43 protein-coding genes and 1 pseudogene (1 of these 44 running past the window's edge) are annotated in these 57,671 nt (G+C 45.9%); 32 read left to right on the top strand and 12 right to left on the bottom strand.

Going from position 1 to position 57,671, the window contains the following annotated elements; genetic code table 11:
- From A28LD_RS11435 to uvrD, 4 genes are all read left to right on the top strand, one after another.
- Positions 1 to 347, top strand: partial view of a DUF484 family protein gene (locus A28LD_RS11435; RefSeq protein WP_007421234.1) — the 3' end only. 361 nt of this gene lie to the left of the window's left edge; the window shows 347 of its 708 coding nt (coding positions 362-708); the start codon falls outside the window, past its left edge; its stop codon occupies positions 345 to 347.
- Entirely contained in the window at positions 347 to 1,237 is an 891-nt protein-coding gene (gene xerC / locus A28LD_RS11430) for a tyrosine recombinase XerC (protein WP_007421233.1), read from the top strand. Before A28LD_RS11435 ends, xerC begins: the two co-directional genes overlap by 1 nt.
- A 61-nt stretch (positions 1,238 to 1,298) precedes the next feature.
- On the top strand, positions 1,299 to 2,003 hold the full coding sequence (locus A28LD_RS11425; RefSeq protein ID WP_007421232.1) for an HAD-IA family hydrolase: 705 nt from the start codon (positions 1,299 to 1,301) through the stop codon (positions 2,001 to 2,003).
- A 75-nt stretch (positions 2,004 to 2,078) separates the two neighbouring features.
- Positions 2,079 to 4,247 (top strand): DNA helicase II, encoded by a 2,169-nt coding sequence (uvrD, locus tag A28LD_RS11420; protein ID WP_007421231.1) that lies wholly within the window; start codon positions 2,079 to 2,081, stop codon positions 4,245 to 4,247.
- Here the strand turns inward: uvrD and rarD are convergent.
- Both rarD and A28LD_RS11410 read right to left on the bottom strand, forming a co-directional pair.
- Entirely contained in the window at positions 4,234 to 5,151 is a 918-nt protein-coding gene (gene rarD / locus A28LD_RS11415; RefSeq protein WP_007421230.1) for an EamA family transporter RarD, read from the bottom strand. The two genes, uvrD and rarD, sit on opposite strands and share 14 nt — an antisense overlap.
- A 71-nt stretch (positions 5,152 to 5,222) precedes the next feature.
- On the bottom strand, positions 5,223 to 5,681 hold the full coding sequence (locus tag A28LD_RS11410; protein WP_007421229.1) for a thioesterase family protein: 459 nt from the start codon (positions 5,679 to 5,681) through the stop codon (positions 5,223 to 5,225).
- A 150-nt stretch (positions 5,682 to 5,831) separates the two neighbouring features.
- Between A28LD_RS11410 and recQ the strand changes: the two genes are divergently transcribed.
- The 5 genes from recQ to A28LD_RS11385 all read left to right on the top strand — a co-directional run bounded on the left by recQ (position 5,832) and on the right by A28LD_RS11385 (position 14,617).
- Positions 5,832 to 7,703, top strand: a complete 1,872-nt coding sequence (gene recQ / locus A28LD_RS11405; protein WP_007421228.1) for a DNA helicase RecQ — start codon at positions 5,832 to 5,834, stop codon at positions 7,701 to 7,703.
- A gap of 257 nt (positions 7,704 to 7,960) precedes the next feature.
- The gene (locus tag A28LD_RS11400) at positions 7,961 to 11,203 is read left to right on the top strand and encodes a TonB-dependent receptor (RefSeq protein ID WP_007421227.1); all 3,243 of its coding nucleotides are present in this window, start codon (positions 7,961 to 7,963) and stop codon (positions 11,201 to 11,203) included.
- Positions 11,204 to 11,515: 312 nt separating this feature from the next.
- Positions 11,516 to 13,189: a carbon starvation CstA family protein gene (locus A28LD_RS11395; RefSeq protein ID WP_007421226.1), complete on the top strand. Its 1,674-nt coding sequence runs from the start codon at positions 11,516 to 11,518 to the stop codon at positions 13,187 to 13,189.
- Positions 13,190 to 13,310: 121 nt separating this feature from the next.
- Complete coding sequence (locus tag A28LD_RS11390) at positions 13,311 to 13,607, top strand: cory-CC-star protein (RefSeq protein ID WP_007421225.1); 297 nt, start codon at positions 13,311 to 13,313, stop codon at positions 13,605 to 13,607.
- The gene (locus tag A28LD_RS11385; protein WP_007421224.1) at positions 13,607 to 14,617 is read left to right on the top strand and encodes an ArsA family ATPase; all 1,011 of its coding nucleotides are present in this window, start codon (positions 13,607 to 13,609) and stop codon (positions 14,615 to 14,617) included. Before A28LD_RS11390 ends, A28LD_RS11385 begins: the two co-directional genes overlap by 1 nt.
- A gap of 81 nt (positions 14,618 to 14,698) precedes the next feature.
- Here A28LD_RS11385 and A28LD_RS11380 read toward each other — a convergent pair whose 3' ends face one another.
- The 3 genes from A28LD_RS11380 to A28LD_RS11370 form a co-directional block, all read right to left on the bottom strand.
- Positions 14,699 to 17,929 carry a S41 family peptidase gene (locus A28LD_RS11380; RefSeq protein ID WP_007421223.1) on the bottom strand — a complete coding sequence of 1,077 codons (3,231 nt, stop codon included), beginning with the start codon at positions 17,927 to 17,929 and terminating at the stop codon, positions 14,699 to 14,701.
- A gap of 54 nt (positions 17,930 to 17,983) precedes the next feature.
- Complete coding sequence (locus tag A28LD_RS11375) at positions 17,984 to 18,589, bottom strand: DUF502 domain-containing protein (protein ID WP_007421222.1); 606 nt, start codon at positions 18,587 to 18,589, stop codon at positions 17,984 to 17,986.
- Between the two features lie 82 nt (positions 18,590 to 18,671).
- Positions 18,672 to 19,103 carry an MAPEG family protein gene (locus A28LD_RS11370; protein WP_007421221.1) on the bottom strand — a complete coding sequence of 144 codons (432 nt, stop codon included), beginning with the start codon at positions 19,101 to 19,103 and terminating at the stop codon, positions 18,672 to 18,674.
- A 103-nt stretch (positions 19,104 to 19,206) separates the two neighbouring features.
- On the opposite strand from A28LD_RS11370, the gene A28LD_RS11365 reads away from it, so the two are divergent.
- On the top strand, positions 19,207 to 20,625 hold the full coding sequence (locus A28LD_RS11365; RefSeq protein WP_007421220.1) for a serine hydrolase: 1,419 nt from the start codon (positions 19,207 to 19,209) through the stop codon (positions 20,623 to 20,625).
- A gap of 62 nt (positions 20,626 to 20,687) precedes the next feature.
- Here the strand turns inward: A28LD_RS11365 and A28LD_RS12465 are convergent, their stop codons facing one another.
- Complete coding sequence (locus tag A28LD_RS12465; RefSeq protein WP_443134845.1) at positions 20,688 to 22,304, bottom strand: hybrid sensor histidine kinase/response regulator; 1,617 nt, start codon at positions 22,302 to 22,304, stop codon at positions 20,688 to 20,690.
- 1,897 nt (positions 22,305 to 24,201) lie between these two features.
- Here A28LD_RS12465 and A28LD_RS11355 point away from each other — a divergent pair.
- On the top strand, positions 24,202 to 24,867 hold the full coding sequence (locus A28LD_RS11355; RefSeq protein ID WP_007421218.1) for a class I SAM-dependent methyltransferase: 666 nt from the start codon (positions 24,202 to 24,204) through the stop codon (positions 24,865 to 24,867).
- 40 nt (positions 24,868 to 24,907) lie between these two features.
- On the opposite strand, the gene A28LD_RS11350 is transcribed toward A28LD_RS11355, so the two are convergent.
- Both A28LD_RS11350 and A28LD_RS11345 read right to left on the bottom strand, forming a co-directional pair.
- Entirely contained in the window at positions 24,908 to 25,573 is a 666-nt protein-coding gene (locus A28LD_RS11350) for a response regulator transcription factor (RefSeq protein ID WP_007421217.1), read from the bottom strand.
- 143 nt (positions 25,574 to 25,716) lie between these two features.
- Positions 25,717 to 28,020 (bottom strand): TonB-dependent receptor, encoded by a 2,304-nt coding sequence (locus tag A28LD_RS11345; protein ID WP_007421216.1) that lies wholly within the window; start codon positions 28,018 to 28,020, stop codon positions 25,717 to 25,719.
- 187 nt (positions 28,021 to 28,207) lie between these two features.
- Between A28LD_RS11345 and A28LD_RS11340 the strand changes: the two genes are divergently transcribed.
- The 6 genes from A28LD_RS11340 (at position 28,208) to A28LD_RS11315 (ending at position 39,096) form a co-directional block, all read left to right on the top strand.
- On the top strand, positions 28,208 to 29,503 hold the full coding sequence (locus A28LD_RS11340; RefSeq protein ID WP_007421215.1) for a GntP family permease: 1,296 nt from the start codon (positions 28,208 to 28,210) through the stop codon (positions 29,501 to 29,503).
- A gap of 74 nt (positions 29,504 to 29,577) precedes the next feature.
- Entirely contained in the window at positions 29,578 to 31,218 is a 1,641-nt protein-coding gene (locus tag A28LD_RS11335) for a long-chain fatty acid--CoA ligase (protein ID WP_007421214.1), read from the top strand.
- Positions 31,219 to 31,220: 2 nt separating this feature from the next.
- Complete coding sequence (locus A28LD_RS11330; RefSeq protein WP_007421213.1) at positions 31,221 to 32,414, top strand: E22 family MetX-like putative esterase; 1,194 nt, start codon at positions 31,221 to 31,223, stop codon at positions 32,412 to 32,414.
- Between the two features lie 314 nt (positions 32,415 to 32,728).
- Positions 32,729 to 35,431 (top strand): hypothetical protein, encoded by a 2,703-nt coding sequence (locus tag A28LD_RS11325; RefSeq protein WP_007421212.1) that lies wholly within the window; start codon positions 32,729 to 32,731, stop codon positions 35,429 to 35,431.
- A gap of 12 nt (positions 35,432 to 35,443) precedes the next feature.
- Complete coding sequence (locus A28LD_RS11320) at positions 35,444 to 38,170, top strand: TonB-dependent receptor domain-containing protein (protein ID WP_007421211.1); 2,727 nt, start codon at positions 35,444 to 35,446, stop codon at positions 38,168 to 38,170.
- A gap of 278 nt (positions 38,171 to 38,448) precedes the next feature.
- The gene (locus A28LD_RS11315) at positions 38,449 to 39,096 is read left to right on the top strand and encodes an FkbM family methyltransferase (RefSeq protein ID WP_007421210.1); all 648 of its coding nucleotides are present in this window, start codon (positions 38,449 to 38,451) and stop codon (positions 39,094 to 39,096) included.
- A 21-nt stretch (positions 39,097 to 39,117) separates the two neighbouring features.
- Here the strand turns inward: A28LD_RS11315 and metJ are convergent, their stop codons facing one another.
- The gene (gene metJ, locus A28LD_RS11310; RefSeq protein WP_007421209.1) at positions 39,118 to 39,441 is read right to left on the bottom strand and encodes a met regulon transcriptional regulator MetJ; all 324 of its coding nucleotides are present in this window, start codon (positions 39,439 to 39,441) and stop codon (positions 39,118 to 39,120) included.
- Positions 39,442 to 39,616: 175 nt separating this feature from the next.
- Here metJ and metL point away from each other — a divergent pair, with 175 nt between their 5' ends.
- Complete coding sequence (metL, locus tag A28LD_RS11305; protein WP_007421208.1) at positions 39,617 to 42,061, top strand: bifunctional aspartate kinase/homoserine dehydrogenase II; 2,445 nt, start codon at positions 39,617 to 39,619, stop codon at positions 42,059 to 42,061.
- A gap of 80 nt (positions 42,062 to 42,141) precedes the next feature.
- On the opposite strand, the gene A28LD_RS11300 is transcribed toward metL, so the two are convergent.
- Positions 42,142 to 44,718 carry a penicillin-binding protein 1A gene (locus tag A28LD_RS11300; protein ID WP_040487394.1) on the bottom strand — a complete coding sequence of 859 codons (2,577 nt, stop codon included), beginning with the start codon at positions 44,716 to 44,718 and terminating at the stop codon, positions 42,142 to 42,144.
- 118 nt (positions 44,719 to 44,836) lie between these two features.
- On the opposite strand from A28LD_RS11300, the gene A28LD_RS11295 reads away from it, so the two are divergent.
- From A28LD_RS11295 to A28LD_RS11260, 8 genes are all read left to right on the top strand, one after another.
- Complete coding sequence (locus A28LD_RS11295; RefSeq protein WP_007421206.1) at positions 44,837 to 45,487, top strand: hypothetical protein; 651 nt, start codon at positions 44,837 to 44,839, stop codon at positions 45,485 to 45,487.
- Positions 45,480 to 45,989, top strand: coding sequence for a hypothetical protein (locus A28LD_RS11290; protein WP_007421205.1), 510 nt, complete (start codon positions 45,480 to 45,482; stop codon positions 45,987 to 45,989). Before A28LD_RS11295 ends, A28LD_RS11290 begins: the two co-directional genes overlap by 8 nt.
- Entirely contained in the window at positions 45,982 to 46,809 is an 828-nt protein-coding gene (locus A28LD_RS11285) for a hypothetical protein (RefSeq protein ID WP_007421204.1), read from the top strand. Before A28LD_RS11290 ends, A28LD_RS11285 begins: the two co-directional genes overlap by 8 nt.
- Before the next feature lie 106 nt (positions 46,810 to 46,915).
- Positions 46,916 to 47,434: a shikimate kinase AroK gene (gene aroK, locus A28LD_RS11280; RefSeq protein ID WP_007421203.1), complete on the top strand. Its 519-nt coding sequence runs from the start codon at positions 46,916 to 46,918 to the stop codon at positions 47,432 to 47,434.
- Position 47,435: 1 nt separating this feature from the next.
- Positions 47,436 to 48,548 carry a 3-dehydroquinate synthase gene (gene aroB / locus A28LD_RS11275; RefSeq protein WP_007421202.1) on the top strand — a complete coding sequence of 371 codons (1,113 nt, stop codon included), beginning with the start codon at positions 47,436 to 47,438 and terminating at the stop codon, positions 48,546 to 48,548.
- Positions 48,549 to 48,610: 62 nt separating this feature from the next.
- On the top strand, positions 48,611 to 49,447 hold the full coding sequence (locus A28LD_RS11270; protein ID WP_007421201.1) for a Dam family site-specific DNA-(adenine-N6)-methyltransferase: 837 nt from the start codon (positions 48,611 to 48,613) through the stop codon (positions 49,445 to 49,447).
- Positions 49,447 to 49,887 (top strand): GNAT family N-acetyltransferase, encoded by a 441-nt coding sequence (locus A28LD_RS11265; protein ID WP_007421200.1) that lies wholly within the window; start codon positions 49,447 to 49,449, stop codon positions 49,885 to 49,887. The genes A28LD_RS11270 and A28LD_RS11265 overlap by 1 nt, the downstream gene beginning before the upstream one ends.
- Positions 49,884 to 50,675, top strand: a complete 792-nt coding sequence (locus tag A28LD_RS11260) for a class I SAM-dependent methyltransferase (RefSeq protein WP_007421199.1) — start codon at positions 49,884 to 49,886, stop codon at positions 50,673 to 50,675. Before A28LD_RS11265 ends, A28LD_RS11260 begins: the two co-directional genes overlap by 4 nt.
- Before the next feature lie 24 nt (positions 50,676 to 50,699).
- Here the strand turns inward: A28LD_RS11260 and A28LD_RS11255 are convergent, their stop codons facing one another.
- The gene (locus tag A28LD_RS11255) at positions 50,700 to 51,257 is read right to left on the bottom strand and encodes a DUF1439 domain-containing protein (protein WP_007421198.1); all 558 of its coding nucleotides are present in this window, start codon (positions 51,255 to 51,257) and stop codon (positions 50,700 to 50,702) included.
- 152 nt (positions 51,258 to 51,409) lie between these two features.
- Between A28LD_RS11255 and A28LD_RS11250 the strand changes: the two genes are divergently transcribed.
- Positions 51,410 to 52,843, top strand: a complete 1,434-nt coding sequence (locus A28LD_RS11250; RefSeq protein ID WP_007421197.1) for a YfcC family protein — start codon at positions 51,410 to 51,412, stop codon at positions 52,841 to 52,843.
- 83 nt (positions 52,844 to 52,926) lie between these two features.
- Here the strand turns inward: A28LD_RS11250 and A28LD_RS11245 are convergent, their stop codons facing one another.
- The gene (locus tag A28LD_RS11245) at positions 52,927 to 53,799 is read right to left on the bottom strand and encodes a tetratricopeptide repeat protein (RefSeq protein ID WP_007421196.1); all 873 of its coding nucleotides are present in this window, start codon (positions 53,797 to 53,799) and stop codon (positions 52,927 to 52,929) included.
- Between the two features lie 168 nt (positions 53,800 to 53,967).
- On the opposite strand from A28LD_RS11245, the gene A28LD_RS11240 reads away from it, so the two are divergent.
- The 5 genes and pseudogenes from A28LD_RS11240 (at position 53,968) to A28LD_RS11220 (ending at position 57,504) form a co-directional block, all read left to right on the top strand.
- Positions 53,968 to 55,173 carry an NAD(P)/FAD-dependent oxidoreductase gene (locus tag A28LD_RS11240; RefSeq protein ID WP_007421195.1) on the top strand — a complete coding sequence of 402 codons (1,206 nt, stop codon included), beginning with the start codon at positions 53,968 to 53,970 and terminating at the stop codon, positions 55,171 to 55,173.
- A 119-nt stretch (positions 55,174 to 55,292) separates the two neighbouring features.
- On the top strand, positions 55,293 to 55,739 hold the full coding sequence (locus A28LD_RS11235; RefSeq protein ID WP_050795187.1) for a TnsA endonuclease N-terminal domain-containing protein: 447 nt from the start codon (positions 55,293 to 55,295) through the stop codon (positions 55,737 to 55,739).
- Positions 55,740 to 55,771: 32 nt separating this feature from the next.
- Positions 55,772 to 56,272, top strand: a pseudogene (locus tag A28LD_RS11230) (integrase core domain-containing protein); the annotation flags it as partial.
- A gap of 341 nt (positions 56,273 to 56,613) precedes the next feature.
- A complete protein-coding gene (locus A28LD_RS11225; RefSeq protein WP_139043594.1) occupies positions 56,614 to 57,285 on the top strand; it encodes a hypothetical protein in 672 nt (223 codons plus the stop codon).
- Positions 57,286 to 57,300: 15 nt separating this feature from the next.
- Positions 57,301 to 57,504, top strand: coding sequence for a hypothetical protein (locus tag A28LD_RS11220; protein ID WP_007421192.1), 204 nt, complete (start codon positions 57,301 to 57,303; stop codon positions 57,502 to 57,504).
- Positions 57,505 to 57,671: the final 167 nt, after the last annotated feature.

Here is a 57,671-nt window from a genome sequence, read left to right as displayed (position 1 = left end):
CAGCGTTAAAGCTCAAGTTCCTTGATAATACTCTGCCAATTGCCGAAGAATTTCAATTCCACGCCGATACCCATAAGCAATTGTTATCGCGCCGCTTTAACGAAAACTCAGTTTATTTGGGCAGAATTACCAAAGAAGAGCACAAGTTATTGTTCGCTGATGAAGCGAATATTCAATCGGTTGCACTGGTGCAATTGGGTGAGCAGGGTGATTTAGGATTATTAGTTGTAGGTAGCCAAGATCCACTGCATTTTGATCCCGCTATGGATTTCTTGTTGCTTTCGCAGCTGCAAAGCTTGCTTGGCTTCTTACTGCCGGCATTATTGAAAGCACAAGGCGAAAAATAATGTTGGCCAACGACGTTCGCCGCTTTATCGAATATTTAAGCGACGTTCGTGGTTATGCAGCTCATAGCGTTGCCAGTTATCAAAGGCAGTTAACGCAAGTAGTAAAAGCCTTAACGAAATTAGAAATAACAGATTGGCGCCAAGTTGATGTAGCCGTAGTGGAAAATTTAGTGATGCAATGGCGACGCGAAGGTGCAGGCTCTAGCACTTTGCATCAACGTTTAGCCGCTTTGCGAACACTCTTTGATTATTTGGTTAGCCGGGGTGAGCTAGAAGCAAACCCAGCGAAAGTAGTAAAAGCGCCCAAAGCCCCCAAACGCCTACCCAAGAATTTAGATATTGATAGTATTTTGCAGCTTCTCGAATTTCCCGCCGAAGAGCCCTTAGCTTTACGCGATAGAGCGATGTTTGAGTTGCTGTATAGCAGCGGCTTGCGGTTAGCGGAACTAGTATCGTTGAATGTGGCTGATATTCAGCCAGATCGCGAGCTGCGCGTTACCGGTAAAGGCAGCAAAACCCGCATCGTGCCTTATGGTAAAGAAGCGGCTCGATGGTTAACGCAGTGGTTGCAAGAACGAAGCTCATGGCCAGGAAGTGATCAACCCGCTTTGTTTTTAAGTAAACAACAACGGCGGTTAACACCGCGCTCGGTGCAATTACGCTTGAAAAAATGGGGTGTTGAACAAGGGCTCTTTGATAACCTTCATCCGCATAAGTTACGGCACAGTTTTGCTACACACATGCTGGAAGCAAGTAGTGATTTGCGTGCGGTACAAGAAATGCTCGGGCACGCAAATTTAAGTACCACACAAATTTACACCCACCTTGATTTTCAACGCTTAGCCGATGTTTATGATGCAGCGCACCCGAGAGCTAAACGCACTCGTTAAGTTTCATCATGGTTTGCAACTGTTCGATTGAAAAAGAATTTTAAAATAATGAGGTTTCCTTATGTGGCAGTTTCACCAACGCCTGCGCCCCTTTACCGCTATTAGTTTTGATCTCGATGATACGCTATACGATAACAAGCCGGTGATGATAGCTGCTGAGCGGCATGTTGCTGATTTCATAGCGCAGCAATGCCCAGAAACCGCGGAGCTCGATGTACATGGTTGGCGTGCTCTACGTGATAAAATTGCGCTACAAAACAGCGAGCTTGCCAGCAACATGACAGCCCTGCGCTTGGCTACCTTAGAGCATGGTTTAACCCAATATTCAGTTAAAAACCCGAAGCAATATGCGGAAGCAGCGATGGCTGAATTTTTGCTTGCGCGTAACAAGGTTGATATTGCCCCAGAAGTGCATGAATTATTGGCGGCACTTGCCGAGCGTTATCCTTTAGTAGCGGTAAGCAATGGTAATGCCGATATACATCGCATTGGTTTAGGTAAGTATTTTCAAGCGGCTTATCAGCCCGGCAATGGTTTACGCGGTAAACCTTTTGATGATTTGTTTGTGGCCGCGAGCAATGGTTTGAAGCTGAGCTCTCCGAGTGAGTTGCTACATATTGGTGATCATCCGGTAAGTGATGTGCAAGGGGCGTTGCGCTTTGGCGCTCAGGCGCTTTGGTATGTGCCAAATAAGCCGATTGTGGAAGCCACTTGGTTGCCTCATGCGCGCATTGGCAAGCTTGCGGCGCTGTACGATTTGCTATGAGTAGGTACCTGCATTGCCTACTGGTTTTATATACAGTAAAATGATGAGTTGATAGTAATTGGTAGGGGTTTGGCGATGGATGTTTCATATCTTTTAGATGGCTTGAATGATCGCCAACGAGAAGCGGTAAGTGCAAGCGAGCAGGATATGCTTGTGCTTGCGGGTGCGGGCAGTGGTAAAACACGGGTGCTGGTACACCGCATTGCGTGGCTTATTGAAGTTATGCACTATTCGCCGCTATCTATTTTGGCGGTAACCTTTACCAATAAAGCGGCAGCAGAAATGCGTGGCCGCGTTGAAAAGCTCATGGGCCGCGATGTTCAACGCATGTGGATTGGTACTTTCCATGGTTTGGCGCATCGTTTGCTACGTGCTCATTATCAAGATGCAGGCCTGCCGCAGAATTTTCAAATTCTTGATTCTGATGATCAGCAACGCTTATTGAAGCGCACTATTAAAGCGCTGAACCTCGATGAAAAGCAATGGCCAGCTAAGCAAGCGGGCTGGTATATCAATGCCAAAAAAGATGATGGTTTACGGCCTCAGCATATTGATACTTACGATCCTACCGAACAAACCCAAGTACAAATTTATCGCGCTTATCAAGAAGCTTGTGATCGTGCCGGTTTAGTTGATTTTGCTGAGCTGCTATTGCGAGTGCACGAATTACTGCGCGATAACAAGCACGTGCGCGAGCATTATCAGCGCCGCTTCCGGCATATTTTGGTAGATGAATTTCAAGATACCAACCAGATTCAATATTCTTGGGTGCGCTTATTAGCGGGCAAAGAAAACCATGTTGCTATTGTGGGCGATGATGACCAATCGATTTATGGCTGGCGCGGCGCGCAAGTAGAAAACTTGCAGCACTTTTTACGCGATTTCCCTAATGCGCAAACAATTCGATTGGAACAAAATTACCGTTCTACCGCTACTATTTTGAAAGCAGCGAACCAAGTAATCGGGAATAACAGTGATCGTTTGGGTAAAGATCTTTGGACAGACGGCATCGATGGCGAACCTATCTCGCTGTATTCCGCGTTCAACGAACAAGAAGAATCACGTTACATTGTGAGTCAAATTAAGCGTTGGCAAGAGCAAGGTGGCGCATTAAGCGATGTAGCTCTGTTATATCGAAACAACGCGCAATCGCGAGTGCTTGAGGAAGGTTTATTATACTCCGGGTTGGCTTATCGAATTTATGGGGGCTTGCGCTTCTTCGATCGCCAAGAAGTGAAAGATGCCGTGGCTTATTTACGGTTGCTGAGCAACCGTAACGATGATGCAGCCTTTGAGCGGGTAGTGAATACACCAACTCGGGGCATTGGCGAGCGCACTTTAGGTTTGGTGCGCGAACTGGCAAGAGCTCGGCAGCTAACGATGTGGGATGCCGCCCGTGCGATGGTAAGTGATTCCTTACTTTCAGGGCGCGCGAAGAATGCTATGGCCGCGTTTCTTGAAATTATTAATGGCCTCGAAGATAAGTGTGTGGATAAACCCTTATCAATGCAAACCGATTTAGTGCTGAAATCAAGCGGGCTGTTAGCGATGTATCAGGCCGAGCAAAGCGATAAAGCAGAAACTCGAGTAGAAAACTTAAAAGAGTTAGTGAGTGCTACCGAAACCTTCGTACCCACAGGGGAAGAAGGCATGACACCATTGGCTGAATTTTTAGCGCATGCGGCTCTAGAAGCCGGCGATGAACAAGCCGATGCCTATCAAGATGCAGTGCAGTTAATGACACTACACAGCGCCAAAGGTTTGGAATTCCCGCTAGTGTTCATGACCGGGTTAGAGGAAGGCACTTTCCCCTCGCAGATGTCTACTGGTGAGCCTGGCAGGTTGGAAGAAGAGCGCCGCCTTTGCTACGTAGGCATGACGCGAGCGATGGAAAAGTTAATTATTACCTACGCTGAAAGCCGCCGTTTATATGGGCAGGAAAATTTCCATACACCGAGCCGGTTTATTGCCGAAATTCCTTCTGAATTTATTCATGAAGTGCGGGTGCAAACGCGAGTTCAGCAACCATCAGCACAGCGCAGCCGGTTTCATACTGGCGCTTCTCATGAAGCATTTACGCAAACCGGCTTTCAGCTTGGGCAACGGGTGTTACACCAAGTGTTTGGTGAGGGCACAGTGCTCAATTATGAAGGCACTGGGCCGCAAAGCCGGATTCAAATCAACTTTGATGATGTGGGCAGTAAGTGGTTAGTAGTAGCCTACGCCAAACTCACAATAATTTAGCCGCGCGGCGCACTTGTTGGTGGGTACGTACCGCATCGTAACTATAGATAGCCAAAGCCAACCAAATAATCACAAAAGTAACCAGTTTATCGGCGGCTAGCGGCTCGTTGTAGAGCAATACCGCCAGTAAAAACATTAAGCTTGGGGCAATGTACTGAAATAGGCCTAAGGTTGAATAACGAATGCGTTTAGCTGCCCCAGTAAAGAACAATAAGGGCACGGTGGTAATTACACCAGCCAAGATGAGTAATACATTTAGTTGCCAAGTGTTTTCTAGCATATTGCTGGCGCTGCTATTGGCAAAAAAGAAGAAATACACCAGCATCATTGGCAGCAATAGAATAACTTCTAACCAGAGCCCGGTAAGTGAATCAAAAGGAAGTTTTTTACGGATAGCGCCGTAGGTTGCGAACGAAGCTGCCAGCGCCAAAGCCACCCATGGCACTGAACCAAAAGTAATGATTTGAATCGCCACACCAATAACTGCAAGGCTTACCGCAACCACCTGTAACCGCCGTAAACGCTCGCTAAAGAAGAGCATGCCAATCGCCACATTTAATAATGGGTTTATGTAATAACCTAAGCTGGCATCGAGAATATGATCATTGGCTACCGCCCAAATAAATAAAAACCAGTTAAAGCCAATGAGGCAGGCGGCAACGCCAAGTTGCAGCAACAGTTTCGGCGAATCGAAGGCGCGAATAACCTGCTGCATGCGGCCGGTACCTAGAATAAGAATCAGCATAAACAAAAAAGCCCAAACGATACGGTGGGCAAGTACTTCGAAAGCAGGAACGTGTGCTAGCGTTTTGAAATAAATGGGGGCAAAACCCCAAATTGAGTAGGCACATAAAGCAAAGATAACACCTTGGCGAGCGGTGCGTTGTTCATCATTTGGGTTCACGCAAGGTCCTTGAATTAATGGGCTGAGCGGATGCAAAAACAGGCCGCTAGTTTAGCAAATTTAACGGGCCTTTAACCAACAATATACGTGCCGGTGCCAAACGCAATTAACATGCCTTCTTCGTTATGCATTTCCATACGCGCCACAGCTACGCGGCTGCCAGAACGAATAATCGTTGCGGTAGTAATAAACTCTTTGCCACGGCCTGGGCGCACGTAATCAACTCGCAAATCAATTGTGCCGCAACGGGCCATGCGTTCAACTATTTCTTCGGCACTTACGTTGTTTTCCATACGCTCGATTACACTGGCCATAATCACAACGCCACCGGCTGTATCGAGAGCTGTTGCGGTAGCGCCGCCATGTAAAATTTGCATGGGAGCATTACCAACCAGTTCATCTTTCCATTGGAAGCGAACTTCCGATTCTTGGCCATCGAATTTGGTTACTTTGATGCCTAAATACTTCTGGAAAGGAATTCGTTCGTTCATAAAGGCGGAAAGTTGGTCAATTACGGTAGAATGCGTCATAAGCTCATGGTTATCTGTGGCTGGGATGCATACAATAGGCAGCAACCGCTTTTGAGTCAACGAAGATACCCATGCTAATTAGTAATACTGAGTATTTTCTTGCAGAGTTCGCAATTTTAATTAGTTTTCGCAACAAATAAGAGAGTTTTCGTGTTTTCTACCGATTCCGCCGAAACGTATGCACAACGAGCCGCAGAATCTGCAAACAGTGATTCTGGCAAACCTGATTTAACTTCAGCTCGCCGGTTACTGCGTGATGTATTTGGCTACGATAAATTTCGTTTCGGCCAAGAAGAGATTATCAGCAATGTACTGCAAGGCCGGGATACGTTAGCGCTTCTGCCTACTGGGGCGGGGAAATCTATGTGTTACCAGTTGCCCGCTATGTTGTTACCAGGGGTAACCATTGTGGTTTCGCCACTGGTATCACTCATGGACGACCAAGTAGCGGCTATGCGTGAACTTGGTATTGCGGCTGGCGCCATTCACTCGGGGTTAAATGCCCCAGAAGTAATGGATACCTTTCGCAAACTACACAGTGGCGAATTGAAAGTGCTGTATTTGGCGCCCGAGCGATTGTTGCAACGCTCGTTTCAAGAACGCTTACAAGAGGTGCAGGTTTCACTGATTGCTGTTGATGAGGCGCATTGTATTTCGCAATGGGGCCATGATTTTCGCCCAGAATACGGGCAGCTTGGTGAAGTTCGCGAACAGTTACCGGGAGCGCCCGTGTTGGCATTAACAGCAACGGCCGATGCGGTAACACGGCAAGATATAATAGAGCGCCTACACCTCGATGATTCTGCGCTAGTGCAAGGTTCGTTTGATCGCCCAAATATTCGTTATCTAGTGCAAGAAAAATATAAGCCGCGCACGCAAGTGCTTAAATACGTTAAACGCCAACGCGGTGCTTCTGGCATTATTTATTGTGGCAGCCGTAAACGCACCGAAGAGCTGGCAGAAATGCTCATGCGCGAAGGCATTCGTGCGGCGGCATACAACGCTGGGCTGCCTCACGATCAACGAGCTGCTGCATTACAGGGCTTTATTCGTGATGATATTGATGTAATCGTGGCTACTGTGGCTTTTGGTATGGGTATCAATAAACCAAATGTGCGTTTTGTAATGCACTACGATTTACCCCGTAGCGTAGAAGCTTATTACCAAGAAACTGGCCGTGCTGGCCGCGATGGTGCTGCAGCGGAAGCTGTAATGCTCTACGAACCGAGTGATGCAGCTTGGGTGTGGAAAATCCTAGAAGAACACGATGAAACCCCGCAGTTACGGGTAGAAAAACAGAAGTTCTCGGCCATGACATCATTCGCCGAAGCGCAAACTTGCCGCCGTGTTGTTCTGCTCAATTATTTTAATGAATATCGCGATAAAGCCTGCGGAAACTGTGATCTATGTATTCAGCCGCCACGCCAATACGATGGTACCGTTGATGCGCAGAAAGCGTTAAGTTGCGTGTATCGTACGGGCCAGCAGTTTGGAGTGCATCATGTGGTTGATGTACTTCGTGGTAGCCAGAATCAAAAAATTAAGCAATTCAATCATGAGCAGCTTTCTACCTATGGAATCGGCAGTGATCATTCGGCTGAATATTGGGTTTCGGTGTTACGGCAGTTAATTCACCGAGGTTTACTGCTGCAAGATATTCGCCGGCATAGCGCATTAGTACTAACCGAAGAAGCGCGGCCGGTGCTGCGGGGTGAGGTTGCCCTTACTTTGGCGGAGCCGCGTTTAGCTACAACTGCACAGTTAAACAGTGTGGTTGAACAAGGCCAGCACGATAAAGCGTTGTTCCGGCGCTTGAAGAAATTACGTAAAGAAATAGCCGAAAAAGAAGGCAAACCGCCATTTGTAGTATTCAGCGATGTCAGTTTACAAGAGATGGCGCTGCTGCTACCCAGCACTGAGAGTGAGTTCTTGCGTGTTTCGGGTGTAGGGCAAATCAAGCTTGAACGCTATGGCGAAGCCTTTATAACCGAAATCACCGATTACCTTGCTGCTGAGAACTGAATAATCTTCCAGCACTTGTAATTATATTGTTATATTTGTTGTATAATCTATACTCAGAAAAATGACAGGCAGATTACAATTAGGTAACAAAAAAGAAGCAATTTTCAGCGAAAAACCTATGAAACTGTCACGAATTTGTCATAGAATACGCGCGCTTTAATTTACGATTGTCATTGAATTGAAATAATTCAGTATTATCGTTGTGCGTCCAAGCTTATTAGAAAACTCTCACACACTAACTATGCAGGAAAATTGGCATGACTAAGACAACGAAACTGACTCGCATTGCAGCAGCAGTAGCGCTTACGTTGGGTATGTCTGGAATCGCAATAGCAGATACGTCATCTGCAATGCGCGGCCAGATCGTTGGTCCACAAGGCGAAGTAGTGGCCGGCACTCGCGTAATCATTCAGCACGTTCCATCAGGTACCGTTACCACAGCAACAACTAACGAAGCGGGTATCTTTACCGCAACGGGTTTGCGCGTTGGCGGTCCTTACCTTGTCATCATCGATTCTGATGTATACGAAGGCAAAACCTTAGAAGATATCTTCCTGCAGTTAGGTGATGCTTATCGTTTAAACGCACAGTTAGATGAGCGCCGCGATAACATCGAGCGTATTACAGTAACTGGCCGCACAATTAATACTACTTCATTACAAGCTGGCTCTTCGAGCACTTGGGGTGAAAACGAAATCCGTAACATGCCAACATTTGACCGCGATTTGAAAGATGTTGTGCGTCAAAACCCATTGGCAACTGATTTAGGTGACAATAACCGTTCACTTACTGTTGGTGGTAATAACCCACGTTATAACAGTATTACAGTTGACGGCATTGGCCAAAACGATGATTTCGGTTTGAACAGTGGTGGTTACCCAACTAATCGTTCACCAATTTCAATCGATGCAATTGAACAGGTTTCAATTCAATCGGTACCATTCAACGCACGTTATAGCGGTTTCACTGGTGCTCGCATCAACGCTGTAACTCGTTCAGGTACTAACGAATTCTTCGGTTCACTTTTCTATGAACTAGCAAATGATGAATTAGCGGGAACGCCAGATCCAAGCCGTTATACGCCAAATGCGAACCGCCCTAATTTAGATTATAAAGAAGAATCTTATGGCTTTAGTTTAGGCGGCCCGATTCTTCAAGATCGTTTGTTCTTCTTTGTGAACTACGAAGAGTATAAAGAACCAACTTCAATTGCGCAGGGCCCACTTGGTTCTTCTGCTGTTGAAACTAAAAATATCGATCCGAGCGTAATTAGCCGCATTCAAAGCATTGCTAGCAATGTTTACGGTGTTGATGCTGGTGATTGGAACGTTCAACCAGAACAGCAAGATGAGAAAATTTTAGCGAAGATCGATTGGAACATTAACAATGATCACCGTTTATCATTTACTTATCAAAGTGCTCAAGATGTTGGTGCGAACAACACCACAACTGGTGGTCGAACCAACTTGAACCTAAACTCTTATTGGTACTTGCGTACCCAAGAGATGGATAACTTTGCAACGCAAATTTATTCAAACTGGACAAACAACTTTAGTACTGAGTTTAAAGCATCGGTTAAAGATGTAGCTACTGGGCAAGACCCAATGCTTGGCCGTAATTTTGGTCAGGTACAAATTCGCTTCACTGATGAAGAAAACGCAGGTGGTGACGGCGGCCAAATCAACATAGGCCCAGATCGTTCACGCCACGCTAACAGCTTAGAAACCACTACAACTGAAATTCAGTTGCACGGTGAATATCTGTTGAATGAACATCAAATTCAGTTTGGTGCTGAATACCAAAATATTGATGTATTCAATGAATTCGTACAAAACTCATTAGGTAACTTCTACTTTGATAGCATTGCTGATTTTGAAAACCAGTTTGCTGCTTCAGTTGAATACCAAAATGCATTCACTAACGTAGCTGCTGATGGCGCTGCGAACTTCGATTACGGCACTATGGCGCTGTACTTGCAAGATACGTGGGATGTTAACTGGGACCTTACACTAAGCTTTGGTTTGCGTTATGAGCGTTTCAGCACTGATGACGTTCCTGCCTTGAATCAGAACTTTGTTGATCGTTACGGCTTTGCCAACACGAACAACATGGATGGCTTAGATTTATTGCTTCCACGCTTTAGCTTTAACTACCAGTTCAACGATAACATCACTATTCGTGGTGGTGCCGGTATGTTCGCAGGTGGACGTCCTAATGTTTGGATTTCAAACGCATACTCTAACGATGGTGTAACCGTTGTTGCTGCTCCTAACTTATCTAATGTTGAGAATGTAGACATCACTTCTGTTCCACAAGAAATGCGTGATTCGTTAGCGGCTGGTGATGGTAACACCACACCAATCGACCCTAACTTCAAAATGCCATACGACACTCGTTACAGCTTAGCGGTTGATTACGAAGAGTTAGATTTAGGCTACTTGGGTGAAGGCTGGTTTGCTTCTGCGGAATTTATCTACACTGAGAAAGACCGTGAAGTTGCATGGACCAACCTCACTAAAGCCCCATTGTTAGATGACGCGGGTAACCAAGTAACTACTGCTGGTGGTCGTCCATTATACGTAGGTTGGGATCCGCTAGCAGGTGAGCGCCCTGATACAGTTGGTGGTTTTAACACTAACCGTTTCGATATTTTGTTAACCAACGTATCTGGTGGCCGTAGCTTAATTTCTACTTTGAGCTTGGGTAACAACTGGGATAACGGTTTAAGTGTTCGCGTTAGCTACACTAACCAAGATGTGAAAGATATTACATCTGGTGGTTCATCTACAGCGCATTCAAACTACAACTTCCAAACAGCTATTGATAAGCAAAACCCAACTGTGGGCCGTGCTTCATACGAAATCGAACACCGTTTGATGGCGTCTGTTAACTACAGCCGTGAGTTTTTCCCTGGCTATCGTTCTAACTTCAGCTTGTTCTGGGACCGCACTTCTGGTCGTCCTTACAGCTATGCACTTGATACCTTCCGCTTCCGTGGATTTGGTGACGGTTCATCGAGCAACTTGTGGTCTTCTACCAACTACTTGCCTTACATTCCAAGTGGTGCTGATGATCCGAACGTACGCTATACTGGTGGGTTAACTTACGCACAGTTCGCTGAGTGGATTCAATCTGCAAACTTAGAGCAGTTTGCTGGTGGCTACGCAGTACGTAACGAAGGTAACCGTGGTCCTTGGAACACCAACCTAGATTTCCGCTTCGAGCAAGAAATCCGTGGTTTCATGGAAGGTCATAAAGGCGCAATCTATCTTGATATCCGTAACGTGTTAGCGTTATTAGATCAGAAGAACCAACGCCACACTGTGAGCTTTGCTGATACAGGTGTTCGCTTAGCTTCAGTAGGTATCGATACTGAAACTGGACAATACATTTATGGCGCACCGTTTGGTGGCTTCGATGAAACGCCAGCTTCTGCAACCCGGTTTAACGCTCGTGCGTCAACTTGGTCTGCTAAAATTGGTATTCGTTACCAGTTCTAATAACTTGGGATAATCCCTATATGTTATAGAATCTACGTAATAGAAGAATTAAAACCGGTCATTGTGAAAACAATGGCCGGTTTTTTTATTGGGTTAAGGCTAAAGTCTAATCCGAAAGTGGTATGTAAGTTGCTAAGGTTTAAATAGGATAGAAGAATAGGATAAATAGGATAGACGAATAGAATAAAGAAATAGATGGTTGCTTTTTTTAACTGCTTTACTTCATGCGCTTCGGTGCCTTACTGAGGTTTTGGCATTGCATGGTTTTTGCTCATATGATGAGTATCGAATAACAACAATTAGGAAATGCTGATGAATTCTATTTTCGTGTTGATCTTAGGTATTGTGGCAATGGCACTTGGATACTTTATTTACTCCAAGTTTATTGCTGAAAAAATTTATAAACTCGACGCAAACTTCCGCACGCCCGCACACGAATTCGAAGATGGTGTAGATTTTGTGCCCACGAACAAATTCGTATTATGGGGCCATCACTTCACCTCGGTGGCTGGTGCTGCACCTATCATTGGCCCTGCAATCGCTGTTATCTGGGGTTGGGTGCCGGCGTTTCTTTGGGTTATCTTCGGCACTATCTTTTTCGCTGGTGTACACGATGCTGGCGCAATTTGGGCGAGCAACCGTAATAAAGCAAAATCAATCGGTGCATTAACGGGCGATATCGTAGGCAAACGTGCTCGAAGCTTATTTATGATCGTTATTTTTCTTGTGCTTCTGATGGTAAACGCCGTATTTGCGGTGGTTATTGCTGGCCTTTTGGTTGATTTTAATAGTGCGGTAGTACCGGTTTGGGGGGCAATATTTGTAGCCCTCATTATTGGCCAACTTATCTATAGAAAATTAGTTGGGCTAATAGCGGTTTCGATTATTGGTGTTATAGCCCTGTATGCATTAATCGGGCTTGGGCCGGTGTTTCCTGTAGCGCTACCAGAAACTTTTATGGGCCTATCTGATCGTGCTCAATGGATTGTTATTCTCTTCGGCTATGCTGCTATTGCTTCACTATTACCGGTGTGGATGTTGTTGCAACCACGCGATTACATTAATGGTTTGCAGTTGTTCATTGGCTTAATTCTTCTATACGCTGCGGTTTTAATAGCGGGCCCGAACATGGTTGCCCCCGCGTTTAACACCGATCTACCGGCGAATACGCCGTCAATGATTCCGCTACTGTTTGTAACCATTGCCTGTGGTGCTATTTCTGGCTTCCATGGCCTAGTTGCCGGCGGTACAACATCGAAGCAGTTAGATAAAGAAACCGATGCCCGTTTCGTTGGTTACTTCGGTGCGGTAGGTGAGGGCTCGCTTGCGTTGGCGGCAATTATTGCAGCCTGTGCAGGTTTTGCTACCTTCGGAGATTGGCAAGCGGTGTATCACAGCTTCGGCCAAGGCGGTGTAAACGCGTTTGTGGCCGGGGGCGCTAGTATTATTAGCGAAGGCATTGGCTTGAGTGAAAATCTCGCGCAAACCCTGCTCACAGTAATGGCGGTACTATTTGCGGGTACAACCATGGATACCGGCCTGCGTTTACAACGCTATATTTTTCAAGAGTGGGGCTCAATCTACAACATAAGTTGGATGCAGCGCGTGGTGCCTGCTACCTTGCTAGCCGTTGGCGCATGTTTGTTATTAGCCTTTGGTGCGGGCGGTGCCGATGGTTCCGGTGGTTTAACTATTTGGCCGTTGTTCGGCACAACTAATCAGTTACTTGCAGGGCTTACATTGCTGGTGATAACTGTAATGCTCGTGCGTTATGGCCGGCCGATGTATGTAACCCTGATTCCACTTATCTTCTTGTTGGTAATGACAGTAGCGGCGTTAGTTCTGCAGTTGCATACTTTCTATAATCAGCAAGATTGGTTCTTGTTTGGCCTCGATATTGTGGTGTTAATTGCCGCGATACTAATAGCACTCGAGTGTGGCTCTGTGTTAACACGTTTACGGAAAGGCGAGAAGAACTTAGAGTAAGGATAGGATTTACGCTATAGGCTTGTGTTGCAGCCCTAACTTTGCAAATAGCGCGAAGTTAGGGCTATGTTTTAACTAGATGTCTATATTTTGGGTGTATAAGTATTCGAGGTATAAAGTTATGGCGCGGGGCGATAAGCAAGGTAGCAAACTTGGTCAAATAAAAGCGTTTTGGAAAAAGGCGAATGCGTTCGCCGAAGAGGCTTATAATGCGCCTTATCGCTCGGCTATTGCTCGCGCACAACGAGACCAAGACGATTTATTTATGTTGTTGGTTTATTCAGAATTGATGGGTATTCCAAACCCAGCTACTTTTTATACTATGGAGTTACAACCGCTAATGCTCGAGCGTTTTCACGAATGGCATATTCGTATGGGTATGGAACACTCGCCTCTTGATAATATGCGGTGCTGTTAATGCCTTCTATCAATCAGTTAGTAGATGAACTAACGAATAAAAAGCTAATTTTAGTGGGCGGCAAAGGTGGCGTGGGTAAAACCACATTATCCAGCGCCATTGCGGTTGAACTCTCAGCGCAAGATAAGCGAGTTTTAATTATCTCTACAGATCCTGCACATAGCCTAGGCGATGCTTTAGGCTGCAACGTAGGGAATCGTATACAAGCGATTCATGATAATCTCGATGCTTTAGAAATAGACCCAGAAAGCGAAGTGAATGCTCACATCGATAAAATTATTGCACAAACAAAGCAGTTTGTTCACCCACAGATGTATTCCGAGGTAGAGCGTCAGCTGCGTAGTTCGGCACAATCACCGGGTGCGCAAGAAGCCGCCTTACTAGAGCGTATGTGCCGTGAAATAGATCAAGGCATTGATAAATACGATGTGCTAATTTTCGATACCGCGCCAACAGGGCACACGTTGCGTTTATTGAGCTTGCCGGAATCAATGGCCGCCTGGACCCAAGGAATGCTGAAGCACGATAAAAAATCGCAGGAATTATCTGGGGTATTGGCTCACTTAGCGCCAAAATCTGGGAAAGATATTGATAACCCAGTGGTGGAACCTATGAGCCTAGCTACCGCCGAAATGAGTGAGCGCAGCAAAGGTATTACCGAAACGCTACTAAATCGGCAGCGGCTCTTTCAGCGCACTCGGCGTATTCTGAAAGATGCTGAACATACAGCTTTATTATTTGTGCTGACGCCAGAAAAATTGCCGATTTTAGAAACAGAACGCGCCGTAAAATCGTTATTAGCAGCGAAATTGCCGATAGCAGGCTTATTAGTAAACCGAGTATTGCCGGCAAACGCTGATGGTGGTTTTTTAGCACAGCGTAGAGAGCTTGAGCAGCACCGCCTAGTTGAAATTGATAAGATATTTAAACAACTCCCGCGCTATCGAGTGCCTTTGCAAGCAACCGATATTGAAGGTGTTGAAGGTTTACGAAGTTTGTTTGCTAGTTAGCGTAGTGGCTCGCAAAGTAAAAAATGAAGGGCTTTCACTCTTGAATAGTAGTGAAAGCCCTTTTTTTGCGGTTAATATTCTCTAGCGATTAATATCTTCTGCTCGGGGCGCCGACATAGGTTGCGCTTCGAGTTTTGGATACGGGTTCTCACGGAGAAGTTCGCGAAGCACTTGAATGCCGCGATCTAATTGCGCATCACCGCCATTGAAGGTAGCAAATGGTAGGTTATCAATTTCGATATCAGGGGTAACACCGAAACCTTCCAGCACCCAGCGGCCGTCCATTGCGTGTTGTGGCGTTTCGGCAACGCGGGCAACTCCTCGATCGGCTAAGCTATTGCGGCCAGAGAGCCATACACCCGCCCCGGTAGTTTGCTTACCAACGAGCGGCCCCAAATTCAGCGCTTTAACACCTGCGGCGAAGGTTTCACCATCTGAGTAGGTTAGTTGGTCGGTGAGCACTACTAGTTGTCCCATAAAGGCTTGCTGCATGTTGGTATAGCCTTCACCTAAACGGGGTTGCCAGAAGCTCCAAGCGCGGCGTAAGAGCTTTTCAATAATCCAACTATCAATGTTGCCACCGCGATTCCGGCGTACATCGATAATCAACCCTTCTTTTTGGTAGTTTGCATAAAACTCACGAGCAAAGCTGGCAATATCACCGCCACCCATTGCGTATAAGTGCAAGTAACCAAACTTACCATCACTTGCCTCGGCAACTTTATCGCGGTTATTTTCAACCCATGTTTCATAACGCAACCGATGATCGCGGCCAGTACTCACAGGAGTAACCACGGTTTGATGCGTTTCACCATTACGAGCAATGTTTAATAATACCTGTTTACCGGTTTGGCCACGCAATGCGGTGATTAATTCACCAAGATGGCTAACTGAGCGGCCGTTAATATGGGTAATAACATCACCCACGGCCGCATCAACTCCGGGTGCGCTCAAAGGCGCCGCTTGATCTGGTAAATCAGCATCCACCCGATAAATGGTATCGATACGAAGCCCGTTAGCGGCCATGCTGAACTGCCCGCCTAAGCTTGCGCCACTGGCGCGCTCCCGAGGTGTTGAATATTCACCACCGCGCACTTGGGAATGCAATACATTGAGCTCACTAAGTAATTGTGAAAATACATCATCAAGCTCATGCCGGTCGGTTAGGCGATCCAATAGAGGTTCGTAGCGTTTGCGCATTTCTTCCCAATCAATACCCCGCATATTGCTATCAAATAAGAAATCACGGTGCATTAACCAGGCATCGCGAAACATTTGCCGCCACTCTTCGGTAGGCGAAAATGCCAACTGCCAATCGCTTGTGCTCACTCTTGCGTTGGTTAAACTACTAGGCGCAGTTGCATTGGCGCTCACAATAAACATATTGCTAGCACCATTTTGGCTGAAGAATAAACGTTTACCATCGAGCGATAACTGATATCCACTTACGTTGGTTGCAAAGGGCTCGGTTTTTACATCGGTTTGGCTAAATGCAATGCTATGTAACGTTGGTGGTGTGCTCCAATCAAACGCACGCGTTTGCACATATAGGCGCTCATCGTTAGCACTCAAATTGTAGTAGTTATCTGCAGCTACTGGCACTTGCCATAAACGTTCAGCTGCACCCGCTAAATCTACACCTTGTTCTTTTGCAGCTTCGTTATTACAGCTCGCAACTTCCTGAGGCGGCGCAAATGGAAAGCAGGCATCGGGCTTCAGTGCCACAGCATAAATCAACGAGCGCTTGTTAAACATAGGCCCTAAATTGCGATCTCCCCATGGCGAACTTGGCGTGGCACGGAAATTACGATCCGAAAGGAAGTATAACCAGTTGCCATCACGGCTAAACGCCGGCGATCCTGATTCATATTTAGCAGAGGTTATAACCTCTGATTCCTGAGTAGTTAGAGAATATACCCATACTTCTCGGCGTGTATTATCTTGGCCGTTGCGCGCAAAGGCCAATAGCTCACTATCCGCATTCCAAACCATATCAGCGATACCCGAATGGCCCACAGCACCTTGGTTAATTCGCTGGTTTTCCCCTGATTCTAAGTTGAGTAACCAAAGATCACCGTTTTTATCATCATGGGCTAACCATTTGCCATCAGGTGATTGCGAAAGATTCCAACGAAAGGTAGTGCCATTATCGGTGAGCTGCTCAGCACCCTCTGAACCATCAGCCGGGAAGCGCCAAATCTCATTTTCACCCGTGTGATCGTTAAGTGCATATACCCATTTGCCATCAAGGCTAAGCACGGCATTACGTGAGCGGCTTTCGGCGGGCGTAGCAATTTGCACTAAGCGGCGAGGGCCCGTGTTAGCAACAGCTATTTGGCTTCGTGCGGTAATCACAACCTGATCGTTACTATCAAAGCGTGTAGAGGTGATATAGCTCAACGGGTTTTCTAACCACCGCTCTTGCCGTTCGGTAAAATCGCTCGTGAGTTCGATAGGTAATGTGCGCGAATTGCCGCTAGCAATATTTAGCACATGCAAATCGGCGCCCCGTTGATAAACAATATTGCCTGCGCTAAGGCTCGCCGACCAAATCTGCCAATCATCATAATTTGTGTGTTGGCGGAAATCGCGGCCAGCGGTTGTCATCGACCAAATATTTGGTGTGCCATCAGCATCACTAATAAAATAGATGCGGCCTTCATAATACATGGGCCGCTTCACTGAGCCTTCATGGTTAGCCGTTAGCAAGGTGGCTTCTTGGTTCGCGCCCATGTTATAGCGCCAGATTTCGCCCTTAGCTCCGCCACGATATACACGGGCGTTATCACCCGTGGCTTGTAGCCCGAAGCGAGTGAAATAAACCTCTGCACCGTTGCTATTGGTTGCACCTTCAATGGCATCCACTAACGGTAATGTGGTTGTGGCTAAACTTTCTGGATTAACCGTACGCAACACCCATTGATTAGCCGGGCCAACCACGTTATCAGTGCTATACATTACCTCGCCATTTGGTGTCCAACCTTGCACCCGCACACGGCTATTTTCGAAGCTCACGCGCTTGGGAATACCGCCGGCAAGTGGCATTACGTAAACTTCAGCGGCCCCTTCATAATTCGCCACGTAGGCAACATATTCGCCATTATTGGAAATAGCGGCTCCGATTTCTTCAGTGGGGTGAGTGGTAAGGCGTTTGGTGCTTTCCGCGGTGCTGTGCCATAAATCACCTTCAGCAGTAAACACGATGTGATCTTGATGAATAGCAGGCGCGCGATAATAACCTTGCTCAGCATGCGCGGTAGCACTGAGCAAGGCGGCCGTAATTAAGCCAAGTGAGAATGTGTGCATTTTCATGGGGTAATTCCGCTCTAGTTAGGAAAAGGCCTAGAGCAGAATTACCGTTTAGAGTTAGTTCTTGTCCGGTATATTCGAAGAGCCTAGGCCACCACTGATTACCAGCTGCAAAGCTTCTGCTGGTTTCATATCAATATTCTTCGTACAGGATTTGGGAACAATTACGGTATAACCACCAACGTTATAGGCCATGGGTAAAAATACAGCTAACTGTTCTTCTTCGAGTAACGAAGACATACGATCATCTTTTATACCGCTTTTCTTGGTAACAATGCCAATCAGTTCAACGTCTGATTGTGGGAGTTTAACGAGAACTACCGATTCATCAGCAAAGTTCTTTCCAGACATAACTTCCATGATGTCTTGCAGCATGCCATAGATTTGTTTCGTACCCGGAATCTTCATCAGTATTCGGCCGGGCATTTGCCATAACCAATCAGCACTTTGCCAACGAGCACTGAAGCCCACAAGGGTACAAATGCTAAGAAAAGCAAGCGTGGCCATGCCCGGAATATACCATTCAGGGCGAAGCACCAATTCTAAAACTGGTGCAAGCCTAGATTCGATAGTTATCAAAAACCAACGAATAACCTCAATGGTAATCACCAAGGGTAAAATGATAGCCAAGCCTTTTAATAAACTACGAATAACAATTTTCATGGTTTTTCTCTTATTGCCTAACTTAGTTTATTGCTTGTAGGCGTTGGGTGAATAATTTAAATGACTAGCTTAAATGAATAACTTAGCTAGATACTACAGCGCTGATACCTAGAATGATAATAGCTACGTTGGCAAACCAGCTCAGCATAAAAAAGTAGCTGCGGGGGCTTGGGTTTTTATTGGTGGCGATACCGTAGTAAAGCACCATGTGGGCAATTCGGCTCACTACCATAATCGCCATTAGGCCTTGCAGCCACTGTGGGTTAGCGCCAGCGAGCACGGCAAAAATAGCGCCGCCGATCATAGTGCCAGCGTTTTCTAATGTGTTTTGGTGCGTTCTCCACGCCCGAAAAGTAAAGTAGTTATGGCCAGCATCGCGAGGGGGTAATCCAGGTATAGCGCCAGGTTGTGAGGCTTTTGAGTAAGAGGCAACGAGCCATTGCAACAGTATAATACCTAGCAAAATGCCTAACCAAAGAATAGTACCGTTGTATTCGGAAAGATCTAGAATCATGTGCGTTGCTCCAATTCGGGGAATAAATTCAAAAACTGAACGTTTAAGGTATAGTTATAACTTACTACTGTAGCTTACTCTACAGATCTTAGGAGATAGAACCATGCAAAAATTCATGAAGCACTCGCTTTTGAGTTCGCTGGTATTAGCGAGCAGCTTACTTCTGGGATGTTCCGAAAAATCCGAGATACCCCCTTCACAGGGCATTACTGCTGCATCATCGGCAAGTGTGGCTGATGCAATAAAGGCACGTATTGAAAGTGATGCATCAACAGCATGTATTGCCGCCGCGCGATTACAACGGAATGAAAACGGCACCTTTACCAGTGAACGTGGATTTTATTGTGCCGATCAACAAAGTAACCTGCCTGATGCTGATTCGCGATATGAGATAGGTTCTATCTCTAAACCTATGCTTGCAGGTATTTATGCGCAACTGGTGGCGGACGGCAAGCTTGATATCCATCAACCCTTACAAGATTGGGTGCCGGAAGGTATTGAGGTGCCGCAAATGGGCGAAAAGCCGATTCTGCTCCGGCATATGCTTACGCACACTTCCGGTTTACCCCGTTTACCTGCATTGTTAATGCCAGCTGAAGTAAACGACCCTTACGCTGATTTCACTGAAGAAGCGCTTTGGCAATCACTAGCGCAGGCGCAGTTAGTAGCTGAACCGGGCGCACAATTCGGCTATTCGAACTTTGCGTTTATGATGCTTTCAAAGATAGCGGCTAAAGCCTCGGGCTTATCGTTAGCCGAACTTTATGAGCAAACACTCTATGCACCGCTTGGCATGGCTAATGCCAGCTTTACTGGCGATACCATGCCGCCACTCAGTGCTGAAGGTGAGGCGGTATTGAATTGGAATTTCGCTGAAGATATGCAGGGGGTTGGCGGTGTGCGCGCAAGCTTAAGTGATATGGAGGCTTGGGTGGCGGCACAGCTTGGTTGGGGGCCAGAATCGTTGAGCGCAGCGCTTGCCACTAGCCATGAGGTATTAGCAGAAACCGCGCAAGTAAATGTGGGTTGGGCATGGTTATATGCGCCAGTACAAGGCATCACGTATCTTACTCACGGTGGCGGCACAGGCGGGTTTGCGAGCATGGTGGCCATTGATACCGAAGCGCAACAGGCTGCAATTGTATTAAGTAATGGAGCTCTGTATCAAACAGGTGATGTGCAAGCGTTAGCATTGCATTTGCTCGATGCGAATATTCCGCCGGGCACGCCTTACATACCAACGGCAATGCCAGATTCAGTGAACCTTGCTGATTATTTGGGTTATTACGAATTAGTGCCTGGGTTCATTGTGCACGTGTTTGAAGAAAATGGTAGGTTGATGATTCAAGCGACAGGCCAACCTTCTGCGCCAGTAACCTATAGCGAGGAAGATGTGTTTGAGAATATAGCTTTTGGAGCACGCTTTGTGTTTGCTCGCAACGAAGCAGGCGAAGTAGCTTCGGTAACGCTTTATCAAGCAGGCCAAGAGCTTTCTGGTGAAAGAAAGCTAACCGCTGAATGATGGTTAATTAATTAAAATCTCCATGTAAACCAGCCGGCAAGCTAATATTTTGTCGGTTGGTTTTATAGAAGCCTTTTTAATAGTCTTAAAAGCGCAGCCTGCTTTACGGGCTTGGGCAAGAACGCGGCCTGAATTTCAATTACCTGCTCGCGAATACTCTCATCTGGGTCGGCAGTACTGAGAATAGCGGGCAGCTGCCTGTGCCATTTTTCTCTCAGCATGCGAATGCCTGTAACACCCACTTCATCATTATCTAAGTGATAATCAACAAAAAGTAGATTGGGCTTTTTGCTCACGGCCATGGCTTCTTCAATTGAATGGCAAGCGGTAACTTCGGCGCCCCAACCACGGAGAAGTTTGGCAATCGCTAATCGCAGAGTTACATCATTATCTAATAAAATAACGTGAATGCCGTTCAATACAGCGCCTTGCTGCGGAGTGCCTTGCACTACTATTGGCTTTGCAACATCGCCTTGCCATCCACTAACCGGCAGTAAAACGCCAAAACAAGTGCCTTGGTTTTCGATTGATTTGAGGGTGATAGGAATCTGTAATAGCCTGCACATCCTTTCAACAATAGCTAAACCAAGCCCCAATCCAGGATTATCAGCTTGATCGCCGAGCTGGTGGAACTCTTTGAATATTTCGTTTTGTTTATCAGCCGGAATACCACGGCCAGTATCGATAATTTGTAGCTCAATCGAATGTTTATCGCGGCGGCGAACACCACACAAAACTCGGCCACTATCGGTGTAGCGAATGGCGTTAGAAATAAGATTTTGAATCACTCTCGAAAGCAGGCGCTTATCGGTTACTACCAATGCTTTGGTGGGCTTTACTCGAAGCGTAATGCCCTTTTCTTTGGCTAAGATACTAAATGATTCAGCGAGCGGCAGTAATACATCGTTTAATGGCACTTGCTGAATATCGGGTTTCAAGTTACCTGATTCGAGCTTGGTCATTTCCAATAGCATGGTAAGTAATTCTTCAGCATTGCTGAGTGATTGCTGAATTTGCGCAGCTAAAGCAAACTCTTCTTGTTGTTCAGCGTGCTCTAAGCGCTGCTGTAACATTTCACAAAACAATGATGCGGCATTAAACGGTTGCATAAGATCATGGCCTGCAGCGGCAAAAAACCGTGATTTACTCAAATGCGCTTCTTCTGCAGCTCGCTTTGCGAGCTCCATTAAGCTGTTGGCTTCCGTAAGCTCCTGAGTACGCTCCTTTACGCGGTTTTCTAGCTCTTGGTTAATGCTGTGCAGTTCTTCTTGTGCCTTAACCAATTTCGTTACGTCGGTGTATGCCGTAACAAAGCCGCCTTCGGGCATAGGGTTGCCTTGTAGTTCGATAACGCGGCCTTCATGCTGGCGCTGGTAGCGATAGCTGCTACCACGGCGGAGGTAATTTAAGCGCTTGTTAACTTCTTCTTGGATATCTGCATCGGGGTCGCCAAATAGGCCTCGTTTGGCGTTGTAGCGCAACAGCTCAACAACCGGCATTCCGGCATGAATAAAACCATCGGGGTAATTGAAAATTTCTAAATAGCGCCGGTTCCAGGCAACTAATCGAAGATCTTTATCTATTACACTAATGCCTTGTGGAATATTTTCTACGCTGGCTTGCAATAGCTCACGATTGAACCGATACAGGCGGGAAGCCTCGGTGGCCCAATCAGCCATTGCTTCCGCGTTTACTTCCGATGTGCGTGCCAGCCCATGCAAAATCAAGCGGCTTGCGGCACTGCCAACGGCGCCGGCGAGTTCACGTTCAACGCGCTGCAACAATACCGGAGGCACCAACCCTTCAGCGGGAGCTGCGGCTAATGTGAGGCCCAACCGCTTATCTAGTTGCACGGTATCTTTTGCATCAATAAAGCGGCTGAGTACCGAACGGAGCTTACCCCAGCTTACGTGTGGCCGAGAACTCACATCGGTGTAATCGGCATTGGGCTGCAAATACCGCTGCGCATGTTTACGATCAACCGAGCTATCAGGAAGGAATAAAGAAACCAAAACGAACAGCAGAATATTGGTCGATAAGCTAATAAGAATACTGTTACTAATGGCTAAATCGGTAAGTTGCTGGCTGCTGCTGAGCGAAGGTAGCAGCAACAGAATTGCCCATATAATCGTACCCGCACTTAGCCCGGCTATGGCGCCTATACGGCTGCTTCGTTGCCAAACTAACCCACCGATAAGTGCAGGCCCCAACTGTGCAAGTAATGCCATGGCAATCAGCCCATTACTTACTAATGGAACGCCGCTTTCAGTAGCCTCATGGTACAAATAGGCCAATGAAATGATGAGCACCATGGTAAGCCTGCGAATGGTAAGCACAACGCCAGAGGTAAGCTTAAACTCTTGTTGTTTGGCTTTACGCCAGCGCAACCACAGCGGCGTGAATACATCATTCGAAATCATAATACTAAGCGCTAATGTGGCCATAATTACCATACTAGTGGCCGCCGCTAAGCCACCGATAAACGCAATCATACTAATATCGGGCCGATCCATGAGCACCGGTAATGCCAACATGAACATATCTTCGCCGCGGCTTTCGGGCACGAGTAAAATGCCTGCAAGGGTAATAGGGAGAATGAAAAAATTGATTGCGAATAAATACAAAGGGAACGCCCAACGCGCTGCTTTTAATTCATCCGGGTGAGTATTTTCAATGAAGTTGACATGAAATTGCCGCGGCAACAAAAACATTGCTAAAGCACCGAGCAGCATGTGCGTAATGTAAATGTAAGTGCCGTTCGGTAAGCCTTCTAAGGCCTCCTGAGCCAAAGGCGCCGCTGCCGCTTGTATGAATAAATCAGTGAAGCCGTTGAATAACTGATAGGTGCAAAAAAGGCCAACGAGCGCAAAACTAAGAAGCTTTATAATCGATTCAAAGGCCACAGCATCCATTAGCCCTGGGTGCTTTTCTGATAAGCTCAGCTTGCGCGCACCAAATAGAATAGCAAACAGAATCATCACCACCGCAACACCCGCACTTACATCGGTAAACCAGGGGATACGCGTGGCATCAACACCAGTAACGGCAGAAAAGCTCGCGCTTACTGCGCGCAATTGCAGGGCAATATAAGGAACTAAAGCAACCAATGAAATAAAGGTTACGAACACGGCAATGCTGTGCGATTTGCCATAGCGGGAACCGAGCAAATCGGCAATTGAGGTAAGGTTTTGTTGCTTCACCACGGTTAGAAGCTTCATTAAGAAGCCATGAGCGAACAAGAAAATAAGGATGCCGCCAAGGTAAGTAGGGGCAAACCACCAGCCATAATGAGCTGCTTGCGTTACCGTGCCGTAGAATGCCCAAGTGGTGCAATGCACGCCAAGAACTAGCGAGTAGCGCCATGGCCGAGGCTTATCTTGCTGTTGCTTTTCGCCACGGGATGCAATTAAAAACAGCACCGCTAAATATGCGAGGGCAACAAAAATAACGAGGTAAGCTGGCAACATAAATGATTCTCTTTTTTTCTAACCCAAGGTTTTGAAATTTATTGCTTCTGAGCGCTCAGGCTTTACCATAGAGCCTCGCTATTTATACTCAGGCACTCGGAGCGATACCTTGAAACACCAGCCTATTTGCTGCCCACTTTGCTTACAAACCACTCATGATGAACCTTGGCTTGTTGAAACCCGCAAGTATTTGCAGGGGCGTGAACACTATAATTGCCAGCGTTGTAAGCTTGTTTTTGTGCCCGAAAAGTTTCATGTTTCTGATGATGAAGCCCTAGCAATTTACGATCAACACGATAATAAGCCAAACGATCCAGGCTACCGGAAGTTTTTATCACGGGCAGCAGAACCAGTGTTACGTTTGTTGCCGAAAGGCTCGCAAGGTATCGATTTTGGTTCCGGCCCGGGGCCAACGTTATCAATAATGCTCAATGAATCAGGTATGCACTGCCTAGATTACGATATTTTTTATGCTAATATTCCTGAACGCTTACAGCAAAATTATGATTTTATTACTAGCACCGAGGTATTTGAACATTTGCCTCAACCTCGGCAAGTGTTAGATCAATTAGTGCCGCTTCTGAACGCAGGTGGGTTGCTGGTTATCATGACACAACGACCGAAAACCATCGAACGGTATCAAAAGTGGAACTATATTCTTGATCCAACGCACATCACCTTTTTCCGCGATGAAACCTTTCAATGGATAGCAACCCACTGGGAAATAGAGCTCATTGAACTGCATAAAGATGTTGCGGTATTTCGTAAGGCTTAATCGTAGCCGATAAATAAGTGGCTCAATTAGCGCGGCAAAGTTATTCTTCCTCATCCGCTTTCAACATATCGTGGAAAATAACCCCAGCTTGCGTTCGGTTAATTACCCCGAGCTTTCGTAAAATTGCCGATACGTGCTGCTTAATAGTGGTTTCCTGCACATCCAGTTCATAGGCGATTTGCTTATTCAATAGCCCATCGGCAATGCAGGTGAGTACTTTGAATTGCTGTGGTGTAAGTTGTTCAAGTTTACTGGCAAAATCCTGGCTGGCGGCATTTGCAGGCCGATTAAGCTCATCTTTTAAGTGTTCGGGAAGCCAACTATCACCACTCAATACGGCATCAACCGCATTCATCAGCATGGGTAGTGGTGCCGATTTTGGTACATAAGCGCTGGCGCCAAACGCCATAGCGCGGCGAATAACATCAATACTCTCATTCGCAGAAACAATAAGAATTAATACATCAGGAAATTGATTGCGAACCGCTGTAAGGCCTGTAAGCCCGCGATTTCCTGGCATGTTGAGATCAAGAAATAACAACTCCACCTGCCGCTCTTGCTCGAGCACAGTTTGCAGTTCGGTAAAATTTTCTGCCTCCAATACATCACTGCCAAGGGTAGCAGCTAATGCTTGCTTTAAGGCTGACCGAAATAGTGGGTGATCATCAGCAATAATGGCTCTAGCCATGCTATTCGTCTTTTTCATTGGGCATGGAACCTTGTTGTACCGGATGCATGGCAAACCTGCAAGCCGAGCTTCAAAATTGGTAGAAAAAAGCCACCGCTATTGAACAATAACGGTGGCAATAAGAGTACCAGAGAGAAGTACTTTTAACGTTACCGTACTACTTAGAAACGGTACCCAACAGTGAGTGATACTGTGCGTGGATCGCCATAGTAGCCAATCAGTGTAGTATCGCCACCTAACCCAGGTAAGAACTCGCCAGGGTTATTTGCATCTGGCGTAAGGAATGCATAGTTACCAACGAGGAATTTTTCATTCGTTAGGTTTTTACCATGCACACCTACACGCCATTTACCACTTCCGCTGTACCAGTTCACACCAAGGTTCAAAACGCCATACGCATCTTGGGTTAACAGGTTATTTAGCTCTGTTAAACCGTAGCTGCTGCGGTAGCTGTAGTTACCATTGATCACGAGATCACCGTTCGCAACTCGAAGATCATAGCTAAAGCCAATATTCGCTGTGGTATCAGGTGTATTAGTGATAACAAACTGATCAGTGATATCGATTTGATTACCTTGCGCATCAAAACTTAAAACGTTATTGAAGCTCGCATCAATCAAGCCAACGTTGCCGTAAATGGTTAAATCGTTGGTTGCGATCCAAGTGAACTCGAGCTCTAAACCGGTTGCATCTGATTCACCAACGTTAGCTAACCGCTGATTCAGAACAGTTGCATCATTTGGATCTGGTATTACTGAAACGTACTGGCGGTTTTCATGGTCGAGCATAAATACCGTAGCATTTACCCGTAGGCGGTCAGTAATATCGCTTTTCACACCCACTTCATATGAATACACATCTTCTGGGTTTGCTGCAGGCTCTGCAGTTTCAGCACGCGGGTTAAACGTACCTGATTTGAAACCTTGGCCAAAGCTTGCATAAAACATGGTATCTGCACTGTAGCGATACTCAGCACCCAAACGTGGGGTAACTTTATTCCATGTTTGGCTATCATCTAACACTACTGGTGTGCCAACCTCTGGGCCACGAACATAACCTGGAATCCAGCCTGATTCTGGATATACGGTATCGAAAATTAACCCGTTACGTACAAGCGCTTCTTTCTCATCACGTGTGTAGCGTAAGCCGGCAGTAAAAGACCATTGGTCGTTTAACTGGTAGCTACCTTGGCCGTAAATCGCTTGGCTTTTGCTGTTCGAACAACCAGAAACTTCACGTGTTAAGCCAGGTGTACCAAAAGCAGCTTGGCCAAGCACCTCAAGGATGGCATCGAAGGTACCGCATGAATCAGCATCGTAGTAATACAAGCCGGATACAAAGCTTAAGTTATCTGAGCTGTAGTTGAGCTGGAATTCTTGCGTGAACCACTTATCATCATAAATGGCTGGAACATCAAAGATACGTAGCGAAGTATTATCGAAATCGATATTTACCGGAGAATAGTTTTCACGATTCGCGGTAATCGAACGGAATTGCCATTCTTCATTAATTTCTTGTTCGATCAGTAAGCTTAGGCCTTCTGTTTCAACTTTATTCTCAGTAGGTAAGCTGGTGTAAGAATCATAAAAGCTATCTGGAACAGGTGCATCGGTTAGTAAACTAGGTAGTAAGCGATAGCCACCTTTTGAGTTTGATTCATCATCTGTTTTATCCCAAGCCAAACGCACAAAGGTAGTATCTGATGGATACCATTCCAATGTTGCACGCATTGCTTGCACATCTTTATTGTAGTTTTCACGATCTTGGTTTGGTAAATCACTCGTTAAGAATGAACCATAACCATCGCGTTGAAGATTTGCGTAGCCAAATCCAAAGTACAATGTGTTTTCAATAAGTGGCATTTCACCAGTTACTTTAAGATCACGCTGATTGTAGCTACCTACCGTACCGGAAACCGAAAATTCACGATCTCCAGACATCCGGCGAGTTACATATTTAACTGCACCACCAATGGTGTTCTTCCCATAAAGGGTGCCTTGTGGGCCGCGCAACACTTCGATACGTTCAACGTTCAGAATATCAAGCACTGCACCTTGCGGGCGAGCCACATAGATATCATCAATATAGATACCTACCCCAGGCTCATAACCCCAGAGTGGGTCTTCTTGACCAACACCACGAATAAAAGCGGTGATAGTTGAGTTGGTAGCACGGCTTGTTTGTAATGTTGTATTCGGTGAAAACTGAGCAATTTCCAGTATGTTGGAAATGCCACGTTCAAGAATCTCTGCACCACTCACCGATGTTACGGCAACTGGAACTTCTTGTAGATTTTCCGTAGTACGGCGAGCGGTTACTTCGATGCGCTCAAGGCGCGTGGCTTGCTCTTCTTCATCTGTATCTTGCGCTACTGCTGGCATGGCTATACCAAGTAGAGCACTGGCTACAGCAGCGGCACATAGGTTGCGGCGAAACTGCTGGTTTGTAAATGTAGTTGATTTCATCTTGCTTCCCCCAAGGGTTTGTCTTTTCCAGACGTTATATTTTTGTTACGGATGCAACATTAGCCTAAGTTGAGGAATTTGTGACCTGTACCATAGTACTATGGGTAGAATTTAGTTCTTGGCCGACAATAACGCTCAATTACGAAAACGCTGATGTGCGCATCGAATAATAAAAAAAGAGGTGTTTATGCTGAGTATGATTGGTTTGGTGGGCGGGCTTATATTACTTATATTGCTCACTCTACGCGGGTGGAATCTTTTTATCAGCGCCCCCGTTTGTGCGCTAATCGTAGCACTATGTAGTGGCATTCCGGTATTTCTTGGTGATGTGAATTTTGTTGAGAACTACATGAATGGCTTTTCTGGCTTTGTAGCCTCTTGGTTCTTTATGTTTTTGCTCGGCTCTATCTTCGGTAAATTTATGGAAGATACGGGGGCTGCTGATAGTGTGGCTGAGTGGATTATTAATAAGCTCGGTAAAAAACAAGCGGTAATGGCGGTTGTGCTTGCTTGTGCCATTCTTACCTATGGTGGTGTGAGCGTTTTCGTAGTGGCGTTCTCAGTATACCCAATGGCGTTAAGCTTATTTAAAGATGCAAACCTTCCACGTCGCTTTATTCCTGCAGCACTCGCATTTGGTTCTGTTACTTTCACTATGACATCGGCAGGCTCACCGGAAATTCAAAACTGGATTCCAATCCAATACTTAGGCACTTCGCCCTATGCAGCATGGGAAGTGAGTTTGGTAGTAGCCATTATCATGGCAATTATCGGCTATTGGTGGTTGATGAAAATCATTAATAAGGCAGTAGCTCGGGGCGAGCACTTTGTTGAGCGTGCTAGCGATCCAAAACTAGTAGATCGCCGCCGCCCACACCCAATTACCGGCCTTATTCCATTAATCGTTGTACTCACACTCTCATTTTTATTTCATGAGAAGTATTCGCAAATGGCATTAATAATCGCGCTTACCGGTGGTGTGTTAGCCATTATGGCGATTAACTGGAAGTTCTTTAATGATATGCAACATGCGCTTGGGCAAGCTACTACTGGCGCTTTAGTGGCGATTGGTAATACGGCTGCAGTTGTAGGGTTCGGAGCCGTGGCGCGCGTTACACCGGCGTTTGAACAAGCAGTGGTAGCCATGACATCGCTACCTGGTAATGAATTAGTGGGTGCAGCCGTTGCGGTAAGTGTAATTGCGGGGTTAACCGGCTCTGCATCGGGCGGGCAGGTCATTGCATTGCCCGAAGTTGGGCCGCATTACTTAGCCGCTGGCGTGAGCCCAGATCAGTTACACCGGGTAGTATCTATTTCCTCTGGTGCACTCGATTCGCTGCCACATAACGGTTATGTAGTAACCACTATTCGCGGTATTTGTAATGAAACACACAAAGATGCCTATTGGGCTGTTGGCGCTGTAACGGTAGTAGTGCCGGTGATTGGTTTAAGTATTGCCATCTTGTTATTTAACTTGTTTTAACCTTAGCTTTTAGAAATCGCTTCGGAAGTTATTTAAACATTACCTAAAAAACGAATTGCAGTAGGAGAAGTGGAATGCATGGCAATCTAAACGGCAATATGATGAATACCCAATTATTGGTTATTGATTTGCTTGATTATGCCCGGCAGCAGTTTCCAGAGCAGGAGGTTGTAAGCCGGCGGCTTGAGGGTGATATTCACCGCACCAATTATGCAGAATGTTGGCGCCGCAGTTGTCAGCTGGCGCATGCACTTGATGGGCTTGGTGTGGGCATGGATGATTGCGTGGCTTCTATGGCTTGGAATACTTATCGCCATCTTGAATTGTATTATGCGGTTTCTGGCGTAGGTGCCATTTTGCATACAGTAAACCCGCGGCTATTCGCTGAGCAGATTGAATACATCATTAATCACGCCGAAGATAAATATGTGTTTGTTGATCTTGGTTTTGTAGCCATGCTCGAAGATATTCAAGAGCAACTTCCTACAGTGAAGGGTTACATTGTGCTAACCGACCGCGAGCACATGCCGAAATCATCGCTTCCTAATTTACTTTGTTACGAGGAGCTTATCGGCAATCAACCAGATACTTATGATTGGCCGCGTTTCAATGAAGATCATGCGGCTTCGCTTTGTTACACATCTGGCACTACGGGTAATCCTAAAGGTGTTTGCTATTCGCATCGGGCGTTGGTTTTACATGCGCAAGCTACGGTATCGGCTGCCTTACTTGATTTGCGTGCCGATACCGTTTTATTACCTATGGTAACTATGTACCACGCAAGTGCCTGGGGTGCGCCTTATGCCGCCCCGCTTGCTGGCGCTAAATTGGTATTGCCAGGCAGTGGCATGGATGGCACCAGCATGTGGGAGCTGATCGATAGCGAGAAGGTGAATGTGGGTTTGGGTGTGCCTACCATATGGTTAACATTGCACAATTATCTGCAAGAGAAACAAATTAGCGATACACCGTTAGAGCGGGTTTGCGTGGGTGGCGCTGCATCACCCATAGGCATGGTTCGTACTTATGCAGAGCGTTATAACGTTTATTGGCAACCGATTTGGGGCATGACAGAAACCGCGCCTTTGGCTACTAGCTTGCCACCAACGCCAGCGATTATGGCGCTCCCGAAAGAGCAGCGCTACAAGCTGCAAACCACCGCTGGCCGTGCTGCCTTTGGCGTGGAAATGGAAATATTTGATGCCGATGATGTGGCCGTAGCTCATGATGGTGAAAGCACCGGCGAGCTTCGGGTGCGGGGGCCTTGGATTTGTAATCAGTATTATAAAAATGATGATTTAAGTAGTTTCCCAAATGGCTGGCTTGGCACTGGTGACATCGCCGTTATTGATAAACATGGCTATATGCGTGTTGTGGATCGAAAGAAAGATGTAATTAAAAGCGGTGGAGAATGGATTAGCTCGCTCGAAATTGAAAACATTGTTAGCTTGCATCCGTTGGTGAATGAGTGCGCGGTTGTAGGAGTTAAACACCCTAAATGGGATGAACGGCCTTTACTCTTAGTGGTGCTGAATCAGGGTGAACGTGCAGAGCAGCAAGATATTTTGAATCATTTACAAGGCAAAATTGCTAAATGGTGGACCCCAGATGCGGTTGAATTTGTGGTTGAGCTGCCGAAAACGGGCACTGGAAAAGTACGTAAAAATGAACTCCGCGATGAATATTTGAATTACTTAATTGAGCGAGGAGCCTAACCATGGTTAGTGCAAAATTACAAAAATGGCTGATAGTTGCTTCAGTTATCGCAATGAGTCAGTTTGGGTTAGTGAATGCAGCGGAACTGCCGCTGGTTAAAAAGCAAGTGTTCAGCACCGAGAACTTTCAAACCTATGGCGGCGAAACTATTGCTGAGGTAAAGGTAGGTTGGGAAGCTTATGGCGAGCTCAACGCGGCAAAAGATAATGCAATTTTGATTACCCATTTTTTCTCAGGTAACAGCCATGCCGCCGGCAAATATAGCCATGAGGATGCGCAGCCAGGCTACTGGGACACGATCATTGGCCCGGGTAAAGCGATTGATACCAATGAATTTTATGTGATTAGTATCGATACTTTAGTAAACCAAGAGCCATCTAACCCGAATGTAACCACCACTGGCCCGGCAACCATTAACCCAGAAACAGGTAAACCTTATGGTTTAGATTTTCCAGTGGTTACCATTCGTGATTTTGTAAACGTGCAACGCTTGGTGATTGATTCGTTGGGTATTGATACATTGCATGCGGTTGTGGGCGCTTCAATGGGTTCATTGCAAGCACTGGATTGGGCAGCTGCCTATCCAGATCGTGTAGAACGCATGATTTCGGTGATAGGAATGGGTGAAGCCGACCCATGGACAATTGCAAACTTACAGCATTGGGCCAACCCAATCATAAACGACCCAAATTGGAACGATGGCGATTATTATAGTTCTGCGCCACCCACAGCTGGCGTAGTGCAGGCGCTTAGAATGATTACTTTAGGTTCGTTGCACCCGCAAATCGTTAACCAAATGTATGCAGCTAGTTCTGCTGGTGAAAAAGCTCCGTTGCAAGATATTCGTGCCAATTTTGCTGTAGTGGACCAGCTTGAAGCCGCGGCAAACTTACGGGCAACTTATGCAGATGCCAACCACATTCTATATTTGGTGCGCGCTAATCAATTGTTTATGGCAGGTTTTCAGGATTCACTTGCAGATGGCCTAGCAAATATCACAGCAAAATCACTTTTTTTACCAGCCACTAACGATTTGTTGTTACAGCCTTACATGGCAAAACGTGTGCACAACTTACTTGTAGAGCAAGGTAAAGATAGTAGCTATGCTGAAATTGATGGCCCTTGGGGGCATTTAGATGGCGTAGTAAGCATTATCCAACAGGCTGATCTTATACAACAATTTTTACAGGAGTAGGCGTAATCTGAGGAGCGCGCAATAGCGCGAGAGCTTGGGCTTTTCGGTGTTTCTCTACCGTTAACATTTTGTAACAATTGCTTGGTTTCTCACTATCCGGCCCTGTGTTAAATTACACATCAACAAATCAACAAGTGTTGGAAGTTTCGCACACAAGGATGTGTGCACCTATAGAAAGAAGGTAGGGTTAGGGCTATTTGCTCTAGCCCTATTTTTTTGTCTTCAAGTTGTCATGTTCCCGTAAATTTAAAGTCATGAAAGCAGCTCATAGTGTGCCGGTTAATTCTCGTTGCATACTAATTCGGAGCCCAATCATGCGTTTCAATCGTTTTTTTCAATTAAGCGCCTTAGCAGCTGCTGTTGCCCTCAGCGGCTGTGGTGGTGATATCAACATCAATATTTCTGAAACAGCGCCTCCAACGAGCGGCGGCGGCGGTAATGGCGGTGGCGGCACACCACCTCCAACTGGTGCCTGCCCAACGTGGGCTTCGGCCGGTGAGGCTTTAAGTGGCTATGAACAGCCGGTATGTGAAATCACTGGAACCTTTACTGAAGATCGTACATTAACCAATGATATTCTTTGGTCTCTCGATGGCCGCGTGGCTGTTGGTAACGATAAAGCAGATTCGGCAACGTTAACAATTGAGCCAGGTACTTACTTGTTTGGTAAATCAGGGGCTGATTTCTTAGTAGTGCGCCGCGGCTCGCAAATTGAAGCCAATGGTGAAGCTAACGCTCCAATTGTGATGACGTCGGTACAAAATATGCTCGGTTTATCAAACCATACTTCTATCGGTGAATGGGGCGGTTTAGTGCTCCTCGGCCAAGCACCGGTGAATGGCTGTGATCAAGCTAACCTAGCAAACTGTTCTATTGAAGCTGAAGGCGATGCGGGCCCTTACGGGGGTGCTATTGTAGATGATAACAGCGGAACTCTTCGCTATCTTCAAGTGCGCTACGCAGGCTATGAGGTTCTTCCTGATAATGAACTGAACGGCATTACTTTTGGTGGTGTGGGCAGCGGAACTACACTCGAATATATTCAAGTGCATAACAACCTAGATGATGGTATCGAATTTTTCGGTGGCACTGTGGATGCTAAATATATCGTACTAACCGGTAACCAAGATGATTCTTTAGATTGGGATTCTGGCTGGAATGGCCGTATGCAGCACGTATTAGTGCAACACAGCCCAACCAATCAAAAAGCTAACCGTGGTATTGAGGCGGATAACAGCTCTTCAAACTTCAGTGCAACGCCAATGAGCCGCCCTATCATTGCCAACATGACAATTCTTGGCAATAGCTACGATGCAGATGAAGATGCAGAAGGTATTTTACTTCGCCGAGGCACTAGCGCTGAGCTTTACAACTTCATTGTTACTGGTGATCCGGCGATGGGAGAGTGCTTTGAGCTTAATGATCAAGAAACTGTAAATAACGCAACTAGCGGCGATTTACGTTTTGAAAATTCGATTATCTCGTGTTCTGAGCCTTTTCGAAACACCACTGATGATGCAGGAAACGTAACTTTCAACGCGGAAGAATGGTTTTTAGCACAAGAAGGCAACATGCTTGTAGATCCGCTGTTGGGTGGCTATATGCCCTCTGCGGTTTCTCAGGCACTTGGCGCTGGACGTAATGTAGCGAATGATATCGATCCTTGGTTCGATGAAGTAGATTACATTGGCGCATTTGATGGTGAGAATGATTGGACGATTGGCTGGACATACGGCCTACATAACGATGCTACTGCGCAACTTACCTACTGCCCGGAAAACACGGTAGAAGTTACTTCAGTAACCGACAAAATGAATTGCCAATTAACCGGCACTATCACCGAAGATTTATACCTTCCAGTTGGTGCGGATTATGTGTTGAATGGGCTGGTGCGCATTGGTAACGACAATGCAGATAATGCAACGCTGTACATTGCTCCTGGCGTTCGTTTATTTGGCCAATCAGGTGCCGATTTCCTAGTTATTGCACGTGGTTCGAAAATTATGGCGGAAGGCCGGCCGAATGCACCAATCGTATTCACCTCACTGCAAAATGCTATTGGCTCAACCGGTGAAAAAGCCCAATGGGGCGGCATAGTATTGCTCGGTAATGCACCAAGTAATAAATGTGATGCAAACAACCTAGCGGCATGTTCTATCGAAGCGGAAGGTGATGCGGGGCCATATGGCGGTGCCGATCCTGAAGATAATTCAGGTAAGCTGAAATTTGTACAAGTGCGTTATGCCGGCTACGAAGTGTTACCTGATAACGAGCTAAACGGCATTACTTTTGCTGGTATTGGTAAAGGTACCCAAGTTGAATTCATCCAAGTACACGAAAACCTTGATGATGGTATCGAGTTCTTCGGTGGCAACGTAGATGCGCGGTTTGTTGTGGTTACCGGCTCTGGTGATGATTCACTAGATTATGCTGATGGCTGGACAGGACGCCTGCAGTTTATGTTAGCTGCCCATAGCGGTGTAGCGAACCGTGGTATTGAAGGTGATAACCAATCGGGTAACTTCAGCGCTACGCCATTAACAAACCCTATCGTAGCGAACATGACCATTATTGGTAACGATTATACTTCTGCGGATCAAGATTCTGAAGGCGTGTTGATTCGTGCTGGCGCAGCCTCACAATTGCACAACTTCGTAATTACTGGCCCAGAAGGCATGGGTGAGTGTTTGGAATTCAACTCTGCTGAATCTGAGCAGTTGGCTGCAAATGGCACAACGGTAATGACGCACACTGTTATTGCTTGCCCTGAACCGTTTAAAGGCAGTGTGAGCGGAACAACCACTACTGAGCAGTGGTTCCTTGCCCAAGAAAGTAACAGCGTTGCTGCTAGCATGCTGGATGTGGTTGATGGCTACTACACCATCGATACCACCGAAGCTAAAGCAATGTCGGAAATCGATGCCACGTTCTTCATGGATGTACCTTTTATTGGCGCAGTTCACCGCGATTTTGATTGGACGCGTGGCTGGGTTTACAGCTTGCAAAACTTCCAATAAGGCTTGCTGATTATGAAGAAATCTATGGTAATGAAACCGCTGGCAACAGCGGTTCTTTTCGCCCTTAGCGCTTCAATGATAACGGCCATTGCAGACACTGAATCTCCAGACGTTGCTGAAGTTGAGGAAGTTATTGGGGCTGCTGAAACCGAAGAAGCCGAAGCCGACGATATTATTGGCAACAAAAATCTACAAGGAAGCTCACGGATTGAGCGTATTCAGGTAAGTGGTCGGCTATTAAGCTCTGCAGCAATAACCGCTGCTGAGCGCAGGGATAATGCGCAGGTAGCAGATTTTCTTGATGCAGAGATGATTAGTCGTATTGGTGATTCAGATGTAGGCGCAGCATTACGCCGAATTACCGGCTTAACTTTAGTGGATAATAAGTTTATTTACGTTCGTGGTTTAGGCGAGCGTTACTCTAGCACCCTGCTGAATGGCGCTATGGTACCAAGCCCAGATCCAACGCGTAATGTTGTGCCTTTAGATATGTTCCCAACCGGTATTTTAGACCGTTTAGCGGTGCAAAAAACGCTTTCGGCTGATCAGCCTGCAACCTTTGGCGGTGGCGGTGTTGATATTAAAACATTGAGTATACCGCGTGAAAGAATCTTCGAAGTTTCGGTAGGCACCGGCTATAGCACCATGCATGATGAAGATGGGTTAAGTTATGCAGGCGGCGGTGATGATTGGCGTGGCCGCGACGATGGTACGCGTTCAATGTCGAGCACGCTGCAAGATGCGTTGGATACCTATGGTTCCTTGGAGCCAATTCCAATTGCGCAAGCATTAGGCGGTGTAACACCAACCAACCTAGCCCGAGCGGAAGAAATTAACCGTGGGTTAGGTTTAGCGTTAAATCGTAACTACGATATTACCCCCGATTCATCAAAGCCGGATATGGATGCCAGTGTTACCTTTGGTGATCGTTTAGAACTCACGGATAAGTGGGTTGTGGGTATGGTTGCGAGCGCAAGCTATGATCGCAGCCGATCGAACAGCAAAGAACAAGAACGCTATTACTCGATTACCAGTGGCAATGAGTTAACACCGTTAGTGCGTTACGATGATATACAGGCCACCAGTGATAACGTTCAGCTATCTGGAATCCTTAATTTGGGTATCGAATACGATGGTAATCATCGTTTACAAACTACTAGTTTGTATTTGTTAGATACCCAAGATGAAGTAAAAATCAAAACCGGCGATACCATTGAAACTATCAATGAATTGAACCGTGAGAACGTTGATTACTCAATTAAATATGAAGAACGTAGTTTAGTGAGTAATCAAATTCGCGGTGAGCACCGTTTCGATTTTCTTGCTGATTTGGGCGTGAAGTGGCAGTACACCGATTCACAGGCACGCCGATATGCACCGGGCCAAGTTGATTATCGTTACATTCGCAACATGGATAGCGAAGGGAATCAAACTGCACTTACTATGCGGCGCAGCGATAACGCGGCGTTAATTCAATTCGGTGATATGCGCGATGATATGGAATACGGCACCACTGATTTTAAATTGCCGTTAAGTTTAGCGAAGTGGGAGCTTGAGCTGCAAAGTGGTTACGCTTGGCAACAACGGCAACGTACTGCGGAAAACGATCGCTTTAAGCTCGATAGCCGAGGCTTCAGCAATCAAGAGCTGCAGCAAAGTTTCTCGGAACTCTTTTCTGATGCCAATATTAGTGATGCAAGCAACCGCTTCCGCATTTCTGATGTAACGGCTCAGGCCGATGATTATGTTGCTGCGCAAACATTAGATGCAGGCTATTTAGCGATTGATGCGCTTTACGATTATACCTGGCGTTTTAATTTAGGCGCTCGGTATGAATCGTTCCGGCAAATCTCCATTCCATTAAATCCTGCTACTGGTGAAGTGGAGGGCAACCTTGAAGATTATCCGTTAGTGGATAAAGATTGGTATCCCTCGTTAGCCGCAACTTGGTTGTTCCACCCGGATATGCAGTTACGCTTTGGTATTAGTGAAAGCGTGGTGCGGCCCGATATTCGAGAAGTAACTCCGGTGTTGTTCGTTGACCCGATCACAGATTTTTTCGTGGTTGGCTTTCAAGATTTGGCGCCTTCGAAAATCACCAACGTTGATACGCGTTGGGAATGGTATTTGGAATCAGGCAGTAGTTTAAGCGTGGGTGCGTTCTATAAGGATATTGATGCCCCAATTGAAACAGTAGAAATAAAAGGTTCAGATGGTAACTTGCAAGTAAGTTTCCGGAACGCTGAAAAAGGTAATGTTTACGGCGTAGAGTTTGAGTTTGTGCGTACATTTGCAGAAATTGAATTCATTCCGAACTGGGCTAGCGATTTCTTCCTTGCCGGTAATGTTACGTTGAGTGATTCGGATATTTCGATTCAGCGCTTAGGTGAATCGAATATCACTAATCTTAGCCGCCGCTTAAGTGGCCACTCGCGTTATGTTGTGAATACGCAGTTAGGGTATGATGCCCCAAATGAACGCCATTCGGCTACGCTTTCGTATAATGTATTCGGGCCTCGAATTTCATTTGCTGGTGTAGATGGTAAAGACGATGCGTTCGAGCAGCCTTTTCACTCGTTAGATTTCACATATAGCTATTATCCTCGTGAGAATTTAGCTGTGAAGTTGGGTTTAAAGAACTTACTGAATGAGAAAACTGAAATCCTGCAGCAAGGGCAAATAGTACAAATGCGCGAGCGCGGAACCGCGGCTAGTTTGAGTGCTACGTTTAAGTTTTAAATACAAGTAACGGTTTGCTTTTGAAAGTAAAAAGCACTTTCATGAGAGTGTGTTTGCCATTTAGTTAGCCAATGCGAAAAGCATGGGCAACTAACTGCGCAAGCACGCTCTATTTTTTAGTCATTACTGTTTTAAACGGCACTCCCCCTGATCATCTACGTTTTCATTCCTACCAACGTTACAAATGTAAAGCCAGCTTGTGCAAGAGTGAGCTAGGTTTACAGTAATGTTGGTTCTAAGGCATACTCGGCGAAAGAACAAAACAAAAGGAAACGTTCGTGGGTATTTTCACATGGTTGAAGAACTTAGATAGCGCGCGCAGAAAAGCTCGTTATAAAGCGCAAACAGAAGCCTTTGAGGCGGCGGCGGCGGCCTTGAAGCCAAATGATATTGCTATTGATTGTGGCGCTAATGTAGGTATTTATACTGAAATCATGGCCCGCAGTGGAGCTACCGTATATGCATTTGAGCCGAATCCAGTGGCTTTTGCTGCCCTGAAGGAACGTGTGGCTAACTTCCCGAATGTAAAATTATTCCAAGCAGCTAGCACGGTAAAACCGGGTTCATTTAAGTTGTATTCGCATCGTCATGCGAAGCGCGATCCATTGCTTTATTCTGTTAGTTCTTCGTTGATGTCAGCAAAATCAAACGTGAATCGCAATGATTTTTTTGAAGTTGAAGGCATTGTGTTAAGTGAATTTATTCAGCAATTAGATGCACCGGTTAAGCTTTTAAAAATGGATGTCGAAGGCGCTGAAATCGGGATTCTCAATGATTTACTTGATAAAGGCTTGCACGAGAAAATCGTTGCTGGCTTTGTAGAAGTGCATGATCGTCGGGTGAAATCACTTCGCGAGCCAACGGCCGCATTGCGTGAACGCTTAGAAGATGAGGGAGCAACTCAAATCACCCTAGATTGGCGCTAGCGCCCACAACGATAAGCAGCTTTAATCTTCAATCAAATCATCTTCGGAATATGGAATGTTGTGCGTATCTAAATATTCGCGCACCGCTTTTGGCATTTTGTGTGGGTTATCTTTGCGTAGATCTTCGTCGTCGGGGAGTGGCTGGCCAGTGAACGCATGCAAAAATGCTTCACAGAGCAATTCACTATTGGTAGCGTGGCGCAAATTTGCCACCTGGCGGCGAGTGCGTTCATCGGTAAGCACTTTTAAAACATTCACCGGAATCGATACGGTAATCTTTTTTACCTGAGTGCTTTTTTTGCCGTGCTCCGCATACGGGTAAATATACTCGCCATCCCATTCCATACTGAAAACCTCCGGTAAATGCGGTTTCAAGCCGCCGAAAAAACGTTATTATATTTGAATGTTCTATATTATGCCTTTTTTTGAAGCATTTGGCCATCTAAACTTCTATTTGCAATAAAGTTTCGTTATGATGCTTTTTATTAATCATAAAACATAAGGCTAGTAGGCTGTTAGCATGAATAAACCTCAAAATCCCACACCCGAACGTGTTCGCGCAATAGCAGATGAGATCCATGTGCACAAATTTGGGGGCAGCAGCCTAGCCGATGCATATTGCTACCGCCGTGTGGCTCGAATTGTTACCGAACATGCGGGTGTGAGTGATTTAGTAGTAGTTTCTGCTGCCGGCGATACTACAAATCGTATCATTGCTATTGCTGATGCGCGTGAATCACAACCTGAATATGCTGCAACTCTTCTCAGTTCGTTACAACGCTTTCAACAAGGCCTGATCGAAGAGCTTCTATCGGGCCGTTTGTTGAACCAAGTAATGGCGCAATCGGAAGCTGATTTCGCCCGTTGGCAGCAATGGTTAATTGGTGCGGAATCTATCGAGCGTGCCGAGCTATGTGCCTATGGTGAATTATGGAGTTCTCGCCTACTCGCTGCGCTTCTTCAGAAGCAAGGCACGCGGGCCGATTATATCGATGCGCGCACCTTCCTCGAAGCTACAGATGCTGCTGAGCCGGTAATTGATACCGAAACATCACGCAGCCAGCTACTTGCACGTTTAGGCCCTTATCCGGGCACTCGTTTTATAGTTACCGGCTTTATTTGTAGCGAAACTGGAACTGGCAGAACCCTATTGCTCGGCCGCAATGGCTCTGATTACTCAGCAACCTTAATTGCCAGCTTAATCGATAGCCGGCAAACCACTATTTGGAAAGATGTAGCGGGTGTGTATTCAGCCGATCCGCGCAAAGTAGAGCGAGTAGTAAGCCTACCTTCTCTCGATTGGAGCGAAGCTGAAGAGCTTGCACGATTAGGTAGCCCTGTATTGCACCCAAGAACTTTTCAACCGGTTAATCGTGATCGCATGGTGATTAGTGTGCGCTCTAGCCTAAAAGTAGAAAACCAGCAAACTCGTATCGGCCAATATGATTTTACCGAAGCTCAGGGCAAGGTGCTTACCTCGCTACAAGATGTGGTTTTATTCAGTATCGGTTTAGAGCATAGAGGCTTAATTGCGCGCTTTGAAAGCAACCAGCTACAACCTTTAGTAAGCTGGGATGAAGAAACCGGCAGCGAACGTTTCTATGCGTTTCACCAAAACCACTTAGATTATATTCGCAACTGGATTGCTGTTAGCGATGCTGAACATCACGTGCACGAAGTAAGCGGTTACAGCATGATTGCCTTAGTAGGGGCACGCATTCAGGAAACGAAGCAATTTTCAGTATTACGCCGGGAAGTTGGCGAACAAGAACTACGCCGTTTTTCAATTTCTGAAAACAAAACGTCGGCAGTAGCAATTTTAGGGCAAAAGCTCGATAACCGGTTGTTGAACCGCTTGCATAGCCAGCTATTTAACTTCCGCCGCAGTGTTGGTGTATTGGTTATTGGCCGCGGTAATATCGGTAGTGAATGGATAGAATTGTATCGCCAACAAAGCGATCGAATGAATGAAAACGTTGATGTGCGTATTCTTGGTATTGCTAATTCGCGCCGGCTTTGGCTCGATTACAGCGGCGTTGATTTGCAAGATTGGCAAGATAATTTTGAACGATTGGCTCGCCCCTATGTGCTTACCGAGCTATTACGCGAACTGCCGAATGCTCCCTGCGATGAGCTAATTTTAATGGATTTAACCGATGCAAACTCTATTGCCCAGCTCTATCCAAGCTTTTTTGCCAATGGCATGCATATTATCAGCGCCAACAAACGCGCGGGTTCAGCTGAAGAATCGTTGTACCGCGAAATTCGCACTATTCAACATGAATATAAACGCGAATGGCTCTACAACACTACGGTTGGTGCGGGTTTGCCATTAAACTACGCATTGAATGATTTGATTCGTTCAGGCGATAAAATTCGAAGCATTTCTGGAATATTTTCGGGCACCATGAGTTGGTTGTTTGAAAATTTCGATGGCAAGGTGAAGTTCAGTGATTTGGTGTTGCAGGCGAAAACAGAAGGCTTTACAGAGCCAGATCCACGAGAGGATTTATCCTGTCATGATATTGTTCGCAAGCTCTTAATTGTGGCGCGAGAAATTGGTGCTCAACTGGATTGGGATGATATTGATATAAACGGTTTGGTGCCCGAGACATTGAAAGACCTGCCGTTGACGGAGTTTATGCAGCGGTTAACCGAGCTCGATGCACCAATGCAGGCGCTTTGGGATGAAGCCCAGAAAGAGCGCAAGGTTCCGCGATTAATGGCAAGTTTTTCGGTAGCCGATGGCCGCAGCCATGCTCGCGTGGGTATCGAGAATATTTCGGTAGAAGATATGCTTACCAACTTAATTCCAGGTGAAAATATTTTCGTAATTTATAGTGATTGGTATCACGATATGCCGTTAGTTATTAGCGGGCCAGGTGCTGGGCGGAAGGTTACCGCCGGTGGAGTGCAATCTGATTTGCATCAGTTGTTGGCACGTATTGGCGTGCAACCGCACTAATAAACTCAGAGCCGATACTGTTAATAAGAAAGGCCGCGTTCAAATGAACACGGCCTTTTTTGTACCCAACAATTAGAGGGCTAAAACAAACCTTCTTCGTCTTCGAACACTTCTTGCGGCCGTCGATCAGGGTTGGCAAATTCTTTGGGCTCTGTGCCGCGAATGAAATATTCAAACATACTCGTGTGATCGGTGCGATTCGTGAGGCGCCCAGAAGGTTGGTCAATGCGCACTGAAACCATGTTTGGTGGTAATTCAAATGGCCGTTCTTCAAGTTGTGAAAGTGCGGTTTGCATATAGGTTACCCAGCCAGGAAGTGCTGTTGTTGCGCCTGCCTCAGAACCTACAATTGGCTGACGTTGGCGGCCAAGGTTGCTATTTAGCGAAGTGCGGCCAAGGGCAAATTCGAGATTATCGAATCCCACCCAACTTGCAGCAACGATATCGCGGGTATAGCCCACAAACCAAGTATCTTTCACATCGTTGGTAGTACCCGTTTTCCCGGCTAGATTACGATTCCGTAACGCCTGAGCACGCCACGCGGTGCCATTCCAGCCAGTTTGGTTTGCCCAGCTACCACCACCCCAAACCGCAGATTGTAGGGCTTCAGTAACAAGGTAAGCCACCTGCTCAGGAATTACTCGAGGTGCTTGGTTCCTTTCCGAAAGAATCGCTTCATTGGCATAATCATCGTTTGTGAATTCAATACCAACCGCTTCAGCGGCACAGCGAGCACAAGCGTATTCGGGTTGGCTTTGAAATATAATATTGCCATCAGAATCTTCAATACGGTCGATAAAGTAAGGTGTTACGAGATAGCCACCATTGGCAAAAACGGCGAAGCCGCGCGCCATTTCTAATGGTGTGAATGATGCGGCACCTAAAGAAAGCGATTCGTTGCGTTGCACATCATTTGGTAGAAAGCCAAAACGTTCAATGTAATCAGCTGTTTGATTTACACCGAGTTCACGAATTAAGCGCACAGAAACAACGTTCTTCGAACGCGCTAGCGCTTCCCGTAAACGTATTGGCCCATCGTATACTTCCGGTGAATTGCGCGGCCGCCAGGCAGAGCCAGAGCCAGGGTTCCACTGAGTAACTGGGGCATCGTTTACCAATGTAGCAAGGGTGAAATCTCGATCTAATGCAGCAGCATAAATGAATGGCTTAATGCTTGAACCTACCTGACGTTTTGCTTGGTTAGCACGGTTAAATTGGCTGTGATTAAAACTGTAGCCGCCAACAATACTTTGCAGCGCACCATTATTTGGATTCAATGCAACTATTGCGGAACCTGGCCCAGGCATTTGTGCCAAGCGATACCCTTCTTCAACTGGGCGCAATAGAACATGATCGCCTCGGTTTAAAATTTCGCTAGCGCTTTTCGGTGCAAATCCTTGTCGTTCAGCATCAATATAGCGCCGTGCCCAATCCATTTGGTTCCATTCTATGGTGGCGCGCATGCCACCTCGTAAAATAACATCTGCTGTTTTTTCGTGAACATCACTAACAATGGCGTGCTGTAATCGGCCAAAGCGTGGTTGCCTTTCAAGGTATTGAATAATATCGGCTTCCGGCCATTGTTCGCCACGGTTTTGCATCATAGTGGCAAGCGTTGCTTCATCTGGAAGCTTCTGTAATTGTGTTTTGCTATCGCTAAATAGGCTTTCGGGATCTATTCCCCACAAGCGCATCTCCGGGCCACGGTAACCGTGGCGCTCATCGTAAGCGTGTAAGTTTTCCCGTAAGGCATATTCAGCAGCGAGTTGTTGCTCTGAGTTTACTGTGGTGTGAACCTTGTAACCGCCGTTGTAGGCATCATCAACGCCAAAACGTTGAATCATTTCTTGGCGCACCATTTCAGCTAGGAAAGGCGCATTCAACTCCAGCTCGGCAACGTGATAACGTGCGCTTACAGGCGCTCGGAAAGCAACATCGTATTCGTCTCGCGTTATGTAATTTTCCGCAAGCATGCGGCCCAAAACGATACGGCGGCGTTGCACTGATGCAGCAGGATTCGATATCGGGTTCAGAATCGAGGGGCCTTGTGGCATACCCGCTAAGGTAGCAATTTCCGAAAGATCAAGCTGATCAAGATCGCGGCCATAATACACTTGTGCAGCGGCACCAACCCCAAATGCGCGGTGGCCGAGCTCAAGTTTATTTAGATACAACTCGAGAATTTCATCTTTACTAAGCAATTGCTCTATGTGCAGCGCAATAAAGGCTTCTTTAATTTTGCGTATCCATACACGTTCGCGTGTCAGGAAGAAATTTCGGGCCAACTGCATGGTAATAGTACTTGCACCTTCACGGATTTCGCCAGTGCTTACCAAAACCCAAAAAGCCCGCATTACGCCGATCGGGTCAACACCGCGATGGCTGTAAAAACGAGAATCTTCAGTTGCTAAAATAGCATCGATCATCGATTGCGGAATTTCATCGAGGGTGAGAGGAATACGGCGCTGTTCGCCGAATTGCGACATCAATTTCCCGTCTGCAGTATATACTTGCATAGGCGTTAAAAAACGCACATCTCTTAGCGTATCCACACTTGGGAGGTCGTCTTTCACATAATAATAGAGCCCTGCTACCGTGGCGAAACCGAGGAATATAAGCGCCACAATGGTAAGCAAGAAATACTTCAAAAATCGAATCACAGAATTTCCGCCATCACCTAAATAAAACAACCGCATTATACGCTTATTATGAGCTAAATTTAACCAATACACATTTACTTGAAGCAATATTAACAATGGCACGGAGGCCGTTGATATGTTTTTCTCGAAAAAACACTGGGCTAGGTGGTTTCGGCGGCCTTTTTTAGTAGGCGGCATTTACTGCAATTCCAGTAGTTTTGCCTTAGCAATAATCAATCAACAACAATCCGCCTGTCAGGTTGTGTTTGCGCAATATTCCACGTTCGATCCAGCTCTGGTTGAAGCTAACGTTGCCGTAAAAGCGAAACTCGATATTCCCAATGGCATTAAGCATGTTTCTTTTCATGTTGTGAGTGATACTTTCCAAGTATTGCCACTACTGTTGCCTGCTGAAATTAACAACATGGAAACAGTAGCTTGTGCCGAGTTGAAAGTGAAGCAACAACCGAAATCAGAGGATTGGTTGTGGGATGTGGAACTGGATGGGCAGAACAGCAAACTTTGGCTCTTGGCAAAAGCCCAACACACGAATTTAGTTAAGCAGTTACAGTGTTTTGGTATTGTGGAAAAACAGCTCTGCAGTTGGCAACCCGCGGCCAAAGCTCAACCTTTACACCCCCAGGCAGAGCGTTTACTAAAGGATTGTGAGCAAAAGCTATTTGCGGTTTCTAATCAGCAGCCTTTAGCTACACCAGAAATAAATAAAAGTGAGTTAGTGCTCGCTATCTCAGCTGCTCTTTTTAAAAAAGGAGGTTTCGGTGGTTGATTTTATATCTCCGTTAGCAATGCGAGTGCGGCGACAACGAAAACGGTATCGCATCGAGTTGTGTTGCGCGCTTACGGTAGTGATAGGTTTTGTTGCTTGGCAGTATTCTGCGTTACCCGTAAAGCTTTCGTCTGGTCAGCAGCAGCAGTTGCGAGCAGGCTATCAATTACCGCCCACATTAGCACCCCACCCATTATATCGGCAGTTGCAATTACTCAATGCATTGGGAATTCAGCTCAACGAGGGCGCCGGTTTGGAAGATGAGCCTTTGCATGAACACCCACAGATACACTTGCATAGGGTTCAGTTTCTGCAGGAAACAGCCAGCCTTACGCTATTTATAAAATCGGCTCAAAATGTTCAAAAGCTCACGAACGGGAAAATTCCTGATTGGGAAATCACCCATGCAGATTTACAAGAGCTTACTTCCTCCCCGCCTTACGAATGGGAATTAAGCATAAACCTGAAGCCGATAAACAGTTCGGAGCAACATTATGATTAGCAGCGCCAGAAATAGCAGTGCTCGAATTGGCAACGAAGGGTTAAGCTCAATAATTTTGCGAGCGGCGCCTCTGCGTTCGGTTGTTCTCTTGGCGTTTATATTGATAACACTCGTGGTCGTCGAGCTAGTATTTATTGAACCGGAAAAACAAAAACGTTTGCAGCAACAGGTAAGCTTTAACAATTTGCAGGCGTTACTCAATATGCCGAGAGCAGAATCACCACAGGCCCGAAAAATGGAACTCCCGGAGTTAGTGAATGAACTTAAATTGGCAAAATTCAGTAACGATAATGGCACACAGCAATACGTTATTACGGGCTCGTTTTTCGATTTGTATCGTTGGTTGCAGCAGTTAAATGATAGCCAATGGTTTCCACAACAAGCGAATTGGCAATGGCAGGGCGATATTATTGAATTGAGCTTATCATTGGCAGCAGGGGCGCATAAAATCACCAATATACCTAATGCACAGGCAAGCCCTTTTCCAAAACCACAGCAACCTAAACCAGAACCACTGCAAAGTTGCTTGAATTTGTGGCCAGCGCATCTAAAACTGGCGGCTACATTGGGAGTTCGCTTGGTGCTCGATGATGGCATGCGGCAATGGCAATATCAGCAAGGAGATATTCATTCTGGCACCGGGTTAATGTTTTCGAGAGTGAATAACGGTGAAGTAATACTTAGTTTTGCGCAGGCCAGTGAACAAAGTGAAATATCTGAGGGCACCGAAGTTTCGCCAAAAAACATAGTAACTGAATGCCTCCCAGCGGCATTGCAGGTAAATGAAAGCGGTGCACACAAACCGCGCTGGTTGCCATAGCGGGCGCAAATTGCGATAATCGCCTGTCTTTTTTTCTGGGGCACAGGGGTGAACCACCACTCATTTGATTCGAAACAGTTTTTATAAGAAGTGATGTATTCAAGCTATGGCTGATAAGCGCAATATTTTTTTGATTGGCCCAATGGGGGCTGGCAAAAGCACCATCGGGCGGCAACTCGCCAAATCTCTTCATTTAGAGTTCTTTGATTCTGATACCGAAATAGAACGCCGTACCGGCGCAGATATTAGTTGGGTATTTGAGCTCGAAGGTGAGGAAGGTTTTCGTGATCGAGAAGAAAAAATGATTAGCGAGCTTACCGAAAACACCGGTATTGTTTTAGCTACCGGTGGCGGCTCGATTATTAGCAAAGAAAATCGCCTGAAGTTATCGGCACGCGGTGTTGTGGTTTATTTAAAAACCAATATCGATAAGCAAGTAGCGCGCACTCAGCGTGATAAACGCCGGCCACTGCTAGCGAATGCCGATAACCCGAGAGAAGTTCTTGAAAATTTAGCCGAAGAGCGCGATCCTCTGTATGAAGAAATCGCCGATGTGGTTATCCACACCGATGAGCAAAGCGCAAAAGTAGTCGCCAACGAAATTATTGCTAAATTGGGGTTATGATATGAATGCACCAACGCAGAGCCTAAACGTTTCTCTTGGTGCACGTAGTTACCCAATTTATGTTGGTAGCGGGTTACTGAGCAATTCAGTAGCCGCTGTATTAAAGCAGGCGTTGCCAAACGCCGGTGAGCAAGTAGTGATTATCAGTAATGCCACCGTTGCGGAACATTATCTCAAGCCTTTAACCGATAATCTGCAAGTGCACGGCATATCGCGCAACAACATTTATCACGCACTTATGCCTGATGGCGAATCCTATAAATCCCTTACTATTTACGGCGAAATCATGGATTTGTTGGTAAAACATCGGCTCAATCGCGATTGCACTATTATTGCATTGGGTGGTGGCGTGGTAGGTGATATGGCCGGTTTTGTGGCCGCCACTTGGCAGCGTGGCGTTCCCTTTATTCAAATTCCCACTACTTTGCTGGCGCAGGTTGATTCTTCGGTAGGCGGTAAAACTGCAGTAAACCACCCGGGTGGTAAAAATTTAATAGGTGCCTTTCATCAGCCTTCAGCGGTTGTTATCGATATTAATACCTTGCAGAGTTTGCCGGTTCGCGAACTACAAGCTGGCCTTGCCGAAGTAATCAAATATGGCGTGATGGCCGATAGTAATTTCTTTGCGTGGTTAGAGCTAAATATGGCCCGTTTACTGGCACGCCAACCAGAAGCGCTCGCGCATGCAATAACGCGCAGCTGCGAAATAAAAGCTGAAATTGTGGCCGCCGATGAGCATGAGAATGGTATTCGTGCGCTACTGAACCTTGGCCATACCTTTGGCCACGCGATAGAAGCCGCCACTCATTATAAAACTTGGTTGCATGGTGAGGCCGTGGCAGTAGGTATGGTAATGGCTGCACGTTTGGCCGTGCAGCTTGGTTATATTGAGAGCAAGCACGCGGAGCGCATTGAAAACTTAATTAAAAGCGCTGGCTTACCTACTCGGCCGCCGAAAGGTATGACTAAGACCACATGGTTAGAGCTTATGGCGCGAGATAAAAAGGTGAAACAGGGGAAAATGCGGTTTATTTTGCCAACGGGCCCTGGCCGTGCGAATATTTTTAGTAATATCAGTAGCGCAGCGTTAACAAGGCTTATCGATGCGCTTTGAAGCGTGTTATTGTGCATAACTTCTAGTTACACTAACCTCACAAACCAGCAAAATAATAATATATGAAGAAGCAGCGCGCGTTCCTAAAATGGGCCGGTGGAAAATACACATTAATCGAGCCTATCAAACGCTTGCTTCCCCCCGGAGATAAGCTCATAGAGCCATTCGTGGGCGCTGGCTCAGTGTTTCTGAACACCGATTATGATAAATACCTGCTAAACGATATTAACGCTGATTTAATAAATTTATATAAATTCCTGAAGCGGCGGCCGAAAACTTATATTGAAGATGCGCGGCGATTTTTTGTGCCCGGTAATAATAATGCCGAAGCATACTACGCCTTGCGCAAAGAATTTAACGCCAGCAGCGACCCTTATTTTCGTTCATTGCTGTTCTTGTATTTTAACCGCCACGGTTACAACGGGCTGTGCCGTTACAATGCTAGCGGTGCTTTTAATGTGCCATTTGGCCGCTATAACGGCCCTTATTACCCTCAGGCTGAACTGGAATTCTTTGCAGAAAAAGCAAAAAAAGCTACTTTTACCTGTGAGCCGTTCCAAAATAGCTTTCGAAGAGCGCGCGAGAATCATGTTATCTATTGCGACCCGCCGTATTTGCCATTGAGTACCACTGCAAATTTTACCAGTTACTCTGGCAATGGTTTTGGTTTAGATGAGCAATTATTGCTGGCGCAAAAAGCTCGGCACGCCTCGTTAAAGCGCAATATTCCAGTGTTAATTAGTAATCATGATACCGATACTGCGCGGCTTTTTTATGAGCACGCAGAACTCACTACCTTGCAGGTACATCGGTTTATCAGTCAAAATGGCGCAAATCGTAAAAAAGTGGGTGAGCTTCTCGCGTATTTCGCCCCTGGTTTAATTCCTCGGAGGAAGTGATGCTGCAATTCACCACGAGCCAGTTTTCAGAGCTTAATGCACTTCAGCTGCACGATATTCTTAAGCTACGCCAAGATATTTTTATTGTTGAGCAGAACTGCGTTTATCCAGATATCGATGGTACCGATGCTACTTGGCTACATTTAAGCGGGTTTGATGATCAAGGGCTGGTTGCCTACGCCCGCTTACATTGCCCCGGCAACGAAACTTCAGTGATTGGCCGTGTTGTTGTGAATGAACGTGGACGTGGCAAAAATTATGGCCGTGAATTAATGAAGCGTGCTGTAGTTGAAATTCTTGCTCGTGCTCCGAATCAACCCATTGAACTCAACGCGCAAACTTACTTACTAGAGTTTTACGGCTCTCTTGGCTTTAAATCGATTGGTGAAGAATACCTCGAAGATGGCATTCCTCATCGGTTGATGGAATATCGGCCGTGAGCTTTCCAGTTCCGCTTTTGGCGGCTGAACCAGAACTGCAATCGGCAGCGGCTGCATTGGCCGCAGAATTCGGTTTGCCAGCAGCCGATACCCATGCTGATTTTATTCTGGAACTTACCCGCGAAGGCTTACAACTACGTTGGCGTAGCAAGCCTGAATACCAACCTTTAGTGCTCGATTACACCCGAGGAAGGCAAGCGTGGCGGCAACAGCTTGGTGGTGGCCGGCAAGAAGCTGTGGTTAGAGCGTTGGGCATAGGCAAAGGTTTCCGGCCAAAAGTGCTCGATGCAACAGCGGGGCTTGGCCGCGATGGCTTAATGCTAGCCCATGCCGGTTGCGAAGTGTGGTTATTAGAACGAAACCCCGCAATTCATGCGCTTTTACATCAGGCTGTGCTGCATTTGCAGCAGTTTCAGGGTGAAAGCCATTGGAGTGCGCAGCGCTTGCATGTTCTGCCAGCGGGTAGTTTGCTTGATCAAGAAAGTTTACATGGGGAGTTTAGGAAGCTGCAGCCGGATGCAGTGTATTTAGATCCTATGTTTCCAGAGCGCGAAAAATCAGCGGCAGTTAAAAAAGATATGCAGGTGTTGCAACATTTAGTAGGGGCGGATCTTGATGCCGATGGGCTGTTACCTGCTGCATTAGCATTGGCGAGTTGCCGTGTGGTAGTGAAACGCCCAGCGAAAGCTCCTTTTTTAGCGGGGCAAACACCGAGCACTCAAATTGCCAGTAAAAAGCATCGTTTCGATGTGTATATTAAGCAGCCTTATCCAAAAATTACCGCTTAACAGGCTGCTCAAGCACACGGCTACTTAACGTGAGGGAGAAATTCGTAAGGCGCCTTCTTCCACGGTTAATGAGAGTGGAACCTGCATTAGAAGTTGTTGCGTCCGATCTTCTGGATTTAAACGATACACAGGTTGTTGGCTCATGAACTCATCGAGAATTTCTAAAACCTGCCCATTCAGGCCAGTTAAAGTGCCTGAATAACCACCGGCGTTAATTGATGAATTCACCACGTTTAAACGGCGTACATAAATAGCTTTCTCATTACCATCGTATATTGGCGCACCTTCCACCCCAAGGTTCAAGGCTACTGGGTAACTGCGGCCAAACACCTCAATTGGAAGATTAAAGCCAGCTTGTAAGCGCACAATATCAGTTTGGTTAGGGCCAATTTCTGCAGTTAACGAGGTGATTTCTAACGGTACCGAAAAGCCCATAATACGCACTTCTGGCTTTTGCAATTCAGCTTGCTGCAAAATAAGCTGTTCGAGTTGGCTTTCGTTTATGCGATAACTGAGCATATCGGTAAATTGTGCACAAGCAGAGAGAAAAAATACGCTTAATACTATAAACCAACGTTTCATACGGCTACTCCTGAAATACTAAAAAATGAGCTGAAAGTGCGCTTAGGTTAACGGTAAAACACATTGAAACAAAGATAATCTTGGTTGCTTTACGTGGTTCAGGTATTCTTAGCCACAGTTTTTCATACAATAACAATATATAGGTCTCTCTTATGGCTAAAGCATTCAAGGTTCCACATACCCTGACATTGCTATTTGGCATGATGATCATCGCGATGCTGGCTACGTGGGTGGTACCACAAGGCTTTTTTGAAACTTTCATCAATGATGCGAATCGTGAAGTAGTTATTCCAGGTACTTTCTCATTAGTTGATGAGCGTCAATATCTCACACCGTGGCAATTGTTAACGGCTGTGCCACGTGCTTTTGCGGCGGCTCAAGATATTATTTTCTTCGTGTTTATAGTGGGCGGTGTTTTAGCTATTGCTCGGCGCACTGGCACAGTTGACGCGTTAATTGGCCGTTTACTTAAGAAGCATAGTGATAAGCCACAGAAGCTTATCTTTATGGTTATCTTTTTCTTTTCATTGGCTTCCGGTGCAATTGGTACAGCTGGCGAATACATCCCTTTTGTACTTATTCTAGTTGGGCTCTGTAAAGCTATGCGGCTCGATGCCATGACAGCGGTAGGTATGACAGTAGCGGGTTATGGCGTTGGTTATGGTGCTTCTGCCTTTAATCCGTTTACTGTTCTTATAGCTCAAGGCATCGCCGAAGTGCCGCTATACTCAGGTTGGTGGCTGCGAGCAGTTATTATCTTCCCATTCATATTAATAGCCTTCCATCACGTTTGGACATACGCGAAAAAAGTAATTGCTGATCCAAGCCAATCGTTGGTTGCAGATTTACCGTGCCCATTGGAAGGTAAAGAAACCACGGTTTACCCGGAGTTGAATGGCCGCCATCGTACTATTCTTGGCACTTTCTTGGCTACAATCGTTATTGCCATTTATGGTATCTCTCAGCACGGTTGGTATTTGTATGAATTAGGCGCATGTTTTGTTGGCTGGGGCTTGATAATTACTGTTTTGGGCCGTTTGAAGTTTGATGAGGCTGCCGATAGCTTTATTGAAGGGGTAAAAGATTTAACTACCACAGCCGTGCTGATAGGTGTAGCTCGAGGTATTGCCCTTATTCTCGAAGATGGGCAGATTCTACATAGCATTGTAAACGGCCTTTCTATGCCGTTATCACACGTGCCAGCCGCGATTTCTGCAGTAGGCATGCTAGTAATTCAAACTATCTTGAACTTGTTTGTTCCTTCCGGCTCAGGGCAAGCGTTTGTAACCATGCCATTAATGGCCCCGCTCAGTGATTTAGTGGGTGTTCCGCGTCAAGTTGCTGTATTGGCTTACCAATTTGGTGATGGTTTCTCGAACATGATTGTGCCTACTAACGCCGTATTGATGGGTATTATTGGTATTGCCGGGGTGCCATATGATCGTTGGTTCCGGTTCTGTATTCCATTGCTTGGCAAGTTAATGTTATTTGCCACAATAGTTCTCGTACTCGCGGTAGTATTTGGTTATGGCGCTGATTTGGAAGTAGCATCAGCGCTAGTTACTAACACTGTTCAAGTTAGCTAGTTCTAAGTACTTTTAGTTAGGTACTAAAAAAACGCTCAAAGCTTTCTACTTTGAGCGTTTTTTGTTCATGGTGTAAACGAGTGTTACATACCGAACAGAAACTCTCTTACAGTTGATGCGGCTGCATCTAATCTCTCTCTGTCATATATCACATTGCATGCGGAAACAAAGCTACCGCAAGGAGGAACACGACGGAAACTAGTACCGGTTGTTTTCCGGCGATAAAAACTATCTTCTAGGCGTGCCGACATATCGTTAAAGGTATCCATCGGCGAACCTTCAATCGATCTTACTACAATCACTTCCATCGATTCGTATTCACGCAATTGAGCTGCCAATTCACGATCTTCTTCGTTGTCCGATTGCTCAAAGTGGCGAGCGTAGCCACGATTGCGTTCGGCAGAATCACGATAGTTTTTAACTGCTAAATGCATATATAAACGAGCAGCCTCTCGATGTTCATTACTCTCTTCAAATAGTTGAGCAAGTAAGTACATTGATTCCGGGTGGCCAGATACCGAGGCATCTTGCAACAAATTCATTGCTTCATCGATATTTACGTTAGCTCGAAGGTTTCGAACTGCGCGCTCATAAAATGCAGGTGCATAATTGGCTTTAATCGCTTTATCTAACCAATAATCTGCTCGTTCCTCACTCTGCGCAAATATAGTACCATTGCGGCGCCATTGAGATTTTACGTGGTAGGCTTGTGGATTACGAAAGCGAATCGCTTCTTGCATCCAAATCTTGGCCTTACGTTCATCTGCTTCAACGCCTTCACCGTTAGCGTAGCCCACGGCCAAAATGATCATGGCTTCAGCGGAGCCGTAATCAGCGGCGCGATGTATACTTTTCATTGCATCGGAGCAATCATTCTCTTCACAAACATTTTCAGCAAAAGCCTGTGTACTTAAAAAAGATATTGTTACTGCGAGTATCCAATGTTTCATTTTCATGAGTTTATCCTTAACATGAGCGGAATAACGCGCTCCAAAAGAACATAATATGGAGCCTTGTTTATACCCTATAACAAAATTTGAACGTTATCCATGTTAAAAGTGTTACAGACTATTTCGTACACTAATGCGATTTTTTCTATTTTTTACCCAGCGGATGTGTAGAACATGCCAGTGAACGATGCAGTAAATGTTAATACCCTTATTATTGGTGCCGGTGCGGCTGGCTTAATGTGCGCAGCTACGGCGGCTAAACGGGGGTTATCTGTAGTTGTTATTGATCATGCAAAACAGGCTGGTAAAAAAATCCTTATTTCCGGTGGCGGCCGGTGTAACTTCACCAACATGTATACGAGCCCAGAAAATTTCCTCTCGGAGAATCCACATTTTTGTAAATCAGCACTAAGCCGTTATACCCAGTGGGATTTCGTAGCTATGGTGGATAAACACAAGATATCATGGCACGAGAAAACTCTGGGTCAGTTGTTCTGTGATGATTCGGCGAAAGATATTGTGCGCATGCTAATGCAAGAGTGCAGCTCTGCTGGTGCGAAAGTACAACTGCGTACTGAGGTGTTTTCGGTGCAGCAAGAAAATGGCATGTACTTCGTAAAAACCTCGCAAGGCGAGTTTTCTTGTAAGAATTTAGTGGTGGCTTGTGGCGGTTTATCCATGCCGAAACTAGGTGCCACACCCTTCGGTTATAAGCTGGCGGAGCAATTTGGCCATAGCATTGTGCCAGTGCGTGCCGGGCTCGTTCCGTTTACCCTGCACGATACCGACAAAGAAGCCTTTGCTGACCTTTCCGGTGTAGCCAGCGATGTAGTAGCAAATAATGATCGAGCTTCTTTTCGTGAAGCGATGTTATTCACGCACCGCGGTTTAAGTGGCCCGGCGATGCTGCAAATATCATCGTTTTGGCAACCAGGTGAAACCGTAGCGGTAAACCTGTTGCCAAACGAAGATGCGCTCGCGCTGCTTCAGCAGGCGAAAGCAGAGCAACCACGCAGCGGTTTGATAAGTATATTCAGCAAGTATTTACCAAAGCGAATGGTGCAAGTGCTGGCGAAACACGGCAATTGGCCCGTGAAAAACTTAGCAGATTTAAGCAATACAGATATCGAACGGGTAGCCAACAATCTTGCTGCATGGCCGATCAAGCCAAATGGCACGGAAGGCTACCGTACTGCCGAAGTTACCATCGGTGGTGTGAACGTAAATGAAGTAAGTTCGAAAACTATGGAAAGCAAACTGCAGCCCGGCCTGTTCTTCATCGGCGAAGTGCTCGATGTTACCGGCTGGCTCGGCGGCTACAATTTCCAATGGGCATGGAGCTCCGGCTGGGTGTGTGGCGAATCGGTGGTTGATGTCTAGCGACAAAAAAGTGTGCCCCTTAGTGTTTTTGGACTAATGTAGGTTAAGTTTCTAAAGAAATTGGGGCCTCAATTGGTAGAACTAGGAATCTTGAGACGATAAGTGACTTTCAACGAGCATTGCGCCAAGGGTATGGTCTAGGGAGTGGTAAAGATTATAAGCCTTGGCTAAGAATTCAAGATGTTAAGTCAAAGGGTAAACGATCTGCCATTCATGGACTAAAAACAGACCGTACCCATCACTTATTATCATCTGGTGAATCCGAATTATTCTATCTGGTTGAGTTTGCTAACAGCGTAATTGATATCAGAGAGCAATTTCCTATTTTTCCATTAACCTACACACAAAAAGTTGCTGAACTTATTGGAATTGAGCACCCCAGACATCCAATTTCGAAAGATGCAGTCATAATAACGACAGATTTCCTTTTAACTAAGCAGTCCGGCAGCACCCGGAATACTTCATTCCACGCGATCTCGGTGAAGCGTGACTCATTCCTTGACGATATCAGGGCAGTTGGAAAACAAGATCTGGAGCGGGTTTGTTGGGAGCTGCTTGGTGTGTAGCGGTCAAGAAAAACTGGCCACCGCTCGGGCAGTTGCTGCAACGCACGCTGTTACGTGAACAATGCGCCCACAGCTGTCTGGTCCTGCACTCAGATAACGGCGCGCCGATGAAAGCACAAACGATGCGTGAAAAAGCCTACGAGCTTAGTGTTACGACATCTTACAACAGGCCCAGAGTCAGCAACGACAACCCGTTCGCTGAGTTGCTGTTCAGGACTTGCAAATACCGCCCTGAATGGCCATCAGCGGGATTTAAAAGCCTTGATGACGAAAGGCATTGCGTACTGAAGTTCTCTCGCTGGTACAACTACGAGCACAAGCATAGTAAGTTGCGCCTCGTAACACCAGAGCAGCGCCACACAGGCCAAGATAGAGCGATACTCGCGCAACGCAAAACGGTTATGGAAGCCGCGAAAGCAAGACATTCAGTTCGTTGGGGCAAGCGTCAGGTTCGTAATTGCACGCCGGTTGGACCAACAACCCTTAACCCGGCAAAAGAACAGGTGAAGCAGGAACAAAAACAGGCAGCTTAAACGAGCTGATGGTGACAATTAGCTTGAAAAACACCGCATGTGCAAATGCAGTGATTGACTAAAAGGTTGCTATTATTCTTAAATAATTATAATTTATAATTTAATATGATTTTAATCATAATTAAGTTTTGTATCTAAATATAATAAGGAATTTATAAAAATGAAAAAAAAACATATTGTTAGTAATTTTACTTATCTCTGCGGTGAGTTTAACTGTTCTTAAAGCTAATGCTTCTGATACTTTTAGAGTCTGTCATACATGTTCAAGTAACTCGTCTTATACTGCTAATGCAATTGAATCAGCATCCGAGGGCGCGAACGCAAGTGTGTATGTTCTGAACGTGGCTGATAATACAATTAAAAAGTACCAAACATTTTATGAACCTGAACTGAATCAAACATTTGTGTCTGAGATAACAGTGGACTCAGCAACGCAATCAGGGTTCGATGATGTGGTCAGTGCTTATAACAGCTTAACGCAGTACCTTCAGGGTTATCAAGAAGTACCTGAGCACATTGCTCCGAGCGCATACAGTATGATGGGGGCAAGCTTCGTTATGAATGATGTGTTTGACCATTACAGTCAAGAAGCTACTCTTCTCACGCATGTGACAGTCTTTATTTCTTCGTCCTTATCGCTCTTAGGAGAAATTATAGATATACCACTTCATGTCGAAGTATCTTTCGCGGATGGGTCATCCGCAATCCTTAACATAGTGTCCATATTACCGAATGGTGATATCGAGCTAGAATTGGCAAGCGCAAAGGATGTTGACAATAATACGATCTCTACAGAAGCCTCTGGATATACAGATGGCCTCTATCGGTTTACTGCGGGTGGTGAGTCAGCGATACAAGAATTTATGGCTGCTGCAAGTCGGTATGGTGTTGGAGTATGTCGACAGGGTAGTTGTTTCTCTGGTGAAACCGAAGTAGACATGAACTGCGCTTGGGTTGGCGATGTTTATACGTGTACGGTTACAGGAAAAAAAGAGACTGTAATCCCAAATTAGTAAGGATAAATAGCGATGCCTATTTCATATATTGTTTTTTTTATGATTGTTTGGATTCCATTCATGGTTTTGATGTCAGGGAAGTTGGCGAAAAAGGCTGGTAAACCACCTTCTTACGCTATGATAATTGGATTTATCTGCGCTTTTATTCCACCATTGGGAATGATTTTCCTGATCGTTTTGTTTGCACTTCAAAGCAAGCCTGAAAATAACTATTAATAATTGCTATCGAGTAGAATCGGTTCTTCAGCCGATCATTAGACCATGTGTCCGATGATCGGCTCTTTAACGGGATTATACTTACCGCGTAAAACCCCCTAATTAATACCACGCATTTTTAAAGGTCTGTTCGTTCGTGTTACCAATCGCTATTTTTATTTTTTCAA

Source organism: Idiomarina sp. A28L, from assembly GCF_000218785.1.
Classification (GTDB): Bacteria; Pseudomonadota; Gammaproteobacteria; order Enterobacterales; family Alteromonadaceae; genus Aliidiomarina.
The sequence above is the reverse complement of the archived record's forward strand: the minus strand, read 5'-3'. Positions and strand labels throughout refer to the sequence as shown.

What these genes read in the sequence shown, in the direction of transcription:
- xerC (WP_007421233.1), top strand. Translation starts at nt 347, where the DNA reads ATGTTGGCCAACGACGTTCGCCGCTTTATCGAATATTTAAGCGACGTT.
- A28LD_RS11425 (WP_007421232.1), top strand. Translation starts at nt 1,299, where the DNA reads ATGTGGCAGTTTCACCAACGCCTGCGCCCCTTTACCGCTATTAGTTTT.
- uvrD (WP_007421231.1), top strand. Translation starts at nt 2,079, where the DNA reads ATGGATGTTTCATATCTTTTAGATGGCTTGAATGATCGCCAACGAGAA.
- A28LD_RS11410 (WP_007421229.1), bottom strand. Translation starts at nt 5,681, where the DNA reads ATGACGCATTCTACCGTAATTGACCAACTTTCCGCCTTTATGAACGAA.
- A28LD_RS11400 (WP_007421227.1), top strand. Translation starts at nt 7,961, where the DNA reads ATGACTAAGACAACGAAACTGACTCGCATTGCAGCAGCAGTAGCGCTT.
- A28LD_RS11395 (WP_007421226.1), top strand. Translation starts at nt 11,516, where the DNA reads ATGAATTCTATTTTCGTGTTGATCTTAGGTATTGTGGCAATGGCACTT.
- A28LD_RS11390 (WP_007421225.1), top strand. Translation starts at nt 13,311, where the DNA reads ATGGCGCGGGGCGATAAGCAAGGTAGCAAACTTGGTCAAATAAAAGCG.
- A28LD_RS11385 (WP_007421224.1), top strand. Translation starts at nt 13,607, where the DNA reads ATGCCTTCTATCAATCAGTTAGTAGATGAACTAACGAATAAAAAGCTA.
- A28LD_RS11380 (WP_007421223.1), bottom strand. Translation starts at nt 17,929, where the DNA reads ATGAAAATGCACACATTCTCACTTGGCTTAATTACGGCCGCCTTGCTC.
- A28LD_RS11375 (WP_007421222.1), bottom strand. Translation starts at nt 18,589, where the DNA reads ATGAAAATTGTTATTCGTAGTTTATTAAAAGGCTTGGCTATCATTTTA.
- A28LD_RS11370 (WP_007421221.1), bottom strand. Translation starts at nt 19,103, where the DNA reads ATGATTCTAGATCTTTCCGAATACAACGGTACTATTCTTTGGTTAGGC.
- A28LD_RS11365 (WP_007421220.1), top strand. Translation starts at nt 19,207, where the DNA reads ATGCAAAAATTCATGAAGCACTCGCTTTTGAGTTCGCTGGTATTAGCG.
- A28LD_RS12465 (WP_443134845.1), bottom strand. Translation starts at nt 22,304, where the DNA reads ATGGCTGATTGGGCCACCGAGGCTTCCCGCCTGTATCGGTTCAATCGT.
- A28LD_RS11350 (WP_007421217.1), bottom strand. Translation starts at nt 25,573, where the DNA reads ATGAAAAAGACGAATAGCATGGCTAGAGCCATTATTGCTGATGATCAC.
- A28LD_RS11345 (WP_007421216.1), bottom strand. Translation starts at nt 28,020, where the DNA reads ATGAAATCAACTACATTTACAAACCAGCAGTTTCGCCGCAACCTATGT.
- A28LD_RS11340 (WP_007421215.1), top strand. Translation starts at nt 28,208, where the DNA reads ATGCTGAGTATGATTGGTTTGGTGGGCGGGCTTATATTACTTATATTG.
- A28LD_RS11335 (WP_007421214.1), top strand. Translation starts at nt 29,578, where the DNA reads ATGCATGGCAATCTAAACGGCAATATGATGAATACCCAATTATTGGTT.
- A28LD_RS11330 (WP_007421213.1), top strand. Translation starts at nt 31,221, where the DNA reads ATGGTTAGTGCAAAATTACAAAAATGGCTGATAGTTGCTTCAGTTATC.
- A28LD_RS11325 (WP_007421212.1), top strand. Translation starts at nt 32,729, where the DNA reads ATGCGTTTCAATCGTTTTTTTCAATTAAGCGCCTTAGCAGCTGCTGTT.
- A28LD_RS11320 (WP_007421211.1), top strand. Translation starts at nt 35,444, where the DNA reads ATGAAGAAATCTATGGTAATGAAACCGCTGGCAACAGCGGTTCTTTTC.
- metJ (WP_007421209.1), bottom strand. Translation starts at nt 39,441, where the DNA reads ATGGAATGGGATGGCGAGTATATTTACCCGTATGCGGAGCACGGCAAA.
- metL (WP_007421208.1), top strand. Translation starts at nt 39,617, where the DNA reads ATGAATAAACCTCAAAATCCCACACCCGAACGTGTTCGCGCAATAGCA.
- A28LD_RS11295 (WP_007421206.1), top strand. Translation starts at nt 44,837, where the DNA reads ATGTTTTTCTCGAAAAAACACTGGGCTAGGTGGTTTCGGCGGCCTTTT.
- A28LD_RS11285 (WP_007421204.1), top strand. Translation starts at nt 45,982, where the DNA reads ATGATTAGCAGCGCCAGAAATAGCAGTGCTCGAATTGGCAACGAAGGG.
- aroK (WP_007421203.1), top strand. Translation starts at nt 46,916, where the DNA reads ATGGCTGATAAGCGCAATATTTTTTTGATTGGCCCAATGGGGGCTGGC.
- aroB (WP_007421202.1), top strand. Translation starts at nt 47,436, where the DNA reads ATGAATGCACCAACGCAGAGCCTAAACGTTTCTCTTGGTGCACGTAGT.
- A28LD_RS11270 (WP_007421201.1), top strand. Translation starts at nt 48,611, where the DNA reads ATGAAGAAGCAGCGCGCGTTCCTAAAATGGGCCGGTGGAAAATACACA.
- A28LD_RS11265 (WP_007421200.1), top strand. Translation starts at nt 49,447, where the DNA reads ATGCTGCAATTCACCACGAGCCAGTTTTCAGAGCTTAATGCACTTCAG.
- A28LD_RS11255 (WP_007421198.1), bottom strand. Translation starts at nt 51,257, where the DNA reads ATGAAACGTTGGTTTATAGTATTAAGCGTATTTTTTCTCTCTGCTTGT.
- A28LD_RS11250 (WP_007421197.1), top strand. Translation starts at nt 51,410, where the DNA reads ATGGCTAAAGCATTCAAGGTTCCACATACCCTGACATTGCTATTTGGC.
- A28LD_RS11245 (WP_007421196.1), bottom strand. Translation starts at nt 53,799, where the DNA reads ATGAAAATGAAACATTGGATACTCGCAGTAACAATATCTTTTTTAAGT.
- A28LD_RS11240 (WP_007421195.1), top strand. Translation starts at nt 53,968, where the DNA reads ATGCCAGTGAACGATGCAGTAAATGTTAATACCCTTATTATTGGTGCC.
- A28LD_RS11220 (WP_007421192.1), top strand. Translation starts at nt 57,301, where the DNA reads ATGCCTATTTCATATATTGTTTTTTTTATGATTGTTTGGATTCCATTC.